Genomic DNA, 56,987 nt, shown 5'->3' on the forward strand with positions numbered 1-56,987 from the left:
AGTATGACCTTGCCTACTTGCACGTGATTGAACCTCGCATTCGCGGCATCGTGGAAACGGAAACGACCGACGCCGACGTTTCTTCGAAGGACATTCGCCGGATTTACACAGGCACGATCGTTGCCGCTGGTGGCTTCACGGGTGAGAGCGCCGAGCAGATCATTGTCGATGGCCACGCGGATCTCGTGGCCTTTGGCCGGATGTTCATCTCCAACCCGGATCTTCCGCAGCGGCTGCGCACCGGTGCGCCGCTCAATCGATACGATCGCTCGACGTTCTACGGTGGCCATGCGCCGGGCTATATCGACTACAAGTCGCTGTCCGAAGAAGTCGCGGCCTGAATGAATGCGTAGGCAACGCAGTCGGGCCGCTCGACTTCACCCAGCAACGTGATGCCGGGTGAAGTCGTCGGGCAGCGAGTGGAGCAGGCGTCCAGCGTTGGAATTTCGCGTTGGGCGTCTATTCGCCATTCCGGTTTCCGTTTTCGTCCAGCCAGCGAACGATGTTTTTGACCGTATCGCCGTAGAAAGTCCGGTACAGCTCTTTCGACACATAGCCGATATGCGGCGTGGCGAGCACATTGGGCAGCTCGCGCAACGGATGGGGATTTTCAAGGGGCTCGACGTCGTAGACGTCCAGCGCCGCGCCGGCGATCCGATCCGTCCTGAGCGCGTCGAGCAGGGCGGTACCGTCGACGATGGGGCCGCGAGAGGTATTGATCAGGCGGCTCGTCGGTTTCATCTTCGCCAGCTCGGCGACGCCAACGAGGTGATGCGTGCGCTCACTGAGGCGCACGTGAATGGAGAGGAAATCGGAGCTCGAGAACAATTCGTCTTTCGTCACGTACTGGACGCCATCTTCCGCGGCGGCCGCGGGGGTCAGGTTCTGGCTCCAGGCGACGACGTTCATGCCGAATGCCCGGCCGATTGCGCCTACTGCCGATCCGACACGGCCAAGCCCGAGCAGGCCGAGTGTCTTGCCTGCGAGTTCGTCGCCCACCGAGCGTTGCCATCCGCCGTTGCGCAACGACTGATTTTCTCCTGGAATATTTCGGGCCATGGAGAGAATAAGCGCCCATGTGAACTCGATCGTCGGCGTGGAGGAATAGCCCGTATGGAGCACGGCGATCCCCAAGGCGGCTGCTGCGTCCTCGTCGATGGCGGCGTTGGCGAGGCCGGTGGACGCAATGACCTTGAGATCAGGCAGTTTCTCGAGGATCGCACGAGGCAAGGGCGTGCGTTCGCGCATCACGCATACGATGTCGAACGGCTTCAGGCGCTCGATCAGGGCGTCGGGCTCGGCAATGTGGTCATTGAACACATTGATGCTTGCGCGGCCATTCAGCGGTGACCAATCCGCAAGAGTCAGCGCGGCATTCTGATAGTCGTCGAGGATCGCGATCTTGACGAGAGCATTGGCGTTCATGCTGAAAACTCCTGTTTCATCTACATGAGGACACGAGGTCCGAAAAAGGGCGGGGCAACCGCCTACGAATGCCCTCGATACTTTGTGCTTTCTCCGCGCGATGCAGTAGACAGGGCGTGGTCATATCGTTCATTCCCGTGGGGAATACCCGCAGCGCGGCATTGCCTCCAGGAATGAATCATATGCCGCGCCCGGCACTACTGCGCTGACCTCCTCCTCGCTAGCATGTTCTGCATCGACTCACGGCCGCATTCCAACGGCAGAGGCCCGGAACGGCTAGCACAATCGGAGGAGCGATGAAAATCAGAGCAATGAATATGGGTTTTGGCGCGCACGTCGAGGAAGCCGACCTGACCGCGTTGACGCAAGACGATGTGGACGGGTTGCGCACGGCGCTTCTCGAGCATGGCTTGCTGGTCATCCGGAATCAGAAGCTTTCACCTGCTGGGCAGGTCAGAATGTCGGAGGTCTTTGGCACGCTAGAGACGTTTCCGCCGGGCGATGGACAACTGGCCGAATATCCGCAAATCTTTCGCGTGGCCAGCCGCCCCGACGAAGGTCATACGAATGTTGGCCGCTACTGGCATTCCGACGGTTCGTTCCGTGCAGAAGCCACGCCTATCTCGATCTGGTATCTGGTCGCGCAACCGGACAATGGCGGCGAGACGCTTTTTGCCGATCTGCGGGAGGCGTACACGGCGTTGCCGGATGAGAGGAAGCCCGCAATCGACGGCCTCATTACGCTGCATCGAAACGGGATAAAACATCCGCTCGTCATGCGGCATCCTGCGACACGTGAACCGTCGCTCTACTTCAACGTTGGGCTTACCGGCGGTGTCGTAGGCTACACGTCCGAAGAGTTCATGGCATTGCGGACCGATCTGAACGAACACCTCTCCCGCGCAGGTGCCGCTTATGTCCATCGCTGGAGCGAAGGCGATGTTGTCATTGCCGACAACTTCCGGGTTGCCCACCGCGCTACGCCGATCTCGGTGGATCAGCATCGCATTCTGGATCGAACGACGATACAGGCGGATGGCGTGTACTGGGGCAACGCCCAGATCTGAGCGACCTTGACCCGTGGGCGTGCCGGCCCACGCGAAATCTCCATCTTGCCGACGACGCGCCGTGCGCTCTGCGCAATGCGGCGCGCCGCTATCGGCGCGTCAACAATCGACCGCCGGGAACGAACCCGACACGAGGACTGCTACCGGGCAAACGCGCGGCCTCGCACCTTGCTGAGCGCTCGAGCGAGGCCGCTATTTATTGCGCGGGCTTTCCTGCAAACAGAAATCGGCTGAGTGCGAGCAGCGGGGCCAGCATGCCGGTGACCGCGACCCAAGTCCAGCCACCGTGCTTATACAGTGTGCTCGCGATTGCGGAGCCGACGGCGCCGCCGACGAAGACGCTCGTCATGTAGATCGAGTTCAGACGGTTGCGGCTGTTCGGATCGAGCAGATAAATTTCGCGCTGGCCCAGGACCAGGTTCATCTGCACCGCAAAGTCGAGCAGCAGGCCGGTGCTGATGAGCCCGAACACGCCGAGGCCCGGAACCAGCATGGCCGGCAGGTAGCTGATCGCCGCCAGCGCGAGCGCGAACGCCGTTGCGCGATGCGTGTGGCCGGCGTCGGCGAGGCGCCCGGCGATGGGCGCGGACGTCGCGCCCATCGCGCCGACCAGCGAGAACACGGCGACCGCCGTCTGCGACAGATGGTAGTGGTTCATCAGCTCGATCGGCACCGCGGTCCAGAACAGACTGAATGAGCCGAACAATAGTCCCTGGTACAGCGAGCGCTGGCGCAGCACCGGCAGCGTCGCGACGAGGTGCTCGAGCGAACGGATCAGTTGCGGATAGCTTGCCGAATGGTTGGGGCGCCGGCCCGGCAGCGTGAGTGCCAGCAGCACCGTGACGAGCGTCATGACGACCGCGCCGAAGCCGAATACCGCGCGCCACCCGAACGCCCCGGCGATGAAGCTCGAGATCGGACGCGAGAGCAGAATACCGAGCACCAGCCCGCTCATGATCGTGCCGACCACGCGGCCGCGCGTCTCGGGCGCCGCGAAATGCGCGGCGAGCGGAATCAGCAACTGCACCGCAACCGACGTGAAGCCGATCAATAGCGAGAGCTCGAGAAAGAGCACTGGCTCGTCCAGCGTCGCGGCGGCAGCGAGACTAGCAATCGATAGCACGGCGCTGATGATCATCAGCTGCTTGTTTTCGACCAGGTCGCCGAGCGGCACGAGGAAGAACAGCCCGGCGGCGTAGCCGATCTGCGTGAGCGAGACGATCAGGCTCGCGGTGCCTTCGGACATGTGCAGGTCGGGGGCGATCAGCGAAATGATGGGTTGCGCGTAGTACAGGTTCGCGGCGATCGCGCCGCAACTAAAGGCGAACAGCAGGATCAGGCTGCGCGCCATCGTCGGCGCGGTGCCGGCGCGGGCAGGGGAGGCAAGGTTCGTGTTCATGGGCTCTGTCTCGTATCGGGTTGACTGGCAATGTGTGGCGAGAGCCTGCCGCTACTAGCGATGACGACGGGCTATCAATCAAGTGCAGGGGATGGCGAAATTTTCGATGCCTTTGCGGCAGTGCGGAAGACCGGCTCGGGCAATAGATTGCATTCCCGGGCGGAATATCGATGCGTTCGTCGAAGGGCGCATCAAACGTCTTATGCCTGGCAGGAATGGGTGTTATGTGTCTCGCAGGTCTTCTGTCGGCGTGACGCCGCGCGCACTATCTGTTCACCACGGATTCCCCGTTTGGAGAACATCATGAGCACGTTCCCGTCGTACACGATTGAGACCGCACCGGCCGCTTCGAAACCTGCCCTCGAAGACGCGAAAAAGACCTTTGGCTTTGTGCCGAATCTCCAGTCTCACATGGCCGAATCGCCCGAGCTCCTCGCCGGCTACTCCGCCCTCTGGGACCTCTTTGCCAGAAGTACGCTTACGCCGCATGAGCAGCAGGTCGTCTACCTGACCTCGAACTTCGAAAACAATTGCCATTACTGTATGGCCGGCCATTCGGCACTGGCCCGGATGATCAAGATGGATCCCGCTGTCATCGCCGCGCTGCGCGATGGAGAGCCTCTGCCTGATCCGAAGCTTGAAGCTCTGCATCGCTTCGCGACGATTGTCGTACGTGAACGCGGCTTTGCTTCTGACGCGGATGTCGAGACATTTCTCGCCGCCGGCTTCACGCGCCAGAACGTGCTTGAAGTGATCCTCGGCGTTGCCACGAAGGTCATGAGCAACTATACGAACCACATCGTACATACGCAGTACGACCCATTCATGAAGGGCAACGAGTGGACCAAGCCGGTAAAGGCCGCCGCCTGACCCGTGCTCTCGATGCGTCGATATCTTCTGGAGGTTTCGTAACATGACCAACACCACTGCAAGAAAGCCTGATGAGCTTGCTATCCCTTATCAGCTGCCTCAACCCCCTGACATGTCACCCGACATTGTGCATTTGGGCATTCTCGACAAATGGCTGGAGGACGATAAGCTTTGGGTGCCGATGACGCCGACTGTTTCGTTCAAGCCGCTGCTTCTCAGCGCCAGCCAGGGCTACTACGTCAATCTACTTAGAGTGCGCCAGTCCGGCGTGCTCTCGCGTCACCGCCATACCGGGCCTGTCCACGCGATCGTTCTGAGAGGCAGATGGTATTACCTCGAGCACGACTGGGTTGCGGAGCAGGGTGGCTACGCACACGAGCCGGCAGGCGAGACGCACACCTTGTATGTGCCCGAGGACGTCACAGAGATGATCACGTGGTTCCACGTCACGGGCGGGTACACCTACGTCGATCCCGAAGGCACAGCAGTGGGATACGAAGATGTGTTCACGAAAATCGAAGCGGCTCGCAAGCATTACGAAGCGATCGGCCTCGGCGCCGACTACGTGAAGCAGTTCATTCGCTAAGCGTATTCGTTAGGTGCGAATTTTCGGATGCCGCGAACGCACGAACGAAGATGTGCCCTATGCGCGGCGGCGGCCGGGCGACTCGATCGCCCGGCACCACAGGCTGGAACGGAGGATTTTCATCATGGAACGACGAACTGTTGACGTGGCTGGCGTACCGATCAGCTACCTGAGCGCCGGTGACCCGGCAGGACCCGTCTTGTTGTTGGTGCACGGCACCTATTGGAGCCGGGTATGGCAGCCGGTGCTAGACGATCTGGCCGCCGCCGGATTACGGCCCATCGCGGTAGATTTCCCCGGCTCCGGCCGCTCGGGTGGCGAGCTGACCATTGCGGATGCCTCGATTCCCGCTTTGGCGGATTGGCTGGCGCGCTTCCTGGATGCGCTCGGTATCGTGGGACCGGTGGGCGTCGCAGGGCACGACATTGGCGGGGGCGTTGCGCAGCAGGTGCTGGTCGATGGGAAGATAGAGGTCAGCAAACTCGCACTCGTCAATGCGGTGATGTTCGATTCGTGGCCGGTGGCCGGCGTTGCCCGGTTCCGAGATCCGGCGGTGGCCGCTGCGACGACGACGGAGGATGTCCTTGCTGCCCGTCGCAAGTCAGTCCTCACGGCACTGGCGAGGCCCGCAACGGAAAGCGAAGTGACCGAGTATCTCGAACCCTGGACGGACCCGCGCGTTGCACGGTCGTGGCTCGCCCTTGCCGGTGCGGCGGACAATCGCTACACGATGGATCTGTTGCCGCGCCTTCGCGCGTCGCAGACGCCAAAGTTGCTCGTCTGGGGCGAAGACGACAGCTTCCAGCTCGTCGAGCACGCGGAGCGTTTCGCCAAAGAGATCCCGAACACGCAGCTTGTCCGGATTCCTAAGGCTGGCCACATTCCCATGGAAAACGACGCTGTCGCAGTGGCTCGTGCGTTGGCTGGGTTCTTCATCTGACGCAGAGCAGCACGCACGAGCGGTTGTCGCTCACCGGTCCTTTCCCGGCTCGCGGATGGGGCTCATATCGGCCCGCTGCAGACTGGCGGGGGCCAATTCAGTACGTTCGTACATAGGAGAACATCATGCAAACGACCCCGGATAACTATTTCACTGCCTACCGCACCCTGAAGTTGACACGGGATGAGGATGGCGTGCTGGTCGTGCAATTCCATAGCGATGGGGGCCCGCTCACTTTCACGGCCCAGGCCCACACTGAGGTTGTCGATGCGTTCTACCGGATTTCGCAGGATCGGGCGAACAAGATCGTCATCCTCACGGGGGCAGGCGGGGACTTCATGACCGGGGTTGACTGGGCGTCTTTCAAGGACGTCTCCGATCCTGACCTTTGGAGCCAGATCCATGACGAAGGCGCTCAGGTCCTGGAAAACATAGCCAATATACGCGTGCCAGTCATCGCGGCCATCGAGGGGCGTGCCCATATTCACTCGGAGTATGTTCTGCTGGCCAATGTCATTGTGGCAGCGGAAGGCGCAACCTTCCAGGACATGGGCCACTATGCTGCGGGCGTCGTGCCTGGCGACGGCGTCTTTACCACCTGGAGCTATCGCGCGGGACCGGGACGGGCGGAAGCCTTTCTGCTCAACGCGCAGACGATTACGGCGGCTGTCGCACGCGAGTGGGGCGTGGTTGCTGAGGTCGTGCCAAACGGCGAGGCGCTGGGCCGCGCACAAGAGTTGGCGAGGCAGTATTTGAAAGCGCCCGAAGTGGCACGCCGCAACACGCGCATACACTTTATTTGGCCCTTGAAGCAACGCATCGTGCAGGAAGTTGGCTACGGGTTGTCGCTCGAAGGCGCCTCCGCAGCCGCCCTTGTGAAAGCAATGCAGGCGAAAAGCTGACCGCTGCGAGCGGCTCCTCTCGATTTGAGGAAATCCGGGAAGGCGAGTGTGTTGTCGGGCATCGTTGTTGCGCACATGCTCAGGCCCGCACCAAGCAGTATTCCGCTCGATTCCTGGAGTTTCCTTAAACCCTTGATGCAGCGATGCTTCGCGCCAGCACGCTGCCCTTGAAACGCAGCACCATTTTGCAACCCGGCTCGTTGTCGTGGATTTCCACGTCGGCGTCGTGCACCCGTGCGATGGCCGCGACGAGACTCAAGCCGAGACCATGCCCGGCCGGTGCCTGCGCTTGCTGACTCGGGCTGCGATAGAACGGACGCAACACGGCCTCGCGCTCACCCGCTTCGATACCCGGTCCGGAATCCGCCACATAGAGGATGGGTTCTCCCGCCTCGATGCCCGCTTCGAGCGTAATCACGCCGCCGCTGGGGGTGAATTTCAGCGCATTATCCAGCAGGTTTTCAATTGCACCAAAGAGCAGGTCCACGTCGCCGTGCACCCGGACAGGTTCCGGCGCATGCACCGACACCGACAAGCCCCGGTCATCCGCAACCGGCTCATAGAGATCGACGACGTCGCGCAGCACCGTGTCGAGCGAGACATCGCCAAAGCTCGCGCGTCGGCCGTCGGCTTCAATTTCCGCAATTCTAAGCAGCGCCGTGAAGCGGTTCAGGACGACGTCCGATTGCAGGATCGCTGCGTCCACCGCGCTCTCATAGTCCGCCACGGTATTCGAGCGGCGCCGCGCACGTTCGAGTCCGGCGCGCAGATGCGTCATCGGTGTGCGCAAATCGTGGGCGATGCCCGCGCATACGCCACGGACTTCGGCAACCAGCCGCTCGATCTCGTCCAGCATCGTATTGACGATTTCAGCGAGGCGGTCCAGATCGTGATGTGTGCCGCGAGTCGGCAGACGCCGGCTCAGTTGACCCGCCATGATCTCGCGCACGGTCAGGTTGATGGCCCGGATGCGGCGATTGGACATCGCGTTGAGCGCCGCGCCGCATCCCACGGCGAGGATGATCGTGAGCGTCAGGCCGACACACAGCATTTTCACCAGCGTGTGATCGAAGTAGCGGATCTCATCGGTCGAGTGTCCGACGACGATGCGCACGCCGCTGATGGTGGGCACGATGATGCCGCGGAAATGTCCGATCACCGTACGATGGCCGTCGTCCACCGGCTGTGTGTAATTGAACGGCTTAGCGTTGCGGGCCCGCGGCAGGACGCGGATGTTACCCGCGAGCCACGTGCCGTCGGCATCGAATACGCCGTAGGGACGGCTGCTCGCCACGTCGCGCCGGCTCAACGCGGCGATGTTCGCGATTGCTTCGGCGCGGCCGACGGAATGGAACTCGGCCACTTCGCCGACCAGGCGCTCATCGACCTCGTGCACCAGGTAACTGTCGGTCGCCCAGTAAAGCATCGCGAACAGGACGATGGCCGAGCTGATAAACACCGTCAGCAGCCAGCCGACGCTGCTCATGTGCATGCGCGTGCGCCGCTTACTCGCCGGCATGGAGGATATAGCCGACATTGCGCACCGTATGGATCATGACCGAGAGCCGTCCGTTCAGACTGATCTTGCGGCGTAACTGGCCGATATGCATGTCGATCACGTTGGTTTGCGCGTTGAAATGGTAGTTCCACACCGACTCGAAGAGCATCGCCCGCGTGACCGGCTGGCCGGCGTGCCGCATCATGTATTCCAGCAACTGGTACTCGCGCGGCTTGAGCTCGATTGCCTCGCCGGCGCGTTCGACCAGGTGCGTGCTCATATCGAGGATGAGGTCGCCGACGCTCAGCGCCGACGCTTCCTTGGGCGACGAACGGCGGCGCAGCAGGGCATTCAGGCGCGCGGTCAGTTCGAGACTGTCGAACGGCTTGGTCAGGTAGTCGTCGCCGCCGGCGCGCAAACCTCTCACGCGCTCATCCACCGCCGACAGGGCGCTCAGGATCAGCACGGGCGTTTCTTTGCCGACGTTGCGCAAGGTGGACAAGATCGACAGGCCGTCGATGTCGGGCAGCATACGGTCGAGTACGACCGCGTCGAAATCGCTGTCTAGCGCGCGCAGCAGGCCGATGTGCCCGCTCGACACGCCGTCGACCGCGAAGCCGTAGTCTTCGAGTGCCGCGGCAATGTCGAGCCGTACGTGTTCGTCGTCTTCGACGACCAGGATGCGAGGTCTGCGCCCCGCCGGGTAGGCAACCGATGCTTCACTTTCCAAGAGGACGTTTTTCCGTTTGATCGTGTGCCATGGGAGGGAGCGGGCATCGCTTGCGGTTTGCGCGCCTGGTGTCGCGACGGCAGGTCGCCCGATTGCACCCGGTTGCAGCCGGCCCCATATGGCCGCGCAGCTTGTCATATGCACATTGCTGTTTCGTGACAGGTTGAAACAGCAGCGTGCGCATGCTGCTTGGGCTTAGTTGAGCGCCAGCGCCGCGCGCACTTCGGCTTTCGCCTCGGCGAAGGCTTTCTGAAACGCCGGATTGTCCATCAGCGCCGCAGCCACAAGTGTTCCGTCAATCCGGCCGGCTTCCACGTCGCTCGGATAGTGCACGCCGTCTACAACGCGGTTCTCGCCGAATTCGCGGCCGCGTGCGAACAGCGCGTCGCGCTTTTCGGGGACCATCTGCGCCAGCAGGATGGCGCTCATGTAGCCAAACGTCGCGTGACCGCTCGGGTACGAATCGTAAGCGTCCCCGGCTTTGGCGGGGACCGTGGGGTGAACCTCGCTGCTCGCGATGAACGGCCGTGCGCGCCTGAAATACAGCTTTCCGCTTTTCGCAACCAAACCGGCATCGTGGCTTGCCGCTTTAAACAAGGCGGCCGTCTTTGGCAAATTGGCTTCATTGAAGGTGGGGCCGAGCACATCCGCGAAACGGAACACGGACTTGTCGATGTCGGCTTTGGCACGTGTCACTTCGTCCGGGGTGCGGGTGCGCTGCACATTTAGCACGGCTTCCAGATCGGCCCGCTGTTGTGCTGATCCGTCCTCTGGTGGCGGCGCGAGCAGCGTGCCGAGGGGAATCTGTTGCGCGTCGAGATAGGTTGCATCTTGTGCCTGTGCAGCCTGAACGGATGCGCACGCAACGATCAGAACGGTAGCAACCAGCGGTAGGGATGGGAGGCGTTTCATGGTGCTCGCGAAAAGAGACTGGACGAAGGTGCCGATCCTAGTGCGAACAGATGAATGAGCGGTGTCCAGAAACTTACAAATCTAAGCCCACGTCTGCGCTTTTTTTCGCTTGAGGGGTACCGTGTCGGGTATCCGTAATAAGAACTTTAACTTCGTAAGTTACCCATCACTCGGTATTAACGCGCCCTCGATAACATGCCGCCTTGTCTGACTCACTGCCCCACGGCACATTCAAAAACAAGGATGCATGAACCATGCGACGGGTACGTTCAAAGCTTAATCAGAAACCGCTGACGCAGTTCGTTCTTGCGACGCTCTGCGCCGCTGGAGCGCAGATCTCGCATGCGCAGGCAACAGGCGACCTCGGCTCGGTGCAAAGCACGGCCGTGTCGTCGTCGGATAACAGTACGTCCGCCGCAAAGAACACGCAGTCGGCGCCGGCCCAGGCACCTTCCCAGGGGTCGCTCACGGCCAGCGAGCCGAAATCGATCATCAGCCAGCACTATATCCAGAACAACACGGCGCCCACGTCAAACTACAGCGACATCGTGCAGATCGCCCCTAGCGTGTCGAATATCTCCCCGAACGGTGCGGGTTTGATGGAATCGCAGAGTCTCTCGATTCGAGGATTCCAGGACGGTCAGTACAACGTGACATTCGATAGGATCCCGTTTGGCGATTCCAACGACTTCACCCATCACTCGACTTCGTTTTTCTCGAATCAGGTGATCGGCAGCATCGCGATTGACCGGGGTCCGGGCGACGCCTCGCAGATCGGCTTTGCGACGTTTGGCGGCACCATCGGCATCGACTCGAAAGATCCATCGCTTACGCCCTCATTTTCCGTACTCGGGTCGTACGGCAGCTACAACACGTGGCTTGCGGGTGCGGAGTTGAACACGGGTGACATGCAGCAATGGGGCGATGCCCGCGCCATGGTCGGTTACACGCAGACCGGCAGCGACGGCTACCTGACGGATGCCGCACAGCGCCGCCAGAACGTTTACTTCAAGCTCGAAAAACCGCTCGGCGACAATACGTTAATCACCGTCTTCGCCACCTACAACAACATTCACCAGAATGTGCCGCTGGGCGCAACGGCCGCACAGATTCAGGCCAATGGCCCGAACTTCGGCTTGAACAGCGATCCGACCAGCCAGGCCTTTTATGGCTACAACGTCGACCTGATCAACACCGACTTCGAATACATCGACGTTAAAACCAAGGTCGCCCAGTGGGTCATCAATAACAAGCTGTACACGTACGGTTACTACCATAACGGCTTTAACGGACTCGATCCGAACGGTGAAACGCCGAACGGCACGAGCCTCGGCGCGAATAACGTGCCGGGCCAGGAGATGAACAACAATTACCGCGCATGGGGCGACGTGCTCACCGCCGAACGGAAGATCGGTCCGGGCACGCTTCAGATGGGCGCGTGGATCACGCATCAGTCCAACTTCCGCGACAACTTCAACGTCGACGACTCGTTGAACTTTGCTTTCCTGTCGCAAAACTTCACGATGAACGACACGTTGCTGACGTTCGAGCCGTACCTGCAATACGCGTTGGAACTCCCCTATGGCGTGACGGTGACGCCTGGGGTGAAGTATGTATCGTTCAATCGACAAATCGATTCGCCCATGAACCAGAAGTCGGGTGATCCGGTGGACTATGGCCATACGTGGACGAAGGTGCTGCCGTCGCTCACGTTGCATGAACAGATTGCCCCGGACTGGAGCGCCTATATCCAGTACGCACAAGGGTTTCTGGCGCCGAACCTGAATGTGTTCTACGTCCAGAACCCATCGGTCTCGGGCCAGCCGGACCCGGAGCAGACGGATAACTATCAGATCGGTACGACCTACAAGACCAACCGCCTGACGGTTTCGGCGGACCTCTACTACATCAACTTCCGCAACGCGGTGACAAGCCGCACGTCAGGTGGCAACACGGTCTTCACCAACGCCGGCGGCGCGGTGTACAAGGGCTTCGAGTCCGAAGCGACTTTCTCGGTCGGCGAGGGCTTCAGCCTTTACGCGAATCTGACGTTCAACTCGGCCAAGCAGAAGAGCACCGGCGACTGGATGCCTAACGCGCCCCAGCAAACCGCCGCGGCCGGTGTGCTGTACGAGCGCGGTCCGCTGACCGGTTCGCTCATCACGAAATTTGTCGGTCACCAGTTCGGCGACACAGGCGACACCCAGCCGATTGGCGGCTTCACTGTGACCAATTTCTCGGCCGCCTACACGATCAGGAACCTCGCGCCGTGGCTGCATAACACGCGTATTGGCTTCCAGATCGAGAACCTGTTCAACCGTACCAGCATCGATGCGCTGGCGGGCTACACCGCTGCCGACAATACCCCGCTGTACTGGACGATTCCGGGGCGCACGTTTATCGGCACCTTGTCCACTGACTTCTAAGAGGAGCTTCACCCATGACCGTCGACACTCTTTTGCACCTCGCGAACAATTCGGGCGGCGTCCTGTACGTCATCGCCACCATGCTGTTCGTTGCCTTGACGATCATCATCGAGCGCAGCTGGTTTCTGCAGCGCGCCGCCGGCAGCAGCCGCGCGGCGCTCGATCAGATCGACCGCCTCGACCAGTTCAATGCCGCGACGTTGGCCGCCTGCGCTGAGCAGTTCCACTCGCTGCCTGCGGCTGCGTTATTCGCCACCGCCGGCCGTCTTGCCGGTCAGTCCTCGCGCGAGGAACTGAATGCGCGCCTCGAAGAAACGATCATGCGCGAAGCCCCGCGTATCGACCGCTTTCTCTGGGTGCTCGACACCGTCGTCACGCTTGCGCCCTTGCTCGGCCTGTTTGGCACGATCGTCGGCATGTTCAACGCGTTTCAGGTGCTCGCGAATCCTGGCAACGCTCCGACCCAGGTGACGGGTGGCGTCGCCGAAGCGCTGATCGCCACCGCCTCCGGGCTGTTTGTGGCGATGATCGGTCTGGTGTTTTTTAACGGCTTGCACAATCGGGTGAGGGGTGTCGTGCACCAGCTCGAAACGGTGAAGGTCGCGCTTGTGAACCGTCTGGCTGGCACGTCGCACGAAACCGCGAAGACCGTGCGCGAGGCGCCGCGCGCGGTGGTTGGAAAACTCGCGTCGCAGGGAGTGTGTCGATGAAGTATTTCGAAGCGCGCAAAGCTCGCATCGAGATCATTCCGATGATCGACATCATGTTTTTTCTGTTGGTGTTCTTCATCATGATTACGCTGCACATGATTCCGAATGCCGGTTTGCGCACGCAATTGCCTTCGAGCACCACGACGCAGTCTTTGCCGCCGCCGAAGGTGACGGTGACGCTCGCGACCGACGGCAGCCTGTCCGTCGACGGCCGGACTTTGAGCCCCGCTGAACTGACGTCGATGCTGGCGGCCCGAGCGGATGCTGCCCACACCGTCGTCACGATCGCCGGCTCGAAGCAGGCGCAGATCCAGAAGCTCGTCGCGGTCATGGACGCCTGCCGTGCCGCGGGCGTGTCGCAGATCGCGCTGGCTGCGCAACCGGTGGTGAACTGATATGGCGACCGTACCGGCCACCGGCGACGTGCAGGAGCAAACGCGCCTGTTTCCTGCAGCGGCGCTCGCGTTGATCGCGGAAGTGCTGCTGCTCGGCGGTGCATTTGCGCTCCTCACACATCAGTCCCACGTGCCAGCCGAACCGGCTTCGACGCTGCTGACGCTGGCGGCACCGGTGCCATCGCCAGCACCGGCTCCGGCTCCGGCTCCGGCGCCCAAACCGGTCGCGGCGGCGCCTAAGCCCGAGGTGCCTCAGGTGCGGCCGGTTGTACCGGTGCATCGCGTTGCGCACGTGACGCCGCCGAGGCCCACGCCTGTCCCGACGCCGATGCCAGCGGCGACGCCCGCGCCGGCGTTGCCGTCGGCAACGCCAAGCGAGGCGCCGCCTGCGCCGCGCCCACCTCCGCCGCAGCCCGCTCAGGCGCCGGCCGCGCCGACGGCCAGCTTCGAGGGTGCGCTGCGCGCGGCGATTCAGGCCGCGTTGCGGTATCCCGAGTCAGCCCGCATGGCGGGCATGTCCGGCCGCACACGCGTCGCGTTTCAATACCGCGACGGCGTGGTGTCCGATGCGAGCGTCGTGGTGTCGAGCGGTATCGGGCTGCTGGACCGCGCCGCGCTCGCGGCCGTGCGGGATGCGGCGTATCCCCGACCTGAGCCGGCATTTGTCGGCAAAACGCTCTCGGAGCAATTGTGGGTCACGTTCAATCTGGACACACACGAATAACCGCCACTCAGTCCTAACGATTCACCTCAATGTGCCATGCCCGTCGTGCCCGCCAACCGGCCGGCATGGCCTTGACCTGAAACATCGATAAACAGCATCAACCGGAGTCCGTTCAAGTGAAACGAAAACATGTCCTGCAATCGCTGATCGCCGCTGGCGTCGCCTCCATGCTCGCCCTGGCTGCCGCGCATGCGGCAACCGGAGAACCCGCCAGGCCGTTCGAAATCGCGAAACACTATGGCCTCGATGGCGCCGAGAATTGGGATTACGTCGCGTACGACCCGGTACGCCATCATTTATTTGTCAGCCGCGATACCCATGTTCAGGTGATCGATGCGCGCACCGGCAAGCTGGTCGGCGAGATTGAAAACACCGACGGCGTACATGGTTTTGCGTTCGTGCAGGATCGCAAACTCGGATTCGTGACGAATGGCCGCGCCAATACCATTACCGTCATTAATCTCGACACGCTGAAGGTAGTCGACACCATCAAGGCTGCGGGCCCGGATCCCGACGGCATCCTGTATGTGCCCGCACTGCAGCGCGTGTACATCAGCAATGGGCACGACAGGAGCGTGAGCGCGATCGACGTCGCGACACGCAAGGTGGTCGCGACGATGGCGGTGGGCGGCAAACCGGAGGCGCTTGCCGCGGACAATCACGGCCACGTCTTCGTTAATGTGGAAGACACGAGCGAGATCGTCGAGATGGACGGTAAATCTTCCAGCGTTTTGGCGCACTGGTCGATTGCACAGTGCAAGGAGCCGACCGGACTTGCCATCGATACCACGAGCGAGCGTCTGTTCGCGGTTTGCGGCAACCAGCGCATGGAGGTGGTCGACGCCGCTTCGGGCCGCTCTGTAGCCGAGGTGCCGATCGGTGGCCATCCGGACGCAGCGGCCTTCGATCCCGCGTTGAAACTGGTGTTTAGCTCGAATGGCGCAGACGGCACGCTGACGGTCGTGCATGAAGACGATGCGGATCACTACGCCGTTGCGCAGAACCTACGTACGCTGGAGGGTGCAAAGACGATGACGCTCGACGAAAAGGGTCACCGTTTGTATCTCGTTTCATCGAAGTTCGGCCCGGCCCCGGCGGCAACCGCCGACAATCCTCATCCCCGCCCGAGCGTCATTCCCGGCACGTTTGAAGTACTTGTGGCGCAGCGTAAGTAGTTGAAATTCATCACTAAGCATAGCTTATTAGATTCATGGCGAAGGTGAAATATGAATGTGCGTCAGTTCGCCTTCGCCATTGTTGCAATGGGTAGATCTTGAATTTGCGGTTTGCAATACCAGCAGCACATTCTCAATCCGATGTTGTCAACTCAATCCAAGAAACTATAATGAATACGACCTTCAAGGCACTTCCTATCGCGGTTTTAATCTCTGTCATGTATGGCTGCGGCGAAGGTGTCCAGAATTCCCCGAGTTCGACTGCATCGCAAGGCGGCGCCGGCAGCACGCCGGCCACTTCTGCTTCGGCCAGTAACTACACACCTGGAAATCTGCTGGTCTCACGTACCGCCTACGATCCGGCCAATGTGGTAAGCGGCACGCTGCCTTATAACGCAACGCCTACCAGCACCAATGCATCTCCCGTGACCGCGGTAACGCCCGGCACGTATCCGAATGTGTTTACCAACGACGCCAATGACGGCAATTTTGGCATCACGTCCGAGGCGTATCTCGATCAGTGGACACCGGGGGCGGGCAGTCCCTCGCAAACACTGGACATCACCGCGCAGGCAGCAAAAAACCAGGTGAAGTTTGCCACCAGCTTTGCATCGAAGTCCGAGCTGGCGTTGAATGTCTCGCTCGACCAGAAATCGCTGAGTTTTGTCGGTTACAACACGTCGATTGACCAGTTGGATATCTCCAACTCCAATACGCCGGGCGTGGTGGACACGACCAACACGGATATCGCGACACCCACCTACCGGACAGTTGCTCAACTGACTTTTGCCAGCAACAGCCTGTCGTTTACGAATACTAATGCCTATGCTGGCAACAACGGCCGTGCGGCCGTGCTGGCCAACGGTATGTTTTACATCGTCGGCAATGCGGGCAATTCCGGCAAAAATCCGAAGCCGACGACAGCGCTACTCGATATGTTGACGATGGATACCGGGGTGCAAAGCATCGCTGCGGGTAGTTCGTGCGCGTTTTCCCAGGTTATCGGCGCATTCCAGTCCGGCACTGGCGCGGGCACGTATGCTGCCGCACCGGCTGGAACCGCCTGTTCGTTGGCGTCACTGGGCTCGATTACTGGTGGCAGCTCGACGGGTGACCAGTTTGGTTTCACGATCGCCAAGCTGCCGACGACACCGGCGACTGTAGCGGACAAAACGGGTAAGGATGAAAACCTTCGTGGCCTGTTCGTGGGTCCGGACGGAACGATGTACGTCTCGAAGGGCAGTGGCGGCAATGGGGTGAACACGGTGTACCAGGTGGGTGCCACAGGTGCGCTTGCCAACGGTGGCGTGTTGCCGCAAAACGCCCCGGTGACGATCCTTCCCGGTTTCCCGACTGCATTGGCAACGAATCTGACGAATCTGACGTCGCCTGCTCAGGTGACCGGTACGGTCTATCCGTTCGGGATGTGGATTCCGTCCTCGAACCCGTCGATCATGTTCGTGACTGACGAAGGCGACGGTGTAGCGGGGGATCAGGTAAGCGGCAGTGGCGGCCTGTGGGTGTACCAGAAGCAGAACGGTGTCTGGAAGCCGCTGACCAATCTGACGACGGGTCTTAGCTTGGGTGCTGCCTATACGGTGACGGATAGCACAGGTCTTTATGGGACCAAGGGGGCAAGCTATACGACCACACCGGATGGTCTGCGCAATATCACAGGGCAGGTCAATAGCGACGGTTCGTTCACGATCTATGCAGTGACGTCCACCATTGCCAATAGCCTGGGCACTGCTTTCGACGCAGGTGCTGACTCGAACCAACTGGTCAAGATCACGGTGACGGTAAACGGTTCAACGGTCACGTCCGCGAGCGGCTTCTCCGTCATGCAGACTGCGCCTTATGGTCAGGCCCTGCGCGGCGTAGCGATTGTGCCGAACTCCTGAAGCAGATCATCGACCGGCGTCGGAATACTGGATGATTGTCCCGTCCTGAATTTCGCGTCGGCCGGCGCGTCTTGTCCGGTTTACGAAAACAGCCTGCCGAATAGCAGGCTGTTTTCATTGGCGCGACCGGTGGCGATATGAGGCTACAGAATCTGCGCCAACGGTTGCAGGGTGCTGTCCACCGTGGCGCGATATTCGCGGAGCCATTGCTCGCGTTTCGTCGCCGCAGCGATGACATTGCGCTCCTTGACGTGACCAAAACCGCGGATTTCATCCGGCAGGTTGGCGAGCTTCATCGCAACATCGAATCGCGCGCTGTCGAGCGTTGCGCAGAACTCGTCGATCAGCGCGAAGTACTGGTCGATCAACTCGCGTTCGTTGCGGCGCTCGGACGTCTTGCCGAACACGTCGAGCGCGGTGCCGCGCAGGACTTTGAGTTTGGCGAGCACACGGAACAGGGTGAGCGTCCATTGGCCAAAGCGCTGTTTCTTCAGGTGGCCGTGTTCGTCACGTTTAGCCAGCAACGGCGGAGCGAGATGGAAAGTTAGCTTGTAATCGCGACCCGGTTCCCCTTCGAATTGAGCGCGCAGTTTGTCCATGTACATGGGGTCCGCGTAGAGACGTGCGACTTCGTACTCGTCCTTATAGGCCATCAGCTTGGCGAGATTGCGTGCGACCACCGGCGTGAGGCGCAGCTTCGCACCTGCTGCAAGCTTCGTTTCGGCGGCGCGCACACGTTCGACCACGTCCACGTAACGAGCCGCATAGCGCTCGTTCTGATAGAGGCCAAGCCGCTCGACGTTGCGTTCAATGAGACGGTCAAGCGATTCCGGCATCTGCACGACGATCGCCTGCTGCTTTCCGGCACGCGGCGCAAAAGCATCAGCGGCGGTTTCGCCGTGCTGCGCGATATAACGACCCCACTCGAACGCGAGTCGATTCTTCTCGACCGCCACACCGTTAAGCTCGATCGCCCGATCGAGGCTCTCATAGCTGACTGGCAGCCAGCCGCGTTGCCATGCAAAGCCGAGCAGCAATGGATTGGCATAGAGCGTGTCGCCGAGAAGCGCAAGGGCGAGCCGATTCGCGTCGATGAAATCACAGTCGTCGCCGATACTCTGAAGCAAGTCGTGCCGCGTCTCATCGACGGGGAAGCTCCAGTTCGGATCGCGGACGAATTGCGCGGTCGGCGTCACACTACTGTTGATCACCGCCTTCGTCACACCGTGTTGCGTGCGGGCGAGTACTTCAGCCGAAGCGGACACAATCGCATCGCAGCCGAGAATCAGACGCGCCTCGCCGGTCGCAATGCGCGTCGCGTGCAATTGATTGGGCGTCGCGGCGATCTGCACATGACTGAGCACCGCGCCGCCTTTCTGCGCCAAGCCCGCCATATCGAGTACGGTGACGCCTTTGTTTTCGAGGTGAGCGGCCATGCCTAGCAAGCCGCCGATCGTCACGACACCGGTGCCGCCGACACCGGTCACCAGCACGCCATAAGGCTTCGATAGAGAGGCGATCGCAGGCCGGGGCAGCGCCGCAAAATCCGGCAGCGCAGCGCCTGAGCTTGCCTTAGCGGGTTTCTTCACCTGCGCGCCTTCCGCCGTCACGAAGCTCGGGCAAAAGCCGTTCACGCATGAAAAATCCTTATTGCATGACGACTGGTTAATCTTGCGCTTGGTGCCGAGCGGTGTTTGCAGCGGCTCGACGGAGAGGCAGTTCGATTGCACCGAGCAATCACCGCAGCCTTCGCACACTGCATCGTTAATGAAGGCGCGTTTCGCGGGATCGGGATACGTGCCGCGTTTGCGACGCCGGCGTTTTTCGGTTGCGCAGGTCTGGTCGTAGATCAGGATTGTCGTGCCCGCCACGTCGCGCAACTCGCGCTGCAAGCGATCGAGTTCATCGCGGTGGTAGACCTTCACGTCTTCTGGAAGACGCACGTTCGCATCGTATTTTTCGGGCTCGTCAGTGACGATCAGCACCCGCTTCGCGCCCTCGGCGGCGACCTGAAACGCGATCTGCGGAACCGTGAGCACGCCGTCCACCGGTTGGCCCCCCGTCATCGCGACCGCGTCGTTGTAGAGGACCTTGTAAGTGACGTTCGCGCCTGCCGCAATCGATGCGCGAATCGCGAGAAGGCCTGAATGAAAGTAGGTGCCGTCGCCGAGATTGGCGAACACATGCCGCTCATTCGTGAAATGCATCTGCCCGGTCCATGCGACACCTTCGCCGCCCATCTGGCTGAACGTCTCCGTATTCCGGTCCATCCACATCGACATGTAGTGGCAGCCGATACCGGCCAGCGCACGTGAGCCTTCGGGCACACGGGTCGACGTGTTGTGCGGGCAGCCGGAGCAAAACCACGGTTGACGCTCGGTGACCGAACGCGGCGTAGCGGCTTCACGCTCTTTTGCTTCGATGATGGCAACGCGCGCTTCGATCCGCGCCCGCACATCGGCCGGTAAATCGGCCTTCGCCAGACGCCGCGCGATCGCCTTCGCAATCAGAGCAGGTGAGAGCTCGTAATGCGCGGGCAACAGCGTCTGCCCGCGCGGCACGGACCATTCCCCGCCTGCGTCGTCGCGCTCGTCGAACTTGCCGAATACCTTCGGACGAACATCGTCGCGCCAGTTATACAGCTCTTCCTTAAGCGCATATTCGAGGATCTGGCGTTTCTCTTCGACGACCAGGATTTCGTCGAGGCCGGTCGCGAAGTCCCGCGCGTTCTGCGCGTCGAGCGGCCACACGCAGCCCACCTTTAATACGCGAATGCCGATGCGTGCGCAGGTCTCGTCATCGAGCGACAGATCGGCTAGCGCCTGCCGCACATCGAGATAGGCTTTACCCGCGGTCATGATGCCCAGGCGCGGCGTGGGGCTATCAATCACCACGCGGTTCAGTTTGTTAGCACGGACGTAGGCGAGGGCCGCGTACCACTTGTGGTTGAGCAGACGGGCTTCCTGCGCGAGCGGCGGATCGGGCCAGCGGATATTGAGTCCGCCGTCCGGCATGTCAAAGTCGTCCGGCAACACGATCTGCAAACGGTCCGGATCGATATCGATCGACGCGCTCGATTCGACCACGTCAGTCACACATTTCATCGCGACCCACAGGCCGGAATAGCGGCTCATTGCCCAGCCGTGCAGTCCATAGTCGAGATATTCCTGGACGCTCGCCGGATACAGCACCGGAATGCCGCTCGCGACGAACATATGCTCGGACTGGTGCGCGACCGACGACGACTTCGCCGCATGATCGTCGCCTGCCAACACCAGCACGCCACCATGCGGATCGGTGCCGGCCGAATTCGCGTGCTTGAAGACGTCGCCTGTACGGTCGACGCCCGGACCTTTGCCGTACCACATGCCGAAGACGCCATCGACCTTGGCGCCAGGCCACAGGTTGATCTGTTGCGTCCCCCATACCGCGGTGGCCGCGAGGTCCTCGTTAACCCCAGGCTGGAACACGACATCGTGTTCCTTGAGATGCTGTTTTGCCTTCCACAACCCCTGGTCCAGCGCGCCGAGCGGTGAGCCGCGATAGCCGGACACATACCCCGCCGTCTTGAGGCCGGCTTGCCGGTCGCGTTCTTTCTGCAGCATCGGCAAACGGACCAGCGCCTGCGTGCCGCTCATGTAGACGCGGCCTTTTTCGAGCGTGTATTTGTCGTCGAGCGATACGGTGGCGAGTGCGTCACGTAGCTGTGGCGATAGCGGGGCATTCATGGTCGACGTCTCCGATGGCTATATTTGAGCCCGAGTATAGAAAGCGGAATTTCCATCGTAAAATCACGAATACCGAACCCTGCTATGCGAAAAACACATGTCTAAAGACATCACCTTGCGGCAGATGCGTTACTTCGTGGCTGCCGCGCAAAGCGGGCAGTTTTCGATGGCTGCGACGGTCGAACATGTGTCGCAATCCGCGATTACGAATGCTGTACTCGCACTAGAGGAAACCCTGGGTACGCGGCTCTTCGAACGCTTGCCGCAAGGCGTCGCGCTGACACCCGATGGGCAGGACTTTCTGAATCACGCGCGGCACATACTCGACTCAGTGCGCGACGCGGTCTACAAGGCACCCTTCCGCTCGCATGACCTGAAAGGGACGGTGCGCATCGCGGCGTCGTATACGGTGCTGGGCTATTTTCTGCCCGAGCTGATGGCGCGATTTCGCGCAACGTACCCTGATGTCGAGATCGATCTGCACGACACGGATCGAATGGCGATTGAGCAGGCGGTGCTCGACGGAACAGTGGATCTCGGCGTGGTGCTTCTGTCGAATGTTGAGAACATCAAGCGTTTCAATCATCATGTGCTGATCCGCTCGCGCCGGCAATTGTGGACCTCGCCCACGCATCCGCTCGCGCAACTCAACGCGCCCTCGCTCGCGGACATCGCGGAGTATCCGTACATCCTGATCACGGTCGACGAAGGTGAACAGTCGACGCTGCGCTACTGGAAGCAGAATGGCGTCGCGCCGAATATCGCGTTCCGGACGAGTTCGATGGAAGCGCTACGCGGTCTGGTCGCGCATGGTTTCGGCGTGACGATTCTCTCTGACATGGTGTTTCGTCCCTGGTCGCTGGAAGGCAAGCGGATCGACGCGCGGCCGATACTTAATGCGATTCCGCAGATGGACGCGGGTATGGTGTGGCGCAAAGGCGTGACGCTCGATACGCCCGCTTTGGCGTTTCAGCAGTTTCTGATCCATGCCTGTGGGAGTTGAGGACAGAGAAAAGGCATGCACCTGTACCGGGAGGCGTGGGAAGGGCGGGTTCCTTATGCGTATCCGTTTATCGAATACCACTCGAGTTGATTTTTGTCGATTAGCCGCCTCGGTTGCGCTCACGCATTGCATGCTACGATTCCTCGACAATCACGCTGGAGACAGCCATGTGGGACAAGATCGAACACGACGGATATGAAGTCTGGGTCCTGCCGATCCTTGCATACGGTCCCCCGGCCCCAACCACCTTGTGGCATTACTCTGCGTACATCTGTCGCCACGGTTCCGAGGCCCACCTCGCTGGGCAGAGCATTCGCTTCCAGGAACTTGTCGCCACTTTCCGAAGCGAAGACGCAGCCCGCGAGGCTGGGTACGTCGAAGGCAAGCGGCGCGTCGATATGATTCACAAAGGCAGCCTGGGTGCCAGCCACGGCTGACCACCACCGCTCGAGTTGTTCAAAATGGAACTCTGGATTCAACCATGCGCACGATGCGCGGACCTGTACGGGCAGTCGGCTACTGCGGCTGCGCACGACGACCTGACGCTTAACGGCGTCGGCGCCGTGAAGGATGCGCGGGCAGAAGAGCACTACACCTGCATGCGGTGCGGCGGCGTGTTTGCGCGCATACTCGCCGGTCCGCCCACGCGGCAGATCTGGGTGCTCCTGAACGCCGGGCAGCACTGATTCTCTTGCTGCCGCAGGGCCGGCTTACGGATCGTTCCGTCATGCCAGGATTGCTCGAAGATACCGACGGAGGCCGCCATGTGGACCTGTCGAAACTGCAATGTGTCGTTCGACTTTGCTCACGTCGAGCCGGAAGTCGATGAACAAGGATTCTTTTTCCTTTGTCCTGCCTGTGACTACCGGAACAAGCTGGTGGATACAGGTCCAGACGCGATGGGGCGCCCGAAGCTTGTCCAGAGCGACGACTAGTAGCGCAATCTTTTGAAGACGGCCATGCAGTTCGACTGCAAGGCGTGCCACATCGGCGCGTCGCCGTCGCGGATGATCCGGCAAGGCAGTTAGCCGGTGAACCCGAAAAAGAAGCAGCGCATAATGTCGAGATCCCCTTGTCAGGATGATCGAGGCAGATATGACTACGTTCGCTATAGACGCCATTCGCATCAACCCGACGAACGACAGGATTACCCACGTGCGTTGGGCTCCCGTCGACCCGTCGACGCGTGACTGGTTGTCCCCCACGTCGATTGTTGAGGTGGCCGAAGTCGTGGCCACAATCCGTCGGGGGAATGCTGTTTGGTCCCTTTTTACGCTCGGCGGCACACGGTTTCTGGGGCCGAAAATCGTCGCTGTCTCCCACACCGACGGCCACGACGGGATTGACACGGATGTCCCTGGCGAGCATGTCGAAAAATGTATTGACGACCTGCCGCACGTTTGACCGCACGCACTCATCCGTTGCGGCCCGGATAATTGCGCCGTTGCAAAGAACGTCGCCATGTTTAATGTAAATTAGCCGTTCTTGAGAGTGCCTTTCAGCAGTGAGATCCATGAAAAACGGAAAACCAAAACTGACTCGTCGGGATGCCGACGGTCTTTTCCCCGATTTGCAGCAAAGCGGCGCCCATCTCGCCAGCAAGCCTGATAACCCGTTCGGAGAAAAAGGTTCCAGAACGACCGATCGACGTGATCGTGACGAGGCATCGCTTTGGAAAGATAACCTTGTCACCTTGCCCAAAGGGATCGAGTTGCCTCCAGGCTATGCGTCGGTGTCGCAGATGCGCGAGGCGATGGAGCGGGCATGGCGCATGAAATGGGTCAGGGAAAGCGGCAACGAGATCGTCGCGGAATTTCCTGAAGGCTGGTCGGCCGTTCGGCCGGCAAGTGGGGCCGTGGAGTTGAAGGACGCGACCGGCGTGGTTCGAGCTGTGTATGGCTGGGCAGCGGATGCTGAATTGAGGGTCCTGCCGCGGTATCGGGTCGAATCGCAGGCGAACAGTTCGAGCGGTCTCGGCAGTCTGGTTGTGCGTGATCGCGAGAACGGGCAGATTCTTGAGCGATCGTCGACCTGGTCCGCTCAGACCGGGACCAACCATCCCGATTGGGCCCGACTGTCGACGTGGCTCGACAAGGCGCATCCTCGCCATCGCGATCCACTGCGGCTGTGGGGGGATTGCGAAGACAATCTCGGTTGAATTCCGCTCATCGAGAATCCGGGGCTCCGCCGCGAGGCATGCAACCGGTGCCGTCGCCAATCGCAAAGAACACCGCTATGCAACACCTGAAATATCTGACCGGTTACTCGCCGACGCTACAGGAAAAAGTCAAAAAACTGATCGTCGACGAGGAACTCGGTCCTTACCTCGCGAAGCGGTACCCCAACACGCACGACGTGCAAACAGACAGAGCCCTGTACGCGTACTGCGCGGATCTGAAGCGCGAACACCTTCGCAACGGCGCGCAAATCGACAAGGTCACCTACGACAGCAAACTCGACGTCGTGCGCCACGCACTCGGCCTTCACACGAGCATCTCGCGTGTGCAAGGCGGCAAGCTGAAGGCAAAGAAAGAGATCCGCATCGCCGCGCTATTCAAAGACGCAGCACCGGAATTCCTGAAGATGATCGTCGTGCATGAACTCGCGCATCTGAAAGAAAGCGACCATAACAAGGCGTTCTATCGCCTCTGCGAGTTCATGCAACCGGGCTACCATCAGATTGAGTTTGATCTGCGCTTACATCTGACGTATCGCGATCTGAAGAAAAACCAGAGGTGAGCACCGAGCTTCAGGTGCGGAGCTTCGGGCGGCGCTCGCCACCCGTCATCGGGAACGCAGCACCCCTCAAGCAGCAACCGCTTCAACCACCGCCGACACCGTCAACAACACCGGAATCGACTTCGAAGTCGGCGTCCCCGCACCATCGGCGACCGAAGAGAGCGGCACGAGCGGATTGGTTTCCGGATAGTAGGCGCCGAGACACCCACGCGGAATGTCGTACTCCACCAGCAGGAACCCAGCCGCGTGACGCTCGATCCCATCGGCCCACACGCTCGTGATATCCACGCGCTGGCCCGCAACGAAACCCAGCATCGTCAGATCGTCCTTGTTGGCGAACAGCACACGGCGCTGCCCATACACACCGCGATAACGGTCGTCGAGACCGTAGATCGTCGTGTTGTACTGGTCGTGTGAACGGGTCGTCATTAAGGTCATCAGACGCTCGCCGTGCTCTGCGCGCGCTTGATGAATCGGCGTGTCGACGTCGATCGCATGCACCAGGAATTGCGCCTTGCCGCTTGGCGTTTTCCAGATCCGTTCGCGCGAGGCCACGCCCAGATGAAAGCCGCCTGGGTTCTTCAGGCGCTCGTTGTAGTCCTGGAAGCCTTCGATCACTTGCGCGATGCCGTCGCGAATCAACGCGTAATCTGCGGCTTGCGCGAGCCAGTCGACCTTGCCGCTGCCAAGCGTGGCGTGCGCCATGCGCGCGACGATCGCAATCTCCGACAGCAGATTTTCCGATGCCGGCTTGTTCATACCGTACGAGATGTGCACCATGCTCATCGAATCCTCGACGCTCACGCCTTGCGCCACACCATTCTGCAGGTCGATCTCGGTGCGCCCGAGCGTCGGCAGAATGAGCGCGTCACGGCCATGCACGAGGTGGCTGCGGTTCAGCTTGGTCGTGATGTGCACGGTTAGATCGCACGAGCGCATCGCGTCCCACGTGCGTGGCGTGTCCGGCGTCGCGATCGAGAAATTGCCGCCGAGGCCGATGAACACCTTCACCTTGCCGTCGAGCATCGCTTGAATCGTGTTGACGACGTCGAGGCCATGCTCGCGCGGCGGCTCGAAATCGTAGACTTCGCCGAGCCGATCGAGGAACGCCTGAGTCGGCCTTTCTTCGATGCCGACGGTGCGGTCGCCCTGCACATTCGAGTGCCCGCGCACCGGGCACAAGCCCGCGCCGCGGCGGCCGATATTGCCGCGCATCATCATCAGGTTCGACAGGATCTGCACCGTCGGCACGGAGTTCTTGTGTTGCGTGAGACCCATGCCCCACGTCGAAATCACCGCGCGGCCTTTCACGTAGATGTCGGCGAGCTTCAGCACGTCTTCAAACGGCACACCCGATTCGGCGACGATGGTGTCCCAGTTTTCGGCACGCAAATCTTCGGCGAACGCATCGAAGCCGACCGTGTGTTCGGCAATAAACGCAACGTCGAGCACCCGCGCGAGACCCGAGGCCAACGTTTCGTCGTCGAGTTCGACCACGCGTTTGGCGACGCCCTTGATCAAGGCGAAATCGCCGCCGACCTTCGGCCGGATGAACACGGAGCTGATTTTCGTGCTGCCCATCGTGATCATTTCCACCGGATGTTGCGGGCTGGCAAAGCGCTCGAGGCCTCGTTCCTTCAGCGGATTGATCGACACAATGGTGGCGCCGCGCTTCGCGCACTCACGCAGTTCGCCCAGCATGCGCGGATGGTTGGTCGCCGGATTCTGGCCGAAGATCAGGAGCGTATCGGCATGTTCGAAGTCGTCGAGCGTGACCGTGCCCTTGCCGATACCGACCGTGTGCGGCAAGCCGCGGCTGGTCGCTTCGTGGCACATGTTCGAGCAATCGGGGAAATTATTGGTGCCGTACATGCGCACGAACAACTGGTACAGGAACGCGGCTTCGTTGCTGGCGCGGCCCGAGGTGTAGAAGGCGGCGCGGTCCGGATTGTCGAGGCGCAACAGGCGATCGGCGATCAGGTCGAAGGCTTCGTCCCAGCCGATCGGCACGTAACGGTCGCGCACGGCGTCGTAGACCAGCGGGTCGGTCAGGCGGCCGTGTTGTTCGAGCTCGAAATCCGACTGCGCCATCAGTTCTTCAACCGTGTGCGCCTCGAAAAAAGCCGGCGTCACGCGCTTGCTGGTCGCCTCGGCCGCCACCGCCTTGACGCCGTTTTCGCAGAACTCGAAGGTCGACGCATGCTCGCGGTCCGGCCACGCGCAACCCGGGCAGTCGAAGCCGTCCGGCTGATTCTGCTTGAACAGCATGCGGTAGTCGCCGCCCGTCACCTTTTCCTTGAGGAGGTTGAGGGCAACGTACTTGAGCGCACCCCAGCCTGCGGCGGGGTGGGTGTACGGTTCGATGCGAGCTTCGGGTTTCTTCATGATCTTGCCGCCGGATGTGGCTTGGACGAGGCTTTTATGCCGATGCATAGAAGCCTACTGTGTTCCAAAAGCGGCGCAGCATACAGAAAATCGGAAAGAGAAGGGGTACAGTTGCAGTCTATTTGTCATAGACTGGCGTTCCCGCCCACGCGTTTGTTTGAGCCAGGTCCTTGAAACTGTACGAAAAACTCGCCGATGAAATGACCGAAGCCGTGCGCCGCGGGGTCTTCGCGGCGGGCGAGCGGATTCCGTCGGTGCGGCAGGCGAGCCAGCAGCACGGCGTCAGCATCAAGACCGTGCTGCACGCGTACGCGTTGCTGGAAAGCCGGGGCATTGTCGAGACGCGTCCGCAGTCGGGCTATTTCGTGCGCGACGCGGTGGCGACGGCAGCCGCGCTCGACGAGCCGCGACTGAGCCGCAAACCGGTTGCTCACACGCAGCCGGTGGCCGCCGCGGTCGACGTGAGCCGGCTGGTGCTGTCGACCCTGCGCAGCATCCGCGCGCACGACGCCGTGCCGCTCGGCTCACCGTATCCCGATCCGTCGCTGTTCCCGTGGCGGCGCATCAACCAGTATGCGAATGCGATTGCCCGGCGCCAGGCGAGCTGGAACCTGATGGACGACTTGCCGCCCGGCAATCCGGAGCTGATCCGGCAGATCGCGCGCCGCTACGCCGAGAACGGCGTGCCGGTCGATCCGGACGAGATCATCATCACGCTCGGCGCGACGGAGGCGATCAACCTCAGCTTGCAGGCGGTCGCCAAGCCGGGCGATACGGTCGCCGTCGAGTCGCCGACTTACTACGCGATGCTGCACGCTATCGAGCGTCTCGGCATGCGCGCAATCGAAGTGGCGACGCATCCGGTCCACGGCATCGATATCGAGGCGTTAGCCGAGGTCATCGGCAGACAGAAGATCGCCGCGTGCATGGTGATGCCCAACTTCCAGAATCCGCTTGGTTTCCAGATGCCGGACGCGCGCAAGCAGCAACTGGTTGAACTGCTCGCCGCGCACGAGATTCCTGCCATCGAGAACGATGTCTACCAGGAGCTGTACTTCGGCGAGGCGCGGCCGTCGACCTTGAAGAACTTCGATACCAAGGGGCTGGTGCTGCATTGCGCTTCGTTTTCGAAGAGCCTGAGCGCGTCGTACCGGATCGGTTGGGCCATGCCGGGGCGCTACCGCGCGCAGGTCGAGAAGCTGAAATTTCTCAACACGCTGACGACGCCTTCGGTGCCGCAAGTCGCCGTCGCCGATTATCTCCGGCAGGACGGCTACGACCGGCATCTGCGGCACGTGCGCAAGGTCTACCGGCAGCAGGCGAGCATCATGACGGCGATGGTGCGGCGGTTCTTTCCGGCGGGCACGCGCATGTCGACGCCGCAAGGCGGGTACGTGCTGTGGGTGGAGTTGCCCGAACGTGTCGATTCGATGCGGCTCTATCAGGCGGCGCTTGCGCGCAGCATCACGATCGGGCCGGGCATGATGTTTTCGATGCGCGACGATTTTCGTCATTTCATCCGGCTCAACTACAGCTATCCGTGGACGGCGCAGACCGAGGCGGCGTTGAAGACGCTGGGTGAGCTGGTGGCGTACATGGCTCGATAAGTCCGGGTAGGGCTGGATCGGACCTGGCAGAGTTTGAGAAAAGCGAGAGACATTCACGATGGAAGACGACGAACTCGATCCCGTGCTGGTGGCCATACTGGCGCAATTGTGGCGCGCGTATCAGGAGACGCCTGGCGGCGCGTGGTCGCTCGCCAAGCTTTCCAAGCAGGCGGATGTGCCGATGAGCGGCTTACGGCGACAGTTGACGGCGCTGGTCGACGGCGGTCTGGTGGACACCACGTTCAACGAGGAAGGAACGGGGACGGCGCGCTTGAGCGAGATTGGCCAGGGCTTGTGTGCGGAGTTGTTCGGCGAGGACGGGGCGCCTGACGATGAGCAGGCGGACCCGCCGCCACAGGTTCACTGAGTTGCCGCTGAATTCGGCGCGAGGGCGATGGCAGCGCCCTCGGCATCCGGCCGTTATGAGCGCTTTGTGCGCGTGCTTGATAAGGATATTGCGCTTGCGCTGAGTGCTCGCCGTACTACTTTCCCGATGTACTCGTTCGAAGACATCGAACCTGTTTTTCAGTGACCAAAATACTGATTTCGTTATGGGAGAGATAACGAATAATAATTTTTACGCTGAAATTGACCTTCGAATATGACCCCCTATGCTGGAGCCTTGCCCGGGACAATCCCAGGCACTGTGGCAGTCACCTGGAAACCATCTTCGGAGAATTCATGAAAGCAAAGCTGGCGCGAGTACTGCATCACTCATTGCGCATCAAAACCGTCCGGACCGTTCGCACTGTTCTTGCTGCAGCGCTCGGCGCGTCCCTCGCGTTCAGCGCCGGGGCGGCAGCAGCAGCGACCCCAGAGCCGCTCGGCATCGCCTTCGTCTACCTCGGCAATCCGGGCGATGCCGGCTGGACCTATGCGCACGAGCAGGGTGTAAAGGAGGTCGAGGCGAAATTCGGTGACAAGATCAAAGTGACGCGCGTCGAGAACGTGCCGGAGTCGGCGGATTCGGAGCGCGTGTTTCGCGATCTGGCGTCCAAGGGCAACAAGATCGTGGTCGGCTCGAGCTTCGGCTTTCAGGATTTCGAGTTGAAGGTCGCCAAGGACTTCCCGGACGCCGTGTTCGAACATGCAACCGGCTACAAGAAGGCCACCAACTTTGCCACCTATGATGTGCGGACCTACCAGAGCGCCTACCTGGCCGGACTGGTCGCCGGTTATACGACGAAGTCCAACACGCTCGGCTTTGTCGGCTCGGTGCCGGTGCCGGAGGTGGTGCGCAACATCAACGCGTTCACCATGGGGGCACGCTCGGTCAACCCGAATGCGCGCGTGAAGGTCGTGTGGATCAACAGCTGGTTCGACCCGGGCCGCGAAAAGCAGGCCGCCGAGACGCTGATCGGGCAGGGCGCCGACGTGTTGATCCAGAACACCGATTCGACAGCGACGATGCAGACGGCCGAACAGAAGAAAGTGCATGCATTCGGCTGGGACTCCGACATGAAGAAGTTCGGGCCGAATGCGCAATTGGGCGCATGCGTGAGCAACTGGGGTGTGTATTACACGCATCTGGTGGAGCAGGTGATGTCCGGCACGTGGAACAACTCGCCGGTGTGGTGGGGGCTGAAAGAGAAGGCGATCGATCTGGCCAACATCAACACGGACGCGGTCTCGTCAACGGCGCAAAAGGCGTTGAACCGGAAGCGTGACGACATCATCTCCGGCAAGTTCAATCCGTTTGCCGGTCCGATCGCGGATCAGTCCGGCGCGGTGAAGGTCGCGGCGGGCAAGTCGTTGAGCGATGCGGAACTTCTGCGGTTGAACTGGTTCGTGCAGGGGGTGGACGGTTCGCTGCCGAAGTAACGAATTGCCTGGTTTGCCTAACTATCATTAAAGGAGATCGCCCGTGAGTCTCACTGTCTCGACCGATGCCGGTGTCGCCGGTGTGGCGGCGACCTATCCGCCGCAGGGTTTAACGCCGACTCACGAACAGATCGTGCGGCATCTGCGGCATTCGAGCCGGGTGGCCGAGCGGGCGACGCTGCTGGGGCACCATCCGTTCGGCGCCGTGCTGGTCGGCCCGGATCAGGAGACCGTGTTGATGGAGCAGGGCAATGTCGACACGGTGAATCATGCCGAGTCGGTGCTGGCGCGCGTGGCGGCGTTGAATTTCACGCCGGAGTACTTGTGGAGCTGTACGTTGTACACCTCGGTCGAGCCTTGCTGCATGTGTGCCGGCACGATGTATTGGGCCAATATCGGCCGCGTCGTGTTTGGCATGACCGAGAAGCGCTTGCTGGAGGCGACCGGCGATCATGCCGAGAATCCGACGATGAGTGTGGATTGCCGGTATGTGTTCGATCATTGCCAGAAGCCCGTCGAGGTGATCGGTCCGGTGGTCGAGGTGGAGGGCGAGGTGATGGAGGTTCAGCGGAGGTTCTGGAGCGGCAGGTAGCGCGCTTGCCCGTCCACCGGCGAGAGCATCGCCAGTCCGCAGAACCAGTCGCCGCCGCGTGGCTGATACCTCCACCGACCGTTGTTCTCCTTGATCACAGTGGAACATTGGTCATTCACGACGATGCCGGGATGCTCGGCGGTGCATTGGAGCATCCCGGTTTCGGTTTGTTGTAGTGCGGGCATCGTTGCCTTACGTTGAGTGTCCGGGTCGGCCGGCCTATCCGGCCCATCCGGCGTTCCTGTTCGCATGCTTTCGATCAGCCGTTGCAGTTCCTCGATCCGCGCCACATACCACGTCCCCAGACACGCCGCATCGCGGCAATTCGCTTCCCGCCACGCCCACTTGCTGTCACTGTCGATGAGGAAGACGCGTCGATTGATGACTCGCCGCCGTGCTTTCCAGTACAGTTGTCCAAGCGTGTCATCGAGTTTCGAGAGCGCCGGGTCGTTGCAGATCATCCGTTCGGTGAGGGAGCGTCCCCGGTGGCAGTCGAAGCTGGTCGCGTGAGCGGGCAGATGCGCGAGCATCAGTGCGGCGGCAAAGATGGAGCGGAAGATTTTCATGGTGGTCCCGGCAGTGCATGGTTTTTTCGTGCAATGGATGATCGGCTGAGTTGCCGGAACACAGACGCCCGAAAACAGCGTGATTTCTGCTGGGTGATTACTAAATCTTGCCTTGCGCGGGCCGCACAGAGACATGTACGCAAACACGCAAACGTGGGACGTAAAACGGGAGAAAGAATGAAACAACACCTCGTGCCATGGCTTTACGCGGCGGCCGGCTTGATGGCACTGCCCGCAGTGGCTTCTGCGCAGTCGCAGGCGTACACGAACAGCACGGTCAACGTGCGCGCCGGGCCCGCTTCGGATTACCCGGTCGTGACGCAGTTGCCGGGCGGCGTCCCGTTGACCGTGATGGGTTGCATCAGCAGTTACCACTGGTGTGACGTTGCCGCGCCGAACCTGCGCGGTTGGGTCTATGCGGCGCGGCTCAGCTATCCCTATCAGGGCAGTAACGTGCCGGTGATGAGCTACGGCACAGTGATCGGGCTGCCGATCGTGACGTTCTCAATCGGCACTTACTGGGGCAATTATTATCGAGGTCGGCCGTGGTACAGCCAGCAATCCCGCTGGGCGCATCATCCGCCCCCGCCACCGCCGAGACCTGGTGCCGGGCGGCCACCAGGCGGTCGTCCGCCAGGCGGTCCGCCACCGGGTAATGCGGGAGGACGTCCGCCGGGCGGTAAGCCGCCGGGTGATGTGGGAGGACGTCCGCCGGGCGGTAAGCCGCCGGGTGATGCGGGTGGACGTCCGCCGGGCGGTAAGCCGCCGGGCGATGCAGGCGGGCGACCACCGGGCGGTCAGCCGCCGGGTAATGCGGGAGGCCGTCCACCGGGCGGCCAGCAGCCGGGTAATGGCGGCGGCCGTCCACCGGGCGGTCAGCAGCCGGGTAATGCGGGCGGCCGTCCACCGGGCGGTCAGCAGCCGGGTAATGCCGGTGGCCGTCCACCGGGAGGTCAGCAAGGCGGTGGGAATAATCGCCCTCAGGGTGGTCCTTCGCAGGGCGGTGGAGGCAGACCCCCGGGAGGTGGAAACGGCGGGAATGGCGGAAATGGCTGAGGCATGGCGGGCCGGTCCATCCGGCCGATCTATCCTCGTCAGTACGCCGCGTTCGGACAAGCCGGGCTGACCGCGCGCCGCGCACTTCGCTGCTATGCATTGCGATTAAAGTGCGCCGGCCTCGCGTAAACCCCGGTGTGCCGCGTACACTAACTTGCCGATGTGGGGTTAGGGGGCGCACAAATGACTTGCGAAGCGACATCAGATAGCACGATGGGAGCAGCGCCTGAGGGCACCCGCTATGGGCCGGACCGGGCCGAGGGGGTGCTGGCGTCGGAGCGTACGGTGTTGCGGCTGATTACCCGCAACACCCCGCTGCCGGAATTGCTCGATGAAGTATGCCGCCGCGCGGAAGCGCTGCTCGGCGATGGCGCGACCTGCTCGATCCTGTTGCTGGACGCGGACGGCCTACGCGCGCGGGTGGGCGGCGCGCCTTCACTGCCGGCGCATTTCAGCGCTGCGATCGACGGCGTCGCGATCGGCCCAGGGGCCGGGTCCTGCGGCACCGCGATGTACGAGCGGCGCATGGTTGCGGTCGAGGATATCGAAACCGATCCACTGTGGGCCGATTTCAAGCACCTCGCGTTGCCGCTCGGCTTGCGCGCGTGCTGGTCGGTGCCATTTGAAAACGATACCGGCAAGGTGCTGGGCGCGTTCGCCGTCTATCACCGCACGTCGCGCCGGCCGAGCGCCGAAGAAGCGGCGATGCTCCACGACATCAGCCACAGTGTCGGTCTCGCCGTTCAGCAGGACGCCATGGCGCGACGCCTCGCGCACAGCGAGGAGCATCACCGGCTGGTCGTCAACCATCTCAACGAAGGCATCATCGTGCAGTCGCGCGACGGCGTGGTGCTGGCCTGCAATCCGAGTGCGCAACGCATTCTGCGGGCGAGCGCCGAACTGATCGGCCACGACATTCTGACGGTGATGGTGCGTGCGTATCACGAGGACGGTTCTGTTGTCACGGATGCCGATCGTCCGACCACGCAGGTGCTGGAGACCGGCAAACCCCTGCTCGGCGTCACGATCGGTCTGGAGCTGACCGATGGGGATGTCATCTGGATTACTGAGAATGTCGTGCCGATCATCAAGCCGGGCGACAGCGAACCCAGTTCGGTGCTGATTTCGTTTACCGACATCGGGCCGGTGCGCGAGGCGCAACGGCAGCTCAAGTTTCTGGCTACGCGCGATCCGCTCACCGGCCTCTACAATCGCGCCTACCTGGCCGAGAGGATGCGCGAACTGATCGCGCCGTGTGGCGTGGCGGGGATGGACGAGCTGGCGCGGGTCGCCGTGCTGTTCGTCGATCTGGACGGTTTCAAGAAGGTCAACGACACCGCCGGTCACGAGGCCGGGGATGCGCTTCTGTGCAGCGTGGCGGAGCGCCTGTCGGCGTGTGTCGCGCCGGACGACACACTCGCGCGCGTGGGCGGTGACGAGTTCGTGATCGTGGTCAGCGCGTACGAAAACACGGGCCATCTGATCGCGCTCGCCCAGCGCATTCTCGACACGATCGCGGTGCCGTTCGCGGTGGCGGACAACGAGTACTACATGGGCGCGTCGATTGGCCTCAGTCTGTTTCCCGAAGACGGTCACGACGTGGCCACGCTGATGCGCAACGCCGACTCGGCGATGTATCACGCGAAACAATGCGGCCGCAACAATTTTCAGTTCTTCACGGCCGAACTGAATCGGCATCTGCAACGCCGCTTCATGATCGAGCAGGCATTGCGGCGCGCGCTCGCCACCAACGAACTGAGTCTCGTGTATCAGCCGATCGTCGACAGCCAGTGCGGCCGTACCATCGGCGCCGAAGCGCTGCTGCGCTGGTACAACAGCGAGCTGGGCAACGTCTCGCCGGTGGAATTCATCCCCGTTGCCGAAGATGCCGGCCTGATCGTCGAGATCGGCGCCTGGGTGCTGGCACGGGCCTGCGAGCAGGTCGCGCAATGGCGGCGCACGCTGGCGCCGGATTTGATCGTCGCGGTGAATCTGTCGCCGCGCCAGTTCAAAGGAGGCCTGGTGGAGCGGATCGAGCGCTGTCTCGAGCAGTCCGGGCTCGAACCCGGGGCGCTGGAACTGGAGATTACCGAGCGGCTCCTGATGAGCGACAGCGACGCCGTCTTGCCGATGCTGAGTGCGTTGAGCGCGATGGGCGTGCGGATTTCCGTCGACGATTTCGGCACCGGGTATTCGTCGCTGTCGTATTTGAAGCGGTTTCCGCTGCATAACCTGAAGATCGATCGTTCCTTCGTCGCGGGCTTGCCGGATCATCGCGATTCGATCGCGATCACGCAAGCAGTGGTGGCGATGGCCCATTCGCTTGGCATGAATGTCACGGCCGAAGGCGTGGAGACCGCCGAGCAGGCGGCGTTCTTGCGCGCGATCGCTTGCGACAAGCAGCAGGGGTATTTTTATAGCCGGCCTGTCGGGGCGGGGGCTTATGCGCGTAGTTTGTCTGACGCGCAGGTGCGGTTCGCCGGCGTGGCGCAACCGTCCTGACGCCTGCGGCCACGGCCGCAGGCGCCGCAAACCCACAACGCTGGGCGGGTTATCACAACAATCCGAGCCCACTGCCGCAGGCATCCAGACTCGATTGTTCAGTTTCGCAAACAAGTGACTTCGCGTTCCTGGTATTTATCCGAGGTCCCGGTCTCCCTACAATTCTCCCATCGAATGTAAATTCCGCGCCGCGCCGTTGCGGCCTCGCGCGATGGGAGCCGTTATGCCAGCCTTGATTACAAACCAGCTTTATCGGCCATCGGTGGTCCTGCCGATGGTTGCCCTCATGCAAGTGATGGTGTCGCAGGATTTCAACCTCGGGCAGGTCGGCTGGGTCGTCGCGACGCGCGGCGCGCAGGCCGCCCTGCAACGCTCGCGCGAATTGATCTGCGCCGCGCATTGCCACGCCTGAACGCAACCACAATCGGGCGCCATCCACGCCAAGCGGCCGGCGCCGGCGCCTCGGCGGGGCGAAAACAGATCGCAAGCCGGCGCGCGAACAGCGCAGAGGGCAACAGAAACATCCAGAAGGGGCGATAAAGGCAACGCGAGGCGCTGGGGGTAAGATGCTACGACCCACACCCCAGCCTCGGGAGATCTGCCATGCCACAGCACTTCGACGCAGTCGTGATCGGCACGGGACAAGGGGGGGCGCCGCTCGCTGTCCGTCTTGGCCAAAGTGGCCGTCAAACCGCGGTCATCGAACGTGCGGCCTTCGGCGGGACTTGCGTGAATGTCGGCTGCACGCCGACCAAGTCGTATGTGGCCAGCGCCCGCGCGGCCCACGTAGCGCGCGGCGCCGCGGACCTGGGCGTGCAGGTGAGCGGCGCGGTCAGCGTTGATATGGCAGCGGTCAAGGCCCGCAAAGACCGGATCATTGGCCAATCGCGCGACGGCGTCGAGAAATGGCTGCGCAGCACGGATAACGTGACCGTCTTCAACGGCCACGCGCGCTTCACCGGTGCGCATACGCTTGCCATCCACTGCCCGGACGGCGCCGTGTCCGACGAACTCAGCGCCGACGAAATCTTCATCAATACCGGCACACGCGCAGTCGTGCCGCCGCTCGAAGGGCTCGAGCGAATTCGCTACTACACCAACTCCAATCTGCTCGAACTGACGGAATTGCCGGGCCATCTGGTGATTGTCGGCGGCAGTTACATCGCGCTCGAATTTGCACAGATTTTTCGCCGCTTCGGCAGCCGGGTGACGGTGCTGGTCCGCGGCGAGCGCGTGCTCACGCGTGAGGATGCCGACTTCGCCGACTCCGTGCAGAAGGTGCTGGCGCGCGAAGGAGTCGAGTTTGTCTTCGGCGTGCAGCCCTCGCGGGTCGAACCGCATCCGCATCGCGAGAACGACGTGTGCATCGGCTTCGAGCAGAATATTCCCGCGCTCGAAGCGTCACATCTGCTGTTCGCCACTGGCCGTGAACCGAATACCGACGACCTCGGCCTCGACGCTGCCGGCATCGCGACGGACAAGCACGGCACGATTCCCGTCGACGGCCAGTTGCGCACCAATGTGCCGGGCGTCTGGGCGATCGGCGATATCAACGGACGCGGCGCCTTTACTCACACGTCCTACGATGATTTCCAGATCGTCGCGGCCAATCTGCTCGATGGTGGCGCGCGCAGCGTCGACACGCGGATCATGACGTATGCGGTGTTCGTCGACCCGCCGCTCGCGCGCGTCGGGCTCTCGGAGGCTGATGTGCGCAAGGCCGGCCGCGACGCGCTGATCGCCACCATGCCGATGACGCGGGTGGGCCGCGCCCGCGAACGCGGCGAGACCGACGGCTTCATGAAGGTGCTGGTCGACGCAGCGAGCAAGCAGATTCTTGGCGCGGCGATTCATGGCATCGAAGGCGACGAAGCGTTGCACACGTTCGTCGACATCATGACGGCAGGCGCGCCGTATCCGACCTTGCAGTACGCCATGCACATTCATCCAACAATCAGCGAACTGGTGCCGACCTTGCTCGATGGACTCAAGCCGTTGAAATGAGCGGTGCGCCCAGTGGCAAACCGGGTGACGAGCACGATGGGCGAAAACATGCAAGGAACGCAGCTGACGAGCCTAGCCGGAACACAAGCGATGAAACGCATAATCGGCAGCGGTAATCTTTTCGATCTCAGCGCGCCGTCGAGCCCTGATGAGCAAGTCGACGCGCTCGTGGATGAAGCCGGCGTGAGCATCGAGCGGATCGTCTCGCGGGGGCACGCAAGCCCGCCGGACTTCTGGTACGACAGTCCTCGCGCCGAGTGGGTCGTGCTGCTGAGCGGCGCGGCGACGCTCGAATTCGAAGGCGAGCGTGAGCCGCATCCGATGAAGCCGGGCGATCACGTGCTGATCGAAGCGCATTGCCGGCATCGGGTGGCATGGACGAGCGACACGGAGCCGAGCGTGTGGCTCGCGGTTTACTACCCTGGCGTTCGCCGCTAACTGTTCGCGAGGGGGCGCCAGGCGGCGCCGGACGGGTTGATGGGCAATGACCGATAGCTGCGATCACACCGCCATAACGGGATTACACTCGAACTGGCACGTATCCTGGAGCGAGATCATGACTGATGCCGACCCCAAAAGCACTTTTCGCGGTCTTCCGTTGACCCCGGAACAGGACGCGGAAGTCAGACACTACATAAAAAAGCAGAAGCAACAGGGCGCGCCGTGGGACACGTCAGAACTGGCGGCCATGCTTCGCGACATGCTGGAGCCCCCGGGCGATGACGACGTAGAATTCGATCCTGTTTTCGATGAAACGAAAGCGGCGGCTGAACGTGCGGCGGCTTCGATCGACGAGGCGATGGACCCGACTGAGGCGAGCGAAGAGCGGAACGCGGCCATGGAAATCGAGGCGATGAAGGGCATGAGGCGATGAGCCTGCTGCATCACAGAATCACCGGCGAGCGACGCTGAACGACCCGGCGGGGGACGGCCGCGAGTCCACCAGGCGAGTCGACCAGAAATCAGGGGATAAAAATATGAGCATTAGCATCGTCCAGCTTGGGTCTCCGAGGGCAGACGACGAAGGGGTGCGTATCGGTACCGTTCGGCGGCCGCCACGCGGCGTACCACGGACGGAATTCGCCACGCGCGACTATTACGACGTGTGGCTGCCTAATCTGTCGCCTGATGCGGAGCTGGTGAAAGAAGCCAAGGCGGTCGCGAGCGACGCTGAGTGGGCCGCGTTCGCGAAAAAATTCCGCACGGAGATGAATAGTAGCGATACCAGTAAGGTGTTGGACCTGCTGGCTGCATTGTCGAAAACGGCAAACTTCTCCGTCGGTTGCTACTGCGAGGACGAAAGCCGGTGCCATCGCAGCATTCTTCGTCAGTTGTTAGACGAGCGGGGTGCGCTGATAAGGTGAGGTCTTTACAATCGCGACTACACAATCAGGAAACCGACCGATGGGCAAGGGACGCGTCGAAGCCTTCAGCGATGGCGTGATTGCCATCATCATCACGATCATGGTGCTCGAGTTGAAGGTGCCGGACGGCTACGATCTCGCCGCGCTGCGCCCCGTGATCCCCGTGTTCTGCGCCTACGTGCTGAGTTTCATCTACGTCGGCATCTACTGGAACAATCATCACCACCTGTTCCATACCGTGCAGAAGGTCAACGGCGCGGTGCTCTGGGCCAATCTCCATCTGCTGTTCTGGTTGTCGCTGCTGCCGGCCGTCACGCATTGGGTCGGCGAAAACCATCTCGCCGCCTGGCCGACCGCGATGTACGGCGTGGTGCTGTTCATGTCGGCGATTGCGTATTTCATTCTGACCCGCGTGCTGATCCGCGAGCACGGCACGCAGTCGACGATCGCGAAGGCAGTCGGCAACGACTTCAAGGGCAAGGTCTCGGTCGTCATCTATCTGGCGGGCATTGCGCTGGCATTCGTTCAGCCGTGGCTCTCGGCTGCGCTTTACACGCTGGCCGCGGCGTGGTGGCTGGTGCCCGACCGGCGCATCGAACACGTGCTGGAAGCGTAAGCATGCTGCTTACGCTCAAGCTCGCGCTGGTGCCCGCGTTTCTCGCCGCGCTGACGGTGGCGGGACGCGTGTGGGGACCGTCGGTGGCGGGGTGGCTCGCCGGGCTGCCGGTGGTGGCCGGTCCGATCGTGTTGTTGCTCGCGCTGGAGCGTGGGCCGGCGTTCGCGGCGCAGGCATCGGCGGCGTCGATCGCGGCGATTGCCGCATCCGAGGCGTTCAATTTTGCGTATGCGTGGACCTGCCGGCGTTCGGCATGGCCGCTTGCGCTGATGGCCGGCATGCTCGGGTGGGTCGGCGTTGCGATCCTGCTCACGCATTTGCCCGGTGGACTCATCTGGGCGGTGGCCGCGGGCTGCGTCGCTGTCGCCATTTCGCAAAATGGCTTGCCGCGCGTCACGGGGCGCGTGCCGGCCGCGCGCGTTGGGCTCGGCGATCTCGCGCTTCGGATGCTCGCCGGCGCGCTGTTGACGGTCGCGGTGACCACACTGTCCGCGTCGATGGGCGCGACGTGGAGCGGATTGCTGTCGGTGTTTCCTTTGCTCGGCATCGTGCTCGCGGTGTCGGCCCAGCGTGCGCACGGCGCGGACTTCGTCGCATTGCTGATGCGCGGTATGGTGATCGGCCGCGGCTCGTTCGCGGCATTCTTTGCTGTGATCGCGACGATGGTGCCGCACTATGGCGTGTGGTTGAGCTTTGCATGTGCGTCGTTGGTGTCGATGGTGGTGCAGGGTGCGACCCGGCGGTTGCTTCGCGTGAAGCGGCCGGTGCAGGCGCCGACGCGTGAACTTGCTGAACAGCAGCCGGCAGACTGAGGCCGTTTGGCCGATACTCGCATCATGACTTCGCGCAACCCACGTTCCCCAGCCACCCGAATCGGCCTGATCTCCGACACGCACAACCTCGTGCGGCCTGAAGCCCTGCAGTACCTCGCGGGTTGCGATGCGATCATCCACGCGGGCGATATCTGCAATCAGGCGGTGCTCGATGCACTCGCGCAGATCGCGCCGGTTACCGCCGTGCGCGGCAATAATGACATCGGAGAACCGGTTGCCTCGCTGCCGATGCGCGCAAAACTGACTATCCAACAGGTGACGATCCTCGTCGTGCATGACATCGCCGACGTGGGCGACGATCCGCGTCGTGAAGGCATCGACGTGGTCGTGACGGGGCACTCGCATAAGCCCGCGATCAGCGAACGTGACGGGGTGCTGTTCGTCAATCCCGGCAGCGCCGGACCGAGGCGTTTCAAGTTGCCGATTTCCGCGGGCATGCTAATCGTTGAAGGCGCGCACGCAAGCGCGACGTTCGATTCCCTGGTGGCGTAAAAAAACGGGCCGGCAAATTTTTGCCGGCCCGTTTTCGGACACGCTGGTGTCAGTTGTTGCGGGTCTGTGCGGCCGCATGCAACTGCGGGTGATACTCGCAGCACTCCGGCGGCTAGCTGCCGCGCAACCCAGGATCAGGCACGCGCCGTAGCCGCGGCAGCGTAACCTTCATCCATCTCTGCCGCCTCACGTTCGCCGCGCAGTACCGCATGCGCTTCCGCACGCGTTGCCACGCAGGGACCCGAGCCGAGCAGCGGCTTGCGGGCTGTTTCACGTAGTGCGAACACCGACACGACACCGATCAGCGACGCGCCCATCAGGTAGTACGCGGGCATCATCAGATTGCCGGTGCTGTCGACCAGCCATGCCGTGACGAGCGGCGTCGTCCCGCCGAACAGCGACACCGAAATGTTGAAGCCGATCGCGAGCGCACCGTAGCGGATCTTCGTCGGGAACAGCGCCGGCAGCGCCGACGGCATCACGCCGGTAAAGCACGACAGCAGCACACCAAGGATCATCAGTCCGCCGAACACCGGCAGCACGGTACCCATGCGAATCAGCAGCAGGGCGGGAATCGACAGCACGAACAGACCCACGCAACCGAACAGCATCACCGGCTTGCGGCCGATCGTGTCGGACAGGTGGCCGGCTGCCAGCGTCATCGGCATCATCAGCACCATCACGAGCAACGCGAGGAAGAGACCGTGCGTTTCGTTGAAGTGCAGCGTGGCCGACAGATAGCTCGGCAGATACGAGAGCGCCATGTAGTCGGTGACGTTGAAGATCAGCACGAGGCCGACGCACAGCAGAAGCGGCTTCCATTGCTGCATGAGCAACTCGCGGAAAGATTGCAACGGGCGCGCTTTGTCTTCGGCTTCGCGTTGCTCGGCCTGCTTCTTGAACGCGGGCGTTTCTTCGAGCTTGATCCGGATGTACAGACCGACCAGACCCAGCGGGCCCGCGATCAGGAACGGCACACGCCAGCCCCACGAGAGCAGCGCATCGTTCGACAGCGTCGCCGTCAGGACCGCGACCGTACCCGCGCCGAGCACATAGCCGATCAGCGTGCCGAACTCGAGGAAGCTGCCCATGAAGCCGCGGCGCTTGTCCGTCGAGAATTCGGCGATGAAGGTCGCGGCGCCGCCGTATTCACCCCCCGTCGAGAAGCCTTGCACGAGGCGCGCGACCAGCAGCAACACCGGCGCGAAAATGCCGATCGTCGTGTAGCTCGGAATCAGGCCGATCGCGAAGGTGCCGAGCGCCATCATGATCATCGTCATGGCCAGCACGCGCTGCCGGCCGATGCGGTCGCCCAGCGGCCCGAATACCATGCCGCCGATCGGCCGCACGAGGAACGCCGCGGCAAACGTGCCGAAGGTGGCGAGCAACTGCGCGGACGGGCTCGACGACGGGAAGAACACTTTGCCGAGCGTGACAGCAATGTAGCTGTACACGCCGAAATCGAACCATTCCATCGCGTTGCCGAGCGCCATGGCGCCGACGGCTCGCTTGAGAAGGGATTTGTCGACGACGGTGATGTCGTCGAGCGAGAGGCGTTGTTCTTCTTTGTGGTGTCGCCAGAAGCCGTTGCTGGAAGCGGTCAAGGTGAAAACTCCAATGACTGCGACGAAACGCATGAAAACGTGCATGAACGTTCCGCCACGGGTGCTGGGGAAGTGTGGTTTCGCGAGCAGCGCGATGGCGTCTCTCTCGCCCGAAGGCGATCAAAGCGGGCGTGAAAAAGAAAATAAAACGCCCCGTGCCTCGCGAACGATTCGCGAAAGAACACTCGTCTAGATTGTGCTGACTGTTGCATCTGCGTGGCCGTGGAAGGGGGGCAGATGCATGAGGACGCTGGGGTGGCTGAAAGCTGGCCCATGCGCCGCTGGAAGGCTTGAAACGAAAAAGGCCGGTGCTGGATCGCCGCTCATGGTGTGAGACGAAGCGGGGAAACGACCGACAAGCCTTCTTGTATAAAAACTATTCAATTCAGTGTGGCGGCGTACCGGAAAAGGCACGGCGAGCCAGTTTGAAGAGAACGCGAATGAAGGTGAATTGCTGTTGGAACGGTGCACATGGTAGCACGATGACGGAGGATCGTGCAAACCCGGGGTGTCGCGAGTGGCCCTGGGAAGGCGCTCAATCCCTTGCAGGGTGGGGGATTCAGCGGATTGCGGCGGTATGGAAAGGAGGCTTAAAAGCGGCCTGAAATGGTCCGGTCAGTGAATTTTGCCAAGGCTCGAAAGCGGCGAAAGGCGCAATCGGAAGCCGGCAATCGAGCGGCTAAAAGCTCGACGAAAATGTGGCGTACCGAGTGGCGAACGGAGCGATGAAAATCTGTCGTATCGGGCGGCGCAAGGCGCGGCCAAACAGGCGAAAAAAATCCGCGTATACGGCGCGGATTTTTCGTCAGGCTGCTTCGTCGCTGAAAGCGCTTATTCGGCTGCCGGCGGCACGTAGCCCTGCGCCGTATCCGCGCCTTCGCCGAAGAAGAACTTTTCAGTCTGCTTCATCAGATATTGACGCGCGCGCGGATCGGCCATGTTCAGGCGATTTTCGTTGATCAGCATGGTTTGCTGTTTCAACCAGGCCTGCCAGGCTTCCTTCGAAATGCCTTCGTAGATCCGCTTGCCGAGTTCGCCCGGCAGCGGCGGGAAATCGAGACCTTCGGCTTCCTTGCCGAGCTTCGCGCATTGAACCATACGAGTCATGCTGTGCTTCTCCTTTAATCGGTGTGGGGCGGGCAGTCGCTTTTATATGAGGACGCTCAGAGCTGTTTCATCAGCACGAGCGACTTGCGCTGCCAGTTATAGAGTCGGCGGCGGTCTTCCGGCAGGTCGTCGACCGTGACCTTGACGAAGCCGCGCTTGAGGAACCAGTGTTCGGTGCGCGTAGTGAGTACGAAAATCCGCGTGAGGCCGCGTGCCCGGGCGCGTTGTTCGATGCGTTTAAGCAGGCGCTCGCCGTCGCCGGTGCCTTGTGCTTCAGGCGCAACCGTGAGGCACGCCATTTCGCCGATGCGCTCTTGCGGGTACGGGTACAGCGCCGCGCAGCCGAACAGCACGCCATCGTGCTCGATCACCGAGAAATGGTCGATGTCGCGTTCGATCTGGTGGCGGCCTCGCCGCACCAGCGTGCCGTCGGATTCGAGTGGCTCGATCAGCGAGAGAATGCCGCCGACGTCGTCCGGCGTGGCTTCGCGCAGGCTTTCGAGGTTCTCGTACGAGATCATCGTGCCCACGCCATCGTGCAGGAACAGTTCGAGCAGCAGGCTGCCGTCGAGCGCGTAAGGGATGATGTGCGCCCGCGCCACGCCGCCGCGGCAGGCGCGGATCGAATGCTTCAGGTAGAAAGCGGCGTCGCCGGTGACTTCGCCGCTTTCATGCAGCTTGTAGGCGTCGTCGAGAGAGAGTTCGCGGACCAGCACGGGACCTTCTTCGCCGGCTTCCATCAGGCCCGGCGTTTCGGTCAGGAACACGATTTTGTCGGCGCGAAGTGCGATGGCGGCAGCCGAGGCAACGTCTTCCATCGACAGATTGAATGCTTCGCCGGTGGGCGAGAAGCCGAGCGGCGACAGCAGCACCAGCTTGCGGCTCGCGAGCGAATGGCGGATCGAATCCGCGTCGATCTTGCGCACCACGCCGGTGTGGGCGAAATCGACGCCGTCCAGAATGCCGACCGGGCGCGCCGTCACGAAGTTGCCGGACACCACGCTGATGTGCGCGTGCGCCATCGGCGTGTTCGGCAAGCCCTGGCTGATCGCGGCTTCGATATCCAGACGCACTTCGCCGGCCGCTTCTTTCGCGGACTCCAAAGCGCGCGCGTCGGTAATGCGCATGCCGTGCGAAAACTCGGATTCCACGCCGTGCAGGCTCATCTGCTCTTCGACCTGCGGTCGCGAGCCGTGCACCAGCACGATCTGGATGCCCATGGCTTGCAGCAGCGCGATATCGGACACGAGCGCATTCAGGAGCCCCTGATGCACCACCTCGCCGCCGAAACCGACGACGAACGTCTTGTTACGGAACGCATGGATGTAAGGGGCGACTGAGCGCATCCAGTCGACGAATTGCGCGTGCTGGGCGAGATCTTCCGGTGCTTCGGCGGGGGCCGGAACGCTCGCGGGCGCGGGGACGAGGTCGGTTTGGGAATTCATGCCGGGGATTATAATGCGCCCCCATGTCGAATGTACCCAAAAGTCCCGCTACGGCGAACGAGAATGTGGCGCCGGCCGCCGATCAGGTGAATGCCGGCGACGCGAAGCGCCGAGATGCGCAGGACGCTAACCGCAACGCGCCACCAGCCGCGCGTGAGTCCCTGCGCTCCGCGGATGACGCACGCGTGTCCGCACAGAAAAAAAACCAGCCACAGGGCGCGCGCCGCGACGATGGACGTGCGCAGAACGCGCCTCGCGGCCAACGCCAGCAGCAGGGCGCTGAACGGCGCGCGCAGTCCGAAAACACGCGAGATCCCAATCAGCCGAAGCGTGGCGACGGACGTGCCAATCAGCAAAGCGGTGCGCCCGCGCAGAAATCGCCGCAAGCAGGCGATGCGCAAAACGGCCAGCCCCGTCGCGAGCCGCGGCCGCCGCGCGTTCAACGCGTCGTCGAACCGAACCCGATTCCGCCGATTACTTTCCCCGAAGCGCTGCCGGTGTCCGGCCGCAGGGAAGAAATTGCGCGCGCCATCGCGCAGAATCAGGTCGTGATCGTGTGCGGCGAGACCGGCTCGGGTAAGACGACGCAGTTGCCGAAAATCTGCCTCGAACTCGGGCGCGGTCTCGGCGCGGGCGGCACCGGTCTGATCGGCCATACGCAACCGCGCCGGATCGCGGCATCGGCGACGGGCCGCCGCATCGCCGAAGAACTCGGCACGCCGTTCGGCGAAGTGGTCGGCTACAAGGTGCGTTTTACCGACAATCTGTCGCCGGGCGCGTCGGTCAAACTCATGACCGACGGTATTCTGCTCGCCGAAACGCAGACCGATCCGCTGCTCAAAGCCTACGACACGCTGATCATCGACGAAGCGCACGAGCGCAGCCTGAACATCGATTTTCTGCTGGGCTATCTGAAGGAAATCCTCGTCAAGCGGCCCGATCTGAAGCTGATCGTGACCTCGGCGACGATCGACGCGGACCGTTTCGCACGCCATTTCGGCCGCGACGACAAGCCCGCGCCGGTGATCGAAGTGAGCGGACGTCTCTATCCGGTCGAGGTGCGCTATCGGCCGGTCGCGGAGGACAGCCCCGCGGTGAAGGCGGCAGAAGGGTCTTCCTCGTCGTCTTCGCGTGAACGGCCGAAGACGCAGCGCGAAACGGACCGCGATCTGATGGAAGCGATCGTCGATGCGGTCGACGAACTGTGCCGCGAAGGCCCTGGCGACGTGCTGGTGTTCCTGCCCGGCGAGCGCGAGATCCGCGACGCCGCCGAGGCGCTGCGCAAGCATCATCCGCCGCATACGGAAATTCTGCCGCTGTTCGCGCGGCTCTCCGCGGCCGAACAGGAACGCGTGTTCCGCACTTCGAACGCGCGCCGCATCGTGCTCGCGACCAACGTCGCCGAAACCTCGTTGACCGTGCCGGGGATTCGCTACGTGGTCGATACGGGTCTCGCGCGCGTGAAGCGCTACTCGTATCGCAACAAGGTCGAGCAGTTGCAGGTCGAGTCGATTTCACAGGCCGCCGCCAATCAGCGGGCAGGGCGTTGCGGCCGGGTTGCCGATGGCGTGTGTATCCGTCTGTATGAGGAAAGCGATTACCAGGGTCGCGTGCGCTTCACCGATCCGGAGATTTTGCGTTCGTCGCTGGCGTCGGTGATTCTGCGGATGAAATCGCTCCATCTGACGGCGATCGAAACCTTCCCGTTCATTGAGCCGCCGCCGGGCCGTGCCATCGCCGATGGTTATCAACTGCTCAACGAACTGGGTGCCGTCGATGACGACAATCAGCTCACACCGCTCGGCCGCGAACTCGCGCGTTTGCCGCTGGATCCGCGCGTCGGCCGGATGATTCTCGCCGCGCGCGATCAGCAGGCGTTGAAGGAAGTGCTGATCATCGCGAGCGCATTGTCGGTGCAAGATCCGCGCGACCGCCCGATCGAGGCGCAAGAGCAAGCCGATCAGGCGCATCGCCGGTTCGCCGACGAGCGTTCCGAGTTCCTGCAATGGTTGAAGATCTGGAACTGGTTCGAAGAAGCGATCGCACACAAGAAGTCGAACCGGCAATTGCAGGACGAGTGCCGCAAGAACTTCCTGTCGCAACTGCGCCTGCGTGAATGGCGCGACGTGCATTCGCAACTGTTGACGGTGGTGCGCGAGCACGGCTGGCGTCTGAACGAGGCCGAAGCGACCTTCGAGCAGATCCACCTTGCGTTGCTGACCGGTCTGCTCGGCAACATCGGCCTGAAAGCCGACGACGAGCCGTATTTCCTCGGCGCGCGCAGCATCAAGTTCTACCTCTGGCCGGGCTCGGCGCTGGTGAAGAAGGCCGGGAAGTGGGTGATGGCCGCCGAACTGGTTGAGACGAGCCGTCTGTACGCCCGCTGCATTGCAAAGATCGAACCGGAATGGATCGAGAAGATCGGCGAGCATTTGCTGAAGAAGTCGTTGTCCGAGCCGCATTGGGAAAAGCGCGCGGCGCAGGTGTCGGCGTTCGAGCGCGCGATGCTGTACGGCCTGCCGATCTATCACCGGCGGCGCGTGAGCTTCGGCAAACAGGACCCGGCGCGGGCGCGCGAGTTGTTCATTCGCGGCGCGTTGGTGGAGGGCGAATTCGATACGAAGCTCGCGTTCTTCGCGCACAACCGCAAGCTGCTCGCCGATATCGAGCAACTGGAACACAAGTCGCGCCGGCAGGACGTGCTGGTCGACGACGAACTGATTTTCGGCTTCTACGATCAGGCATTGCCGCAAGGTATTTACACCGGCGCGTCGTTCGAGCGCTGGTATCGCGACGAGGTGAAGAAGAGCGGCCAGCCGGAAGACAAGCTGCGCCTGCTGTATCTGTCGCGCGATGATCTGATGCGGCACGAAGCCGCCGGCGTCACAACCGACCTGTTCCCGAAGCGGATGACGATGGCGGGCGTCGAGATGGCGCTCACGTATCACTTCGAGCCCGGTTCGCCGCGCGACGGCGTGACGCTCGCGGTGCCGCTGTATGCGCTGAATCAGGTCGACGCGCGACGCTGCGAATGGCTTGTGCCCGGCATGCTGAAAGAGAAGACGCAACTTCTGCTGAAATCGTTACCGCAGAAGCTGCGGCGCCATTGCGTGCCGCTGCCGGAGTTCGCTGCGGGTTTCGCCGAACGGCATAGTGGTCCGCGCTTCGGCGCGGGCGGTTTGCTCGAGTTACTGATCGCCGACGTTCGCGAGCAGACCCAGGTCGCGATGAAGCAATCGGACTTCAAACTCGAGACGTTGACGCCGCACCTGTTCATGAACTTCAAGGTCGTCGACGAACATGGCAGACAGCTCGCGATGGGCCGCAACCTGTCGCAACTGCGGGCTGAACTCGGCGGCCAGGCACAGCAGCATTTTCAGAAGATTGCGTCGGGTGCGGCTGGGGTGGCGTTGGCTGATGCGGGCGGCGGTGGCGGCGTGGCCCCTGGCGCGCAAGCTTCCGGATCAACTGGCGCGACTGGCAGCGCGGGGGCGAGAGGCAAGGGCGCCGTTGCGGCCGGGCCGCAAACCGCATCGCAAGACGGCGCGCAAGGCACCGCGCTGTACGAAAAGCTGACGACGTGGAATTTCGGCAAGCTCCCCGAGCTGCTCGAAATTCGCCGTGGCGGCCAGACCTTGTTCGGTTATCCGGCGCTGGTGGATCGCGGCACGCATTGTGACGTCGAGGTATTCGATTCACCCGATGAAGCCGCGCGCATCCATCGTGCAGGGCTGCGGCGATTGTTCGCGTTGCAACTGAAAGAGCCGATCAAGTACCTGGAAAAGAACCTGCCGGGTTTGCGCGAAATGGCGATGCAGTTCATGCCACGCGGCACTCAGGAGGAGCTGCGCGATCAACTGATCGACACCGCGCTCGACCGCGCCTGCCTGCAAGACCCGCTGCCGGCCGACGACATCAGTTTCCACACGCGCCGCGACGAAGGCCGCAGCCGGTTGACTTTGCTGGCGCAGGAGATTTCGCGGCTGGTGGGGCAGATCCTGGGCGAATATGCGACCGTGACGAAGAAGCTGGCGCAGGCCAGGTCTTTCACGGCTGCGCATGCGGACATGCAGAATCAGCTCGACGGGCTGATTGGCAAACGCTTCGTGGTCGATACGCCGTATTCGCAGTTGTCGCATTTCCCACGCTACCTGAACGGCATTGCGCTGCGGATCGACAAGCTGAAGGCGGACTCCGCGCGCGATGCAAGGCAGTTCGCTGAATTTCATCCGCTGTTGCAGAACTACCAGCGCGCGCTCGCGCAACGCGGTGGTGTGCTGGACACGCGCTTGTCGGAATTCCGCTGGCTACTCGAAGAATTGCGGATTTCGCTGTTCGCGCAGGAGTTGCGTACGCCGATGCCGGTGTCGGTGAAGCGTCTCTACAAAGTGTGGGAATCGATGCAGCGCTAAGCGGCGCGCAAAAAAACGCGCGACGCCACTCCTTTTGAGAATGACGTCACGCGCAAAGGGCGCGAGCGCTTTCGGGCCCGCGCCTGCTCGCTGCCATTACAGCAACGCGGATGACTTTGACGTGACTGGTTCGGATCGAACCGGTCACGCTTCTTGCCGAACTTTTACCAGTGCATGCCGGCGCCGATTGACGCGCCGAACTGGCCGCGCGAGTCAGAGGTGCCTTGCACCTTGTAGACCCACTTGCCGGTTTCCGATAATTGCGACACGCCGATGGCCATTGCCGTCTGGCCGCCATACGTGCCACCCGCAATCGCCACCATGCCGTGACCCGGCAGGACCGCTTGCGGCAAACCTGCTGCAGCCAGCGCCGACGCCGTGCCACCGTACGAATCGCGGCGTGCCGAGCGGATCTGGTCGTCGGTGTAGCTTTTTGCCTGGCCGACTGCACCGCTCACGGATTGCTGCAACTGATTGACGTTGACCGCATCCGTGCCTTGCACGCCGGCCGCGACGTTGGTCATCTGACGCTCCTGACCTGCCGCGCCGACCGACACCGTGTTCGCGCGATCCGCGACCGAGCCTTGACCCAATGCCACCGAGTTGTCCGCGCTTGCGTTCGCTGAAGCGCCGAGCGCGGTGGCGTTGTTGCCGCTAGCGACCGAGTTCGCACCCATGGCGATGGCGTTCGTGCCGGTGGCGTTGGCGTTGGCGCCCACAGCGACCGAATGCGTGCCCGAGGCCTGCGCACCTTCCGTATCGACGTCGCCGTCGGCGCTGAAGAACGGCACGTTCGGATTCACGGTGATGTTTTGCACAGCGTTGCCGATGGCCGCGTTCAGTTGGCCGAGGTTGACGGCATCGGTTGGGTCCACGCCGTCGGCGACGTTGTGGATGAGCGTGCCACCGCTGGCTGCATCGCCGAGCGTTACGCTGTTCTTGTTGACGCTGCCGTCGGGGTTGGTGTCGTACATGACGGCGCCGTCGAGCTTGGCGGCTGTGGCCGCGCCCTGGTCGGCGACCGCGTTCAACTGGTTGACGTTGACGGCGTCGGTGCCCTGCACGCCGGCGGCTACGTTGGTGATCTGGCGTTCCTTGCCGGCCGAACCGACCGAGACGGTGTTCACTCGGTCCGCGATCGAGCCCTGGCCGAGGGCAACGGAACCTGACGCGTCAGCGTTCACCACCGCGCCTTGGCCCAAGGCTACCGAATTGGTGGCGCCGGCCGTAGCCAGGTTACCAAGGGCGGTGGCGTTCTGGGCGATAGCTTGCGCGTCGGAGCCGACGGCGGTGGCAGCGGTGAAGCCCTGATCGTCGATTGCAAGCGGGTCGTGGCCGGCGACGGAATTGGCACCGATAGCGACGGAGTCATCGCCGTTTGCCGTCGATTTGTTGCCGACGGCGACGCTGTTTGTGCCGCTGGCCAGCGACGAGTTGCCGCCTGCAAAGGCGTTGGTGCCAGAGGCTTCCGCGGCGGCACCCATGGCTACTGCGCGAGTGCCGGTTGCGGTTGCGTCGTCGGTGCCGTCGTTGTTGCCGTTGGCTTTGAAGTAGCGTGTCTCGCCGGGCGTGGCTGCGGTGATGGCGGCCTGCAGCTGGCGCACGTTGACGGCGTCAGTGCCAGCGGTGCCGTCCGCGACGTTGGTGATCTGGCGTTGCTGTGCGCTCGATCCAACTGACACTGTATTTGTCCGATCAGCCACTGAGTCTTGGCCCAGCGCCACGCTGTTGTCGCTATTTGCCGTGGCATTCGCGCCGAGCGCCACGCTGCCAGCGCCGAACGCATAGGCGTTGGTGCCGAACGCGCCGGCCTGCGATCCGATTGCCTGGGAATTGGCTCCAAAAGCGACAGAGTTCTCACTTTGCGCCGACGACCCAGCGCCGACAGCGATGGCGCCGCCCTCCGATGCAATGCCTTGGTAGCCAATTGCAACCGAATTCACGCCGCCCGCTTGCGCGTTATAGCCCACGGCCGAAGCGCCGGATGCTGTTGCGTGGGCGTCATCCGGCGTCAGGCCATTGTCGTTGGTGCGGACGTATTTGACGCCGTTGCCGTTGTCCTGGACGTAGGTGCTGCTGGTGTCGCCGGCAATTGCGTAGAGCTGCGCGCCATTCACAGCGTCGGTACTGGTGGCGGAAACCGCGCCTTGATGCACGTTCGTTATCGTCGTGCCGCCGGTTACGCCGCCGTCCGTCGATGCCGGACCAGCGAGCGTGACGCTGCTCTTGTCGGTAGGCGTGGCGTCGTACTGAACGCTATTGGCCGTGGCCGTGGCGATCTTGCTGTCGACGGCCTTGAGTTGGCTCACGTTGACGGCGTCGGTGTCCGCTGCGCCGGCTGCGACGTTCGTCACGCGCCGCTCGTTGCCGGCCGAGCCGACCGACACTTCGCCCGTTGCGGTAGCGCCCGCGATCGCCGAGGGGTCTACGCCAAGCGGTGTGTAACCCTGCTTGGTCAGATCGGCGGGAGCTAGCGTTGTGGTCGAGTTTGCGCCGAGTGCGACGCTGTTGTCGGTCGTGGCCGTCGCGCTATAGCCAAGTGCGACTGAATTGCTACCGTTTGCTGTTGCACGAGTACCCAAGGCCGTTGCGCCTTCGCCAAACGCCGAGGACAGGTCGCCGACGGCCGTGGCGTAATCCTTCGTAGTCCATGACGCGTTGCCAATGGCGGTGGAACCGTTGCCCATTGCTCCCGCATTTGCGCCTGCGGCAACCGATGCCGAGCCCGCCGCCAGCGCATTGCGGTCCACTGTCGGGTCAACCGCTTTGGCGTCGAAGTAGTTAGCGGCGGCAACTGGATCTGCATATGCCACCGACGCTCCGCCCATCAGCGTTGCTGCGGCCAACACCGCCTGCGCTACTGCCAATTTCCCCGACCCGCCCCGTTTCGTTTTCGACCGAGCCGTTTCCGACGTGGCCACCCACGTTCCTGTCGCTTCGCACCAAACTGATTTGTAAATCTTGTTCATTTTTTCAGAAACTCCGCGGTTATTGCGTGCGTGGACTGCACGTGAAAGCGCAGCGATTCGGATAAGGCGTCATCGCCCTGATATGTCGCGCACAAAATAAGAACATATAGACCGCGGTTTTCTCCGTCGTCCGTTTTACGTGTCCTGCTGAATTTTTCGCGCGTCCGAATCGCCTGCTTCACGCTCTTGAGTCCACAGGATTAAGTGCATGGGCGATGATCGGCGGGATTGTCAGGCGTGGCGAGGGCCGGGCGGAATAAGCAAATTCTTAAATGGTTGAAAGTAAATAAGTGATCGTAATTTATTTTGATTAATTGTTATTTAAATGTATAAAGTTAGGAAATATAAAGAATTGTCTTTGTTTGTCTTATATGGGATTGAAAAATATAAGAATGTAATAATCCGTCGTTTTGATTAAAATAATGGCATTGTGAATTCGGATGGAGCTTTTCTTACGTGAGGCCGCGGTATGCCGGCAGTGCAGCGGAATTTTCCGACGGTGCCGTGCTCGCATCCCTCCTGGTTTCCGCTTTTCCGCGCGTTGCACCCGGATCCACATCAACCGCGCTCCCCGACAAACGCTTTACAATGCCGGTTGTTCTCCGAAGTGAGTTTTCATGCGCAAATTTCTTCTTCCCGGCTGGACTGCCACGTTCGCCGCAACCGCAACGCTGGCCACCGCCGCAGGCTTTTTTTCCACGGCGGCCCACGCCAATAACGTGATCGTGCTCAATTCCGGCGAAGCCACCCTGAGCCTGATCGACGAGACCACCCACCAGGTCATCGGCACAGTGCCAACGGGCAAGGAACCGCACCACCTGATGGCCACGCCGGACAACTCGTCGTTGATCGTCGCCAACTCGGTGTCGAACAACCTGATGTTCGTCGATCCGAAGTCGGGCCAGGTTCAGCGCTGGGTCGAGAACATCGAGGATCCGTACCAGATCGGCTTTTCGCCCGACCGCAAGTGGCTCGTCACCACCGGGCTGCGCCTGGACCGCCTCGACATCTATCATTACGACAGCCAGAAGAACCAGATGACGCTGGCCTCGCGTCTGCCGCTCGCGGTGATGCCGAGCCACATGGCGTTCACCAATGACAGCAAGACGGTTTTCGTCACGCTGCAGGTTTCGGGCGAGCTGGCCGCTATCGATCTGGCCACGCAAACCGTCAAGTGGAAGATGAAGGTCGGCAAGGTGCCGGCCGGCCTGTGGATGACACCGGGCGAGAAATACCTGCTGATCGGCATGACCGGGGCGGATTACGTCGCCGTGGTCGACTGGCGCAACCAGAAAATCGTCAAGACGATCCAGACAGGCAAGGGTGCGCACAATTTCCGCTCGCTAGCTGACGGCAAGCACGTGGCGGTGTCGAACCGCGTCGCGAGCACGATCAGCATCATCGACGAAGACACGCTCACCAATGTCGGCGACATCACCGGTTTGATGCCCGGGCCGGACGACATGGAACTGTCCACCGACAAACGCTATCTGTGGGTGACCTTCCGCTTCGCGAAGCACGTCGGCATCATCGACCTGAATACGCGCAAGCTGATCCAGACGATTGCCGTCGGCCGTTCGCCGCACGGTATCTATTTCTTTAATCGCGCGCCGGTCACGGCGCCGAACGGCGCTTGACGCTGTAATCGGCAAACCGTCAGGAATGAAGTAACCGGCCAGCACCATGTTCGATCTGATTTTTTCTTCTTTCAGCAGCGTCGTCTCAGCGGTGCAGACGCTGCTGTATGTCGACGTGGTGCAGCCGCTGCTGTTCCGCTTCGATCTGATGGACTATGACGAAGATACCTTCGACAGCCTGTATTGGGTGATCGTGGGCGTCTTCGAGGTGCTGGCAATGTACGCGATCCTGCGCCCGCTCGAGGCGCTGCGTCCGGTCGAGAAGTGGGAAAACCGCGAGGCGGTGCGGGTCGACGTGATCTACACCTGGATCGCCAGGCTCGGCATCCTCAACCTGTTCTTCTTTTTCGCGTTGCAGCCGTTCTTCGACAACGTGCAGGCCTGGCTGCGGCTGCACAACATCTCGAGTATCGATTTCGACAATCTGTGGCCGGGCGTCACCACGCAGCCGCTTGTCACGTTCGTGATGTATCTGCTGGTGCTCGATTTCGCCGGTTATTGGTATCACCGCTGGGAGCATCGGTTCGGCGTGTGGTGGGAGCTGCACGCGGTCCATCACAGCCAGCAGCAGATGTCGCTATGGTCGGACGACCGTAACCATTTGCTCGACAGTTTGTTGCTGGCGTCGTTTTTCGCGGCGATCGCGCTGGTGATCGGCGTGCCGCCGTCGCAATTCGTCGTGCTGGTGGCCATCACGAACCTGGCGCAGAGCGTGCAGCACGCGAACATTCGGCTGTACTTCGGCTGGCTCGGCGAGCGCCTGCTGGTCAGTCCGACTTTCCATCGCCGTCACCATGCGATCGGCTACGGCCACGAAGGCCTGAAGTACGGTTGCAACTTCGGCGTGCTGTTCCCCTGGTGGGACATGCTGTTCGGCAGCGTGTCGTGGAGCCGCGAAATGGAGCCGACCGGCATCCGCGACCAACTCGAAGGCCGGCGCTACGGTGAGGGTTTCTGGGCGCAGCACTGGCTCGCCTTCGTGCGTATCGCCGCGCGGCTTTCGCCGAAGCGTCGCACCGAAGGCAGCGACGCCGCCTCAGTTTGAGTATTTTTCCTCCCACGCCGTCGGTTTTCCCGGCGGCGCGTCGCGTGGTTTATCCTGTTCCCGTTTGCGCGCACGTTTCTGGCTCGTTTTCTGTTCGGCATACCGGTCAGCATTCCGATCCGTTCGCCGCACTTTTTGCCGGTTTGTCGCGCCGCTTCCCTTTTTCCATCGTTTCCTTCACCGGCACTGGCTCGCATGAATGATCTGTTGCGCTCGTTTGGGCGCGCGCTCGCAAGCGCGCTCCACCCGCGCATGCTCTGGCTGACTTTCCTGCCTTTTATGGCGGCAACGGTTGGATGGGGCGTGATCCTGTGGTTTTCCTGGCAGACGCTGATCGGCGCGACCCGCACGTGGCTCGATAGCTGGTCTTTCACGGTCACGCTTTATCGTCTGTTCGACTGGCTCGGCTTTTCGGCGCTGCATACGGCGATCGCGCCGTTCATTGTGATTGCGATGGCGATTCCACTGATCGTCGTCACGGTGTTGCTGTTGATCGCCACGCTGTCGATGCCGGCTGTGATCCGCTTTCTGTCGGCGCGGCAATTTGCCAGCCTTGAAATGCGCCGCGGCGGAACGTGGTACGGTAGTCTCGGTCAGGCGTTGTGGACTACGCTGGTCTGTCTCGTGCTGCTGATCGTCACGTTGCCGCTCTGGCTGGTGCCGCCGTTTTTTGCGTTGATTCCGCCGCTCCTGTGGGGTTGGCTGACGTATCGCGTGATGAGTTACGACGCGCTCGCGCTGCATGCCACGCGTGACGAGCGGCGCGCGCTGGTGAAGCGCTTCCGGTTGCCGCTGTTGTTGATCGGGATCGCCAGCGGACTGCTGGGGTCGCTGCCGACGCTGCTGTGGGCGTCGTCGGTCTGGCTGATCGTGCTGTTCCCGGTGATCACCGCGGTGACGATCTGGATCTACGCGTTCATCCTCGTGTTTTCGGCGCTGTGGTTCGGCTACTACTGTTTGCGCGCGCTGCAACGCATGCGTGCGGAAGAGCACGGCCCGCGGAACGCGGCGCCGGTTCCTTACTGAAAAATTACTGACTAAGCGAAAGAGGCGGCAATGGCATTTGGCGTCATCATCATCGGCGACGAAATCCTGTCGGGCAGACGTATCGACAAGCATCTGCCGAAGGTCATCGAGTTGCTGGGCGCGCGCGGGCTGTCGCTCGGCTGGGCTGAATACATCGGCGACGAGCCGGAGCGCATCACGGCAACGCTGCAACGCACGTTCGCGTCGGGCGACATCGTGTTTTCCACTGGGGGCATCGGCGCCACGCCGGACGATCACACCCGCCAGTGTGCGGCAGCGGCGCTCGGCGTGCCGCTCGAGCTGCATCCGGAGGCCGCGAAGCTGATTCAGGAGCGCATTCGCGATATGTATCCGGCAAACGCGGCTACGCCGCTCGATCTGAATTCGCCGGAGAACCGGCATCGTCTGAATATGGGCACGTATCCGCAGGGCGCATCGATCATTCCCAACGGCTACAACAAGATTCCTGGCTTTTCGATCAAACAGCACCACTTCGTGCCGGGCTTCCCGGTGATGGCGTGGCCGATGATCGAGTGGGTGCTGGATACGCAGTATGCGCATCTGCATCACGCAACGCCGCACGCGGAAAAGTCATTGCTGGTTTTCGAGCTGCCGGAGTCGCGGGTTACGCCGTTGATGGAGAGGATCGAGCACGATTTTCCGGGTGTGCGGGTGTTCAGCCTGCCGAGCGTGGGCGATGCGGAGCGCGGCGGCGTGTATGCGCGGCATCACATCGATCTGGGTGTGAAGGGCGAGCCGGAAGCGGTGGCGGCA

Annotated in this window: 50 protein-coding genes (1 of these 50 running past the window's edge); 38 read left to right on the forward strand and 12 right to left on the reverse strand. The window is 61.9% G+C overall.

The features are described 5' to 3' along the window. Positions 1–341: oxidoreductase (locus tag GNZ12_RS22100; RefSeq protein ID WP_456238563.1), on the forward strand; the 341-nt coding region annotated here is incomplete at its 5' end. A 118-nt stretch (positions 342–459) separates the two neighbouring features. On the opposite strand, the gene GNZ12_RS22105 is transcribed toward GNZ12_RS22100, so the two are convergent. Beyond that, positions 460–1,425, reverse strand: a complete 966-nt coding sequence (locus GNZ12_RS22105) for a D-2-hydroxyacid dehydrogenase family protein (protein ID WP_172313645.1) — start codon at positions 1,423–1,425, stop codon at positions 460–462. Positions 1,426–1,721: 296 nt separating this feature from the next. Between GNZ12_RS22105 and GNZ12_RS22110 the strand changes: the two genes are divergently transcribed. Further along, positions 1,722–2,492 carry a TauD/TfdA dioxygenase family protein gene (locus GNZ12_RS22110; RefSeq protein ID WP_172313647.1) on the forward strand — a complete coding sequence of 257 codons (771 nt, stop codon included), beginning with the start codon at positions 1,722–1,724 and terminating at the stop codon, positions 2,490–2,492. 196 nt (positions 2,493–2,688) lie between these two features. Here the strand turns inward: GNZ12_RS22110 and GNZ12_RS22115 are convergent, their stop codons facing one another. After that, positions 2,689–3,891, reverse strand: coding sequence for an MFS transporter (locus GNZ12_RS22115; protein WP_172313649.1), 1,203 nt, complete (start codon positions 3,889–3,891; stop codon positions 2,689–2,691). 60 nt (positions 3,892–3,951) lie between these two features. Between GNZ12_RS22115 and GNZ12_RS22120 the strand changes: the two genes are divergently transcribed. The 4 genes from GNZ12_RS22120 (at position 3,952) to GNZ12_RS22135 (ending at position 7,189) form a co-directional block, all read left to right on the forward strand. Continuing rightward, positions 3,952–4,761, forward strand: a complete 810-nt coding sequence (locus tag GNZ12_RS22120; protein WP_235993839.1) for a carboxymuconolactone decarboxylase family protein — start codon at positions 3,952–3,954, stop codon at positions 4,759–4,761. A 43-nt stretch (positions 4,762–4,804) separates the two neighbouring features. Beyond that, positions 4,805–5,347 (forward strand): 2,4'-dihydroxyacetophenone dioxygenase family protein, encoded by a 543-nt coding sequence (locus GNZ12_RS22125; RefSeq protein ID WP_172313651.1) that lies wholly within the window; start codon positions 4,805–4,807, stop codon positions 5,345–5,347. Between the two features lie 124 nt (positions 5,348–5,471). Then, positions 5,472–6,287: an alpha/beta fold hydrolase gene (locus GNZ12_RS22130; RefSeq protein ID WP_172313653.1), complete on the forward strand. Its 816-nt coding sequence runs from the start codon at positions 5,472–5,474 to the stop codon at positions 6,285–6,287. Positions 6,288–6,412: 125 nt separating this feature from the next. Further along, the gene (locus tag GNZ12_RS22135; protein WP_172313655.1) at positions 6,413–7,189 is read left to right on the forward strand and encodes an enoyl-CoA hydratase/isomerase family protein; all 777 of its coding nucleotides are present in this window, start codon (positions 6,413–6,415) and stop codon (positions 7,187–7,189) included. A 124-nt stretch (positions 7,190–7,313) separates the two neighbouring features. On the opposite strand, the gene GNZ12_RS22140 is transcribed toward GNZ12_RS22135, so the two are convergent. The 3 genes from GNZ12_RS22140 to GNZ12_RS22150 form a co-directional block, all read right to left on the reverse strand. Next, positions 7,314–8,681, reverse strand: coding sequence for a sensor histidine kinase (locus GNZ12_RS22140; protein ID WP_172313657.1), 1,368 nt, complete (start codon positions 8,679–8,681; stop codon positions 7,314–7,316). Between the two features lie 13 nt (positions 8,682–8,694). Then, on the reverse strand, positions 8,695–9,417 hold the full coding sequence (locus GNZ12_RS22145) for a response regulator transcription factor (protein WP_172313659.1): 723 nt from the start codon (positions 9,415–9,417) through the stop codon (positions 8,695–8,697). 195 nt (positions 9,418–9,612) lie between these two features. After that, entirely contained in the window at positions 9,613–10,329 is a 717-nt protein-coding gene (locus GNZ12_RS22150; RefSeq protein WP_172313661.1) for an acid phosphatase, read from the reverse strand. 254 nt (positions 10,330–10,583) lie between these two features. Between GNZ12_RS22150 and GNZ12_RS22155 the strand changes: the two genes are divergently transcribed. The 6 genes from GNZ12_RS22155 to GNZ12_RS22180 all read left to right on the forward strand — a co-directional run bounded on the left by GNZ12_RS22155 (position 10,584) and on the right by GNZ12_RS22180 (position 17,660). Continuing rightward, complete coding sequence (locus GNZ12_RS22155; protein WP_172313663.1) at positions 10,584–12,755, forward strand: TonB-dependent receptor; 2,172 nt, start codon at positions 10,584–10,586, stop codon at positions 12,753–12,755. A 14-nt stretch (positions 12,756–12,769) separates the two neighbouring features. After that, positions 12,770–13,465 carry a MotA/TolQ/ExbB proton channel family protein gene (locus tag GNZ12_RS22160; RefSeq protein WP_172313665.1) on the forward strand — a complete coding sequence of 232 codons (696 nt, stop codon included), beginning with the start codon at positions 12,770–12,772 and terminating at the stop codon, positions 13,463–13,465. Further along, entirely contained in the window at positions 13,462–13,860 is a 399-nt protein-coding gene (locus GNZ12_RS22165) for an ExbD/TolR family protein (protein ID WP_172313667.1), read from the forward strand. The genes GNZ12_RS22160 and GNZ12_RS22165 overlap by 4 nt, the downstream gene beginning before the upstream one ends. A 1-nt stretch (position 13,861) precedes the next feature. Continuing rightward, positions 13,862–14,584 (forward strand): TonB family protein, encoded by a 723-nt coding sequence (locus tag GNZ12_RS45065; RefSeq protein WP_172313669.1) that lies wholly within the window; start codon positions 13,862–13,864, stop codon positions 14,582–14,584. Positions 14,585–14,700: 116 nt separating this feature from the next. Next, the gene (locus GNZ12_RS22175; protein WP_172313671.1) at positions 14,701–15,759 is read left to right on the forward strand and encodes a YncE family protein; all 1,059 of its coding nucleotides are present in this window, start codon (positions 14,701–14,703) and stop codon (positions 15,757–15,759) included. Positions 15,760–15,929: 170 nt separating this feature from the next. Beyond that, complete coding sequence (locus GNZ12_RS22180; protein ID WP_172313673.1) at positions 15,930–17,660, forward strand: hypothetical protein; 1,731 nt, start codon at positions 15,930–15,932, stop codon at positions 17,658–17,660. Positions 17,661–17,803: 143 nt separating this feature from the next. On the opposite strand, the gene GNZ12_RS22185 is transcribed toward GNZ12_RS22180, so the two are convergent. Beyond that, positions 17,804–21,388 (reverse strand): indolepyruvate ferredoxin oxidoreductase family protein, encoded by a 3,585-nt coding sequence (locus GNZ12_RS22185; RefSeq protein ID WP_172313675.1) that lies wholly within the window; start codon positions 21,386–21,388, stop codon positions 17,804–17,806. Between the two features lie 97 nt (positions 21,389–21,485). On the opposite strand from GNZ12_RS22185, the gene GNZ12_RS22190 reads away from it, so the two are divergent. From GNZ12_RS22190 to GNZ12_RS22220, 7 genes are all read left to right on the forward strand, one after another. After that, positions 21,486–22,391 (forward strand): LysR family transcriptional regulator, encoded by a 906-nt coding sequence (locus tag GNZ12_RS22190; RefSeq protein ID WP_172313677.1) that lies wholly within the window; start codon positions 21,486–21,488, stop codon positions 22,389–22,391. A 167-nt stretch (positions 22,392–22,558) separates the two neighbouring features. Next, the gene (locus GNZ12_RS22195) at positions 22,559–22,828 is read left to right on the forward strand and encodes a hypothetical protein (protein ID WP_172313679.1); all 270 of its coding nucleotides are present in this window, start codon (positions 22,559–22,561) and stop codon (positions 22,826–22,828) included. 24 nt (positions 22,829–22,852) lie between these two features. Next, entirely contained in the window at positions 22,853–23,077 is a 225-nt protein-coding gene (locus tag GNZ12_RS22200) for a hypothetical protein (protein WP_172313681.1), read from the forward strand. Positions 23,078–23,155: 78 nt separating this feature from the next. Beyond that, positions 23,156–23,326, forward strand: coding sequence for a hypothetical protein (locus tag GNZ12_RS22205; RefSeq protein WP_172313683.1), 171 nt, complete (start codon positions 23,156–23,158; stop codon positions 23,324–23,326). 160 nt (positions 23,327–23,486) lie between these two features. Beyond that, entirely contained in the window at positions 23,487–23,795 is a 309-nt protein-coding gene (locus tag GNZ12_RS22210) for a hypothetical protein (RefSeq protein ID WP_172313685.1), read from the forward strand. Positions 23,796–23,904: 109 nt separating this feature from the next. Continuing rightward, positions 23,905–24,549 (forward strand): hypothetical protein, encoded by a 645-nt coding sequence (locus GNZ12_RS22215; RefSeq protein ID WP_172313687.1) that lies wholly within the window; start codon positions 23,905–23,907, stop codon positions 24,547–24,549. A gap of 77 nt (positions 24,550–24,626) precedes the next feature. Further along, positions 24,627–25,130 carry a M48 metallopeptidase family protein gene (locus GNZ12_RS22220; RefSeq protein ID WP_172313689.1) on the forward strand — a complete coding sequence of 168 codons (504 nt, stop codon included), beginning with the start codon at positions 24,627–24,629 and terminating at the stop codon, positions 25,128–25,130. A gap of 66 nt (positions 25,131–25,196) precedes the next feature. On the opposite strand, the gene GNZ12_RS22225 is transcribed toward GNZ12_RS22220, so the two are convergent. Beyond that, positions 25,197–27,515: an FdhF/YdeP family oxidoreductase gene (locus GNZ12_RS22225; RefSeq protein WP_172313691.1), complete on the reverse strand. Its 2,319-nt coding sequence runs from the start codon at positions 27,513–27,515 to the stop codon at positions 25,197–25,199. Between the two features lie 170 nt (positions 27,516–27,685). On the opposite strand from GNZ12_RS22225, the gene GNZ12_RS22230 reads away from it, so the two are divergent. The 4 genes from GNZ12_RS22230 to GNZ12_RS22245 all read left to right on the forward strand — a co-directional run bounded on the left by GNZ12_RS22230 (position 27,686) and on the right by GNZ12_RS22245 (position 31,535). Further along, the gene (locus tag GNZ12_RS22230; RefSeq protein WP_172313693.1) at positions 27,686–29,122 is read left to right on the forward strand and encodes an aminotransferase-like domain-containing protein; all 1,437 of its coding nucleotides are present in this window, start codon (positions 27,686–27,688) and stop codon (positions 29,120–29,122) included. 58 nt (positions 29,123–29,180) lie between these two features. Continuing rightward, entirely contained in the window at positions 29,181–29,489 is a 309-nt protein-coding gene (locus GNZ12_RS22235) for a winged helix-turn-helix domain-containing protein (RefSeq protein WP_172313695.1), read from the forward strand. A 314-nt stretch (positions 29,490–29,803) separates the two neighbouring features. Beyond that, positions 29,804–30,943 (forward strand): BMP family ABC transporter substrate-binding protein, encoded by a 1,140-nt coding sequence (locus GNZ12_RS22240; RefSeq protein WP_172313697.1) that lies wholly within the window; start codon positions 29,804–29,806, stop codon positions 30,941–30,943. Positions 30,944–30,986: 43 nt separating this feature from the next. Continuing rightward, on the forward strand, positions 30,987–31,535 hold the full coding sequence (locus tag GNZ12_RS22245; RefSeq protein ID WP_172313699.1) for a nucleoside deaminase: 549 nt from the start codon (positions 30,987–30,989) through the stop codon (positions 31,533–31,535). Here the strand turns inward: GNZ12_RS22245 and GNZ12_RS22250 are convergent. Then, on the reverse strand, positions 31,508–32,101 hold the full coding sequence (locus GNZ12_RS22250; RefSeq protein ID WP_172313701.1) for a lysozyme inhibitor LprI family protein: 594 nt from the start codon (positions 32,099–32,101) through the stop codon (positions 31,508–31,510). The genes GNZ12_RS22245 and GNZ12_RS22250 overlap by 28 nt on opposite strands. A gap of 177 nt (positions 32,102–32,278) precedes the next feature. Here GNZ12_RS22250 and GNZ12_RS22255 point away from each other — a divergent pair, with 177 nt between their 5' ends. From GNZ12_RS22255 to GNZ12_RS22300, 10 genes are all read left to right on the forward strand, one after another. After that, positions 32,279–33,157 carry an SH3 domain-containing protein gene (locus GNZ12_RS22255; protein WP_172313702.1) on the forward strand — a complete coding sequence of 293 codons (879 nt, stop codon included), beginning with the start codon at positions 32,279–32,281 and terminating at the stop codon, positions 33,155–33,157. Between the two features lie 183 nt (positions 33,158–33,340). Continuing rightward, complete coding sequence (locus tag GNZ12_RS22260; protein WP_172313704.1) at positions 33,341–35,659, forward strand: putative bifunctional diguanylate cyclase/phosphodiesterase; 2,319 nt, start codon at positions 33,341–33,343, stop codon at positions 35,657–35,659. A 223-nt stretch (positions 35,660–35,882) separates the two neighbouring features. Next, a complete protein-coding gene (locus tag GNZ12_RS22265; protein WP_172313706.1) occupies positions 35,883–36,071 on the forward strand; it encodes a hypothetical protein in 189 nt (62 codons plus the stop codon). 191 nt (positions 36,072–36,262) lie between these two features. Next, the gene (locus GNZ12_RS22270) at positions 36,263–37,663 is read left to right on the forward strand and encodes an FAD-containing oxidoreductase (RefSeq protein ID WP_172313708.1); all 1,401 of its coding nucleotides are present in this window, start codon (positions 36,263–36,265) and stop codon (positions 37,661–37,663) included. A 90-nt stretch (positions 37,664–37,753) separates the two neighbouring features. Next, entirely contained in the window at positions 37,754–38,101 is a 348-nt protein-coding gene (locus GNZ12_RS22275) for a cupin domain-containing protein (RefSeq protein ID WP_172313710.1), read from the forward strand. Between the two features lie 118 nt (positions 38,102–38,219). Then, positions 38,220–38,537, forward strand: coding sequence for a hypothetical protein (locus GNZ12_RS22280; RefSeq protein ID WP_172313712.1), 318 nt, complete (start codon positions 38,220–38,222; stop codon positions 38,535–38,537). Between the two features lie 103 nt (positions 38,538–38,640). Then, a complete protein-coding gene (locus GNZ12_RS22285) occupies positions 38,641–39,027 on the forward strand; it encodes a DUF488 domain-containing protein (RefSeq protein ID WP_172313714.1) in 387 nt (128 codons plus the stop codon). A 40-nt stretch (positions 39,028–39,067) separates the two neighbouring features. Further along, positions 39,068–39,643, forward strand: coding sequence for a TMEM175 family protein (locus GNZ12_RS22290; RefSeq protein ID WP_172313716.1), 576 nt, complete (start codon positions 39,068–39,070; stop codon positions 39,641–39,643). Positions 39,644–39,645: 2 nt separating this feature from the next. Continuing rightward, positions 39,646–40,455, forward strand: coding sequence for a hypothetical protein (locus GNZ12_RS22295; protein WP_172313718.1), 810 nt, complete (start codon positions 39,646–39,648; stop codon positions 40,453–40,455). Between the two features lie 24 nt (positions 40,456–40,479). Next, entirely contained in the window at positions 40,480–40,968 is a 489-nt protein-coding gene (locus GNZ12_RS22300; protein WP_172313720.1) for a metallophosphoesterase family protein, read from the forward strand. Between the two features lie 134 nt (positions 40,969–41,102). On the opposite strand, the gene proP is transcribed toward GNZ12_RS22300, so the two are convergent. The 3 genes from proP to argA all read right to left on the reverse strand — a co-directional run bounded on the left by proP (position 41,103) and on the right by argA (position 45,124). Beyond that, positions 41,103–42,605, reverse strand: coding sequence for a glycine betaine/L-proline transporter ProP (gene proP / locus GNZ12_RS22305; protein ID WP_235993842.1), 1,503 nt, complete (start codon positions 42,603–42,605; stop codon positions 41,103–41,105). A 798-nt stretch (positions 42,606–43,403) separates the two neighbouring features. Continuing rightward, positions 43,404–43,679 carry an oxidative damage protection protein gene (locus GNZ12_RS22310; RefSeq protein ID WP_074282891.1) on the reverse strand — a complete coding sequence of 92 codons (276 nt, stop codon included), beginning with the start codon at positions 43,677–43,679 and terminating at the stop codon, positions 43,404–43,406. A gap of 56 nt (positions 43,680–43,735) precedes the next feature. Next, positions 43,736–45,124, reverse strand: a complete 1,389-nt coding sequence (argA, locus tag GNZ12_RS22315; protein ID WP_172313724.1) for an amino-acid N-acetyltransferase — start codon at positions 45,122–45,124, stop codon at positions 43,736–43,738. A 23-nt stretch (positions 45,125–45,147) separates the two neighbouring features. On the opposite strand from argA, the gene hrpA reads away from it, so the two are divergent. Beyond that, positions 45,148–49,536, forward strand: coding sequence for an ATP-dependent RNA helicase HrpA (gene hrpA, locus GNZ12_RS22320; protein WP_172313726.1), 4,389 nt, complete (start codon positions 45,148–45,150; stop codon positions 49,534–49,536). 164 nt (positions 49,537–49,700) lie between these two features. On the opposite strand, the gene GNZ12_RS22325 is transcribed toward hrpA, so the two are convergent. Further along, complete coding sequence (locus tag GNZ12_RS22325) at positions 49,701–52,505, reverse strand: YadA-like family protein (protein WP_172313728.1); 2,805 nt, start codon at positions 52,503–52,505, stop codon at positions 49,701–49,703. Between the two features lie 617 nt (positions 52,506–53,122). On the opposite strand from GNZ12_RS22325, the gene GNZ12_RS22330 reads away from it, so the two are divergent. The 4 genes from GNZ12_RS22330 to GNZ12_RS22345 form a co-directional block, all read left to right on the forward strand. After that, positions 53,123–54,142: a YVTN family beta-propeller repeat protein gene (locus tag GNZ12_RS22330; protein WP_172313730.1), complete on the forward strand. Its 1,020-nt coding sequence runs from the start codon at positions 53,123–53,125 to the stop codon at positions 54,140–54,142. A gap of 46 nt (positions 54,143–54,188) precedes the next feature. Next, entirely contained in the window at positions 54,189–55,187 is a 999-nt protein-coding gene (locus GNZ12_RS22335; RefSeq protein WP_172313732.1) for a sterol desaturase family protein, read from the forward strand. Between the two features lie 195 nt (positions 55,188–55,382). Next, positions 55,383–56,213, forward strand: a complete 831-nt coding sequence (locus GNZ12_RS22340) for an EI24 domain-containing protein (RefSeq protein WP_172313734.1) — start codon at positions 55,383–55,385, stop codon at positions 56,211–56,213. Positions 56,214–56,243: 30 nt separating this feature from the next. Then, positions 56,244–56,987, forward strand: partial view of a competence/damage-inducible protein A gene (locus GNZ12_RS22345; protein WP_172313736.1) — the 5' portion only. The gene runs 87 nt beyond the window's last position; only the first 744 of its 831 coding nucleotides appear in the window; the start codon lies at positions 56,244–56,246; the stop codon falls past the right edge of the window.

This window comes from Paraburkholderia solitsugae (assembly GCF_013177695.1).
GTDB lineage: Bacteria > Pseudomonadota > Gammaproteobacteria > Burkholderiales > Burkholderiaceae > Paraburkholderia > Paraburkholderia solitsugae.

Excerpts from the sequence above, each read along its gene's own strand:
- GNZ12_RS22210 (WP_172313685.1), top strand. The coding sequence starts at position 23,487 with ATGACTACGTTCGCTATAGACGCCATTCGCATCAACCCGACGAACGAC.
- GNZ12_RS22150 (WP_172313661.1), bottom strand. The coding sequence starts at position 10,329 with ATGAAACGCCTCCCATCCCTACCGCTGGTTGCTACCGTTCTGATCGTT.
- hrpA (WP_172313726.1), top strand. The coding sequence starts at position 45,148 with ATGTCGAATGTACCCAAAAGTCCCGCTACGGCGAACGAGAATGTGGCG.
- GNZ12_RS22330 (WP_172313730.1), top strand. The coding sequence starts at position 53,123 with ATGCGCAAATTTCTTCTTCCCGGCTGGACTGCCACGTTCGCCGCAACC.
- GNZ12_RS45065 (WP_172313669.1), top strand. The coding sequence starts at position 13,862 with ATGGCGACCGTACCGGCCACCGGCGACGTGCAGGAGCAAACGCGCCTG.
- GNZ12_RS22165 (WP_172313667.1), top strand. The coding sequence starts at position 13,462 with ATGAAGTATTTCGAAGCGCGCAAAGCTCGCATCGAGATCATTCCGATG.
- GNZ12_RS22125 (WP_172313651.1), top strand. The coding sequence starts at position 4,805 with ATGACCAACACCACTGCAAGAAAGCCTGATGAGCTTGCTATCCCTTAT.
- GNZ12_RS22250 (WP_172313701.1), bottom strand. The coding sequence starts at position 32,101 with ATGAAAATCTTCCGCTCCATCTTTGCCGCCGCACTGATGCTCGCGCAT.
- GNZ12_RS22195 (WP_172313679.1), top strand. The coding sequence starts at position 22,559 with ATGTGGGACAAGATCGAACACGACGGATATGAAGTCTGGGTCCTGCCG.
- GNZ12_RS22135 (WP_172313655.1), top strand. The coding sequence starts at position 6,413 with ATGCAAACGACCCCGGATAACTATTTCACTGCCTACCGCACCCTGAAG.
- GNZ12_RS22340 (WP_172313734.1), top strand. The coding sequence starts at position 55,383 with ATGAATGATCTGTTGCGCTCGTTTGGGCGCGCGCTCGCAAGCGCGCTC.
- GNZ12_RS22295 (WP_172313718.1), top strand. The coding sequence starts at position 39,646 with ATGCTGCTTACGCTCAAGCTCGCGCTGGTGCCCGCGTTTCTCGCCGCG.
- GNZ12_RS22325 (WP_172313728.1), bottom strand. The coding sequence starts at position 52,505 with ATGAACAAGATTTACAAATCAGTTTGGTGCGAAGCGACAGGAACGTGG.
- GNZ12_RS22215 (WP_172313687.1), top strand. The coding sequence starts at position 23,905 with ATGAAAAACGGAAAACCAAAACTGACTCGTCGGGATGCCGACGGTCTT.
- proP (WP_235993842.1), bottom strand. The coding sequence starts at position 42,605 with ATGCGTTTCGTCGCAGTCATTGGAGTTTTCACCTTGACCGCTTCCAGC.
- GNZ12_RS22225 (WP_172313691.1), bottom strand. The coding sequence starts at position 27,515 with ATGAAGAAACCCGAAGCTCGCATCGAACCGTACACCCACCCCGCCGCA.
- GNZ12_RS22185 (WP_172313675.1), bottom strand. The coding sequence starts at position 21,388 with ATGAATGCCCCGCTATCGCCACAGCTACGTGACGCACTCGCCACCGTA.
- GNZ12_RS22180 (WP_172313673.1), top strand. The coding sequence starts at position 15,930 with ATGAATACGACCTTCAAGGCACTTCCTATCGCGGTTTTAATCTCTGTC.
- GNZ12_RS22260 (WP_172313704.1), top strand. The coding sequence starts at position 33,341 with ATGACTTGCGAAGCGACATCAGATAGCACGATGGGAGCAGCGCCTGAG.
- GNZ12_RS22300 (WP_172313720.1), top strand. The coding sequence starts at position 40,480 with ATGACTTCGCGCAACCCACGTTCCCCAGCCACCCGAATCGGCCTGATC.
- GNZ12_RS22275 (WP_172313710.1), top strand. The coding sequence starts at position 37,754 with ATGAAACGCATAATCGGCAGCGGTAATCTTTTCGATCTCAGCGCGCCG.
- GNZ12_RS22310 (WP_074282891.1), bottom strand. The coding sequence starts at position 43,679 with ATGACTCGTATGGTTCAATGCGCGAAGCTCGGCAAGGAAGCCGAAGGT.
- GNZ12_RS22335 (WP_172313732.1), top strand. The coding sequence starts at position 54,189 with ATGTTCGATCTGATTTTTTCTTCTTTCAGCAGCGTCGTCTCAGCGGTG.
- GNZ12_RS22280 (WP_172313712.1), top strand. The coding sequence starts at position 38,220 with ATGACTGATGCCGACCCCAAAAGCACTTTTCGCGGTCTTCCGTTGACC.
- argA (WP_172313724.1), bottom strand. The coding sequence starts at position 45,124 with ATGAATTCCCAAACCGACCTCGTCCCCGCGCCCGCGAGCGTTCCGGCC.
- GNZ12_RS22160 (WP_172313665.1), top strand. The coding sequence starts at position 12,770 with ATGACCGTCGACACTCTTTTGCACCTCGCGAACAATTCGGGCGGCGTC.
- GNZ12_RS22110 (WP_172313647.1), top strand. The coding sequence starts at position 1,722 with ATGAAAATCAGAGCAATGAATATGGGTTTTGGCGCGCACGTCGAGGAA.
- GNZ12_RS22270 (WP_172313708.1), top strand. The coding sequence starts at position 36,263 with ATGCCACAGCACTTCGACGCAGTCGTGATCGGCACGGGACAAGGGGGG.
- GNZ12_RS22255 (WP_172313702.1), top strand. The coding sequence starts at position 32,279 with ATGAAACAACACCTCGTGCCATGGCTTTACGCGGCGGCCGGCTTGATG.
- GNZ12_RS22115 (WP_172313649.1), bottom strand. The coding sequence starts at position 3,891 with ATGAACACGAACCTTGCCTCCCCTGCCCGCGCCGGCACCGCGCCGACG.
- GNZ12_RS22140 (WP_172313657.1), bottom strand. The coding sequence starts at position 8,681 with ATGCACATGAGCAGCGTCGGCTGGCTGCTGACGGTGTTTATCAGCTCG.
- GNZ12_RS22220 (WP_172313689.1), top strand. The coding sequence starts at position 24,627 with ATGCAACACCTGAAATATCTGACCGGTTACTCGCCGACGCTACAGGAA.
- GNZ12_RS22265 (WP_172313706.1), top strand. The coding sequence starts at position 35,883 with ATGCCAGCCTTGATTACAAACCAGCTTTATCGGCCATCGGTGGTCCTG.
- GNZ12_RS22190 (WP_172313677.1), top strand. The coding sequence starts at position 21,486 with ATGTCTAAAGACATCACCTTGCGGCAGATGCGTTACTTCGTGGCTGCC.
- GNZ12_RS22205 (WP_172313683.1), top strand. The coding sequence starts at position 23,156 with ATGTGGACCTGTCGAAACTGCAATGTGTCGTTCGACTTTGCTCACGTC.
- GNZ12_RS22155 (WP_172313663.1), top strand. The coding sequence starts at position 10,584 with ATGCGACGGGTACGTTCAAAGCTTAATCAGAAACCGCTGACGCAGTTC.
- GNZ12_RS22285 (WP_172313714.1), top strand. The coding sequence starts at position 38,641 with ATGAGCATTAGCATCGTCCAGCTTGGGTCTCCGAGGGCAGACGACGAA.
- GNZ12_RS22240 (WP_172313697.1), top strand. The coding sequence starts at position 29,804 with ATGAAAGCAAAGCTGGCGCGAGTACTGCATCACTCATTGCGCATCAAA.
- GNZ12_RS22130 (WP_172313653.1), top strand. The coding sequence starts at position 5,472 with ATGGAACGACGAACTGTTGACGTGGCTGGCGTACCGATCAGCTACCTG.
- GNZ12_RS22105 (WP_172313645.1), bottom strand. The coding sequence starts at position 1,425 with ATGAACGCCAATGCTCTCGTCAAGATCGCGATCCTCGACGACTATCAG.
- GNZ12_RS22235 (WP_172313695.1), top strand. The coding sequence starts at position 29,181 with ATGGAAGACGACGAACTCGATCCCGTGCTGGTGGCCATACTGGCGCAA.
- GNZ12_RS22290 (WP_172313716.1), top strand. The coding sequence starts at position 39,068 with ATGGGCAAGGGACGCGTCGAAGCCTTCAGCGATGGCGTGATTGCCATC.
- GNZ12_RS22120 (WP_235993839.1), top strand. The coding sequence starts at position 3,952 with ATGACGACGGGCTATCAATCAAGTGCAGGGGATGGCGAAATTTTCGAT.
- GNZ12_RS22200 (WP_172313681.1), top strand. The coding sequence starts at position 22,853 with ATGGAACTCTGGATTCAACCATGCGCACGATGCGCGGACCTGTACGGG.